This is a genomic window from Gammaproteobacteria bacterium, assembly GCA_022450155.1.
Taxonomy (GTDB): Bacteria; Pseudomonadota; Gammaproteobacteria; order Arenicellales; family UBA868; genus REDSEA-S09-B13.
In genome coordinates this window covers 1-57,671 of record JAKUQR010000015.1, presented here as the reverse complement: position 1 = coordinate 57,671, position 57,671 = coordinate 1, and the positions used below count along the sequence as shown (strand labels likewise).

52 protein-coding genes (1 of these 52 running past the window's edge) are annotated in these 57,671 nt (G+C 55.5%); 24 read left to right on the top strand and 28 right to left on the bottom strand.

The window, feature by feature from the left end; all coding sequences use genetic code 11:
* The 3 genes in view from MK323_09780 to MK323_09770 are tightly spaced (at most 33 nt apart) and all read left to right on the top strand, a layout consistent with a single transcriptional unit that may run on beyond the window.
* Positions 1–933: the 3' portion of a citrate synthase gene (locus MK323_09780; protein ID MCH2482449.1), read on the top strand. It extends 462 nt beyond the left edge of the window; 933 of the gene's 1,395 nt are visible here — the last part of the coding sequence; its start codon lies off the left edge, out of view; its stop codon occupies positions 931–933.
* A gap of 25 nt (positions 934–958) precedes the next feature.
* On the top strand, positions 959–1,207 hold the full coding sequence (locus MK323_09775) for a YcgL domain-containing protein (protein ID MCH2482448.1): 249 nt from the start codon (positions 959–961) through the stop codon (positions 1,205–1,207).
* A 33-nt stretch (positions 1,208–1,240) separates the two neighbouring features.
* On the top strand, positions 1,241–1,609 hold the full coding sequence (locus MK323_09770; protein MCH2482447.1) for a hypothetical protein: 369 nt from the start codon (positions 1,241–1,243) through the stop codon (positions 1,607–1,609).
* Positions 1,610–1,627: 18 nt separating this feature from the next.
* On the opposite strand, the gene MK323_09765 is transcribed toward MK323_09770, so the two are convergent.
* From MK323_09765 to MK323_09725, 9 genes are all read right to left on the bottom strand, one after another.
* Positions 1,628–2,398, bottom strand: coding sequence for a flap endonuclease Xni (locus MK323_09765; GenBank protein MCH2482446.1), 771 nt, complete (start codon positions 2,396–2,398; stop codon positions 1,628–1,630).
* Between the two features lie 124 nt (positions 2,399–2,522).
* Positions 2,523–3,869, bottom strand: a complete 1,347-nt coding sequence (gene hslU, locus MK323_09760) for an ATP-dependent protease ATPase subunit HslU (protein ID MCH2482445.1) — start codon at positions 3,867–3,869, stop codon at positions 2,523–2,525.
* 115 nt (positions 3,870–3,984) lie between these two features.
* The gene (gene hslV / locus MK323_09755) at positions 3,985–4,515 is read right to left on the bottom strand and encodes an ATP-dependent protease subunit HslV (protein ID MCH2482444.1); all 531 of its coding nucleotides are present in this window, start codon (positions 4,513–4,515) and stop codon (positions 3,985–3,987) included.
* Between the two features lie 28 nt (positions 4,516–4,543).
* Positions 4,544–4,969 carry a ClpXP protease specificity-enhancing factor gene (locus tag MK323_09750; GenBank protein ID MCH2482443.1) on the bottom strand — a complete coding sequence of 142 codons (426 nt, stop codon included), beginning with the start codon at positions 4,967–4,969 and terminating at the stop codon, positions 4,544–4,546.
* 48 nt (positions 4,970–5,017) lie between these two features.
* Positions 5,018–5,617 carry a glutathione S-transferase N-terminal domain-containing protein gene (locus MK323_09745; GenBank protein ID MCH2482442.1) on the bottom strand — a complete coding sequence of 200 codons (600 nt, stop codon included), beginning with the start codon at positions 5,615–5,617 and terminating at the stop codon, positions 5,018–5,020.
* A 96-nt stretch (positions 5,618–5,713) separates the two neighbouring features.
* Positions 5,714–6,445 carry a cytochrome c1 gene (locus tag MK323_09740; protein ID MCH2482441.1) on the bottom strand — a complete coding sequence of 244 codons (732 nt, stop codon included), beginning with the start codon at positions 6,443–6,445 and terminating at the stop codon, positions 5,714–5,716.
* The gene (locus MK323_09735; GenBank protein ID MCH2482440.1) at positions 6,445–7,695 is read right to left on the bottom strand and encodes a cytochrome bc complex cytochrome b subunit; all 1,251 of its coding nucleotides are present in this window, start codon (positions 7,693–7,695) and stop codon (positions 6,445–6,447) included. Before MK323_09735 ends, MK323_09740 begins: the two co-directional genes overlap by 1 nt.
* Positions 7,695–8,294: a ubiquinol-cytochrome c reductase iron-sulfur subunit gene (gene petA / locus MK323_09730; GenBank protein ID MCH2482439.1), complete on the bottom strand. Its 600-nt coding sequence runs from the start codon at positions 8,292–8,294 to the stop codon at positions 7,695–7,697. The genes MK323_09735 and petA overlap by 1 nt, the downstream gene beginning before the upstream one ends.
* Positions 8,295–8,524: 230 nt before the next feature.
* A complete protein-coding gene (locus tag MK323_09725; GenBank protein MCH2482438.1) occupies positions 8,525–10,573 on the bottom strand; it encodes a M3 family metallopeptidase in 2,049 nt (682 codons plus the stop codon).
* Positions 10,574–10,718: 145 nt separating this feature from the next.
* Between MK323_09725 and gorA the strand changes: the two genes are divergently transcribed.
* The 4 genes from gorA to leuB all read left to right on the top strand — a co-directional run bounded on the left by gorA (position 10,719) and on the right by leuB (position 15,586).
* Positions 10,719–12,071, top strand: a complete 1,353-nt coding sequence (gene gorA / locus MK323_09720) for a glutathione-disulfide reductase (GenBank protein MCH2482437.1) — start codon at positions 10,719–10,721, stop codon at positions 12,069–12,071.
* Positions 12,072–12,160: 89 nt separating this feature from the next.
* Positions 12,161–12,943 carry a co-chaperone DjlA gene (gene djlA, locus MK323_09715; GenBank protein ID MCH2482436.1) on the top strand — a complete coding sequence of 261 codons (783 nt, stop codon included), beginning with the start codon at positions 12,161–12,163 and terminating at the stop codon, positions 12,941–12,943.
* A 55-nt stretch (positions 12,944–12,998) separates the two neighbouring features.
* Positions 12,999–14,345 (top strand): flagellar biosynthesis protein FlgA, encoded by a 1,347-nt coding sequence (locus MK323_09710; protein MCH2482435.1) that lies wholly within the window; start codon positions 12,999–13,001, stop codon positions 14,343–14,345.
* Positions 14,346–14,476: 131 nt separating this feature from the next.
* On the top strand, positions 14,477–15,586 hold the full coding sequence (leuB, locus tag MK323_09705) for a 3-isopropylmalate dehydrogenase (GenBank protein ID MCH2482434.1): 1,110 nt from the start codon (positions 14,477–14,479) through the stop codon (positions 15,584–15,586).
* A gap of 22 nt (positions 15,587–15,608) precedes the next feature.
* Here the strand turns inward: leuB and MK323_09700 are convergent, their stop codons facing one another.
* Complete coding sequence (locus MK323_09700; protein MCH2482433.1) at positions 15,609–17,177, bottom strand: 2-isopropylmalate synthase; 1,569 nt, start codon at positions 17,175–17,177, stop codon at positions 15,609–15,611.
* Positions 17,178–17,483: 306 nt separating this feature from the next.
* Here MK323_09700 and MK323_09695 point away from each other — a divergent pair, with 306 nt between their 5' ends.
* The 3 genes from MK323_09695 (at position 17,484) to MK323_09685 (ending at position 22,946) form a co-directional block, all read left to right on the top strand.
* Positions 17,484–21,077, top strand: a complete 3,594-nt coding sequence (locus MK323_09695) for an ABC transporter ATP-binding protein/permease (protein ID MCH2482432.1) — start codon at positions 17,484–17,486, stop codon at positions 21,075–21,077.
* 120 nt (positions 21,078–21,197) lie between these two features.
* Positions 21,198–22,100 carry an adenylate/guanylate cyclase domain-containing protein gene (locus MK323_09690; GenBank protein MCH2482431.1) on the top strand — a complete coding sequence of 301 codons (903 nt, stop codon included), beginning with the start codon at positions 21,198–21,200 and terminating at the stop codon, positions 22,098–22,100.
* Positions 22,101–22,130: 30 nt separating this feature from the next.
* A complete protein-coding gene (locus MK323_09685; GenBank protein ID MCH2482430.1) occupies positions 22,131–22,946 on the top strand; it encodes a hypothetical protein in 816 nt (271 codons plus the stop codon).
* Positions 22,947–22,973: 27 nt separating this feature from the next.
* Here the strand turns inward: MK323_09685 and MK323_09680 are convergent, their stop codons facing one another.
* Together MK323_09680 and MK323_09675 are read right to left on the bottom strand one after the other, a co-directional pair.
* Complete coding sequence (locus tag MK323_09680) at positions 22,974–24,005, bottom strand: DUF1611 domain-containing protein (protein MCH2482429.1); 1,032 nt, start codon at positions 24,003–24,005, stop codon at positions 22,974–22,976.
* A complete protein-coding gene (locus MK323_09675; GenBank protein ID MCH2482428.1) occupies positions 23,999–25,042 on the bottom strand; it encodes a dipeptide epimerase in 1,044 nt (347 codons plus the stop codon). Before MK323_09675 ends, MK323_09680 begins: the two co-directional genes overlap by 7 nt.
* Before the next feature lie 267 nt (positions 25,043–25,309).
* Between MK323_09675 and glpK the strand changes: the two genes are divergently transcribed.
* On the top strand, positions 25,310–26,803 hold the full coding sequence (glpK, locus tag MK323_09670) for a glycerol kinase GlpK (protein MCH2482427.1): 1,494 nt from the start codon (positions 25,310–25,312) through the stop codon (positions 26,801–26,803).
* Between the two features lie 10 nt (positions 26,804–26,813).
* Here the strand turns inward: glpK and MK323_09665 are convergent, their stop codons facing one another.
* The 14 genes from MK323_09665 to puuE all read right to left on the bottom strand — a co-directional run bounded on the left by MK323_09665 (position 26,814) and on the right by puuE (position 40,914).
* Positions 26,814–28,460, bottom strand: coding sequence for a choline dehydrogenase (locus MK323_09665; GenBank protein ID MCH2482426.1), 1,647 nt, complete (start codon positions 28,458–28,460; stop codon positions 26,814–26,816).
* A gap of 93 nt (positions 28,461–28,553) precedes the next feature.
* Positions 28,554–28,871, bottom strand: a complete 318-nt coding sequence (locus MK323_09660; GenBank protein ID MCH2482425.1) for a cytochrome c — start codon at positions 28,869–28,871, stop codon at positions 28,554–28,556.
* 41 nt (positions 28,872–28,912) lie between these two features.
* Positions 28,913–29,755 carry a class I SAM-dependent methyltransferase gene (locus MK323_09655; protein ID MCH2482424.1) on the bottom strand — a complete coding sequence of 281 codons (843 nt, stop codon included), beginning with the start codon at positions 29,753–29,755 and terminating at the stop codon, positions 28,913–28,915.
* A gap of 6 nt (positions 29,756–29,761) precedes the next feature.
* Entirely contained in the window at positions 29,762–30,937 is a 1,176-nt protein-coding gene (locus MK323_09650) for a M24 family metallopeptidase (GenBank protein MCH2482423.1), read from the bottom strand.
* The gene (locus tag MK323_09645; protein MCH2482422.1) at positions 30,934–31,851 is read right to left on the bottom strand and encodes a DUF2877 domain-containing protein; all 918 of its coding nucleotides are present in this window, start codon (positions 31,849–31,851) and stop codon (positions 30,934–30,936) included. The genes MK323_09650 and MK323_09645 overlap by 4 nt, the downstream gene beginning before the upstream one ends.
* A 93-nt stretch (positions 31,852–31,944) precedes the next feature.
* Complete coding sequence (gene fdrA, locus MK323_09640) at positions 31,945–33,435, bottom strand: acyl-CoA synthetase FdrA (GenBank protein MCH2482421.1); 1,491 nt, start codon at positions 33,433–33,435, stop codon at positions 31,945–31,947.
* Positions 33,432–34,700, bottom strand: a complete 1,269-nt coding sequence (locus tag MK323_09635; protein ID MCH2482420.1) for a DUF1116 domain-containing protein — start codon at positions 34,698–34,700, stop codon at positions 33,432–33,434. Before MK323_09635 ends, fdrA begins: the two co-directional genes overlap by 4 nt.
* 2 nt (positions 34,701–34,702) lie before the next feature.
* Entirely contained in the window at positions 34,703–34,906 is a 204-nt protein-coding gene (locus MK323_09630) for a hypothetical protein (GenBank protein MCH2482419.1), read from the bottom strand.
* Complete coding sequence (locus MK323_09625; protein MCH2482418.1) at positions 34,899–36,155, bottom strand: alanine--glyoxylate aminotransferase family protein; 1,257 nt, start codon at positions 36,153–36,155, stop codon at positions 34,899–34,901. The genes MK323_09630 and MK323_09625 overlap by 8 nt, the downstream gene beginning before the upstream one ends.
* Before the next feature lie 26 nt (positions 36,156–36,181).
* Positions 36,182–37,156, bottom strand: coding sequence for a carbamate kinase (locus tag MK323_09620; GenBank protein MCH2482417.1), 975 nt, complete (start codon positions 37,154–37,156; stop codon positions 36,182–36,184).
* Between the two features lie 6 nt (positions 37,157–37,162).
* Positions 37,163–38,164, bottom strand: coding sequence for an asparaginase (locus tag MK323_09615; protein MCH2482416.1), 1,002 nt, complete (start codon positions 38,162–38,164; stop codon positions 37,163–37,165).
* A 23-nt stretch (positions 38,165–38,187) separates the two neighbouring features.
* Positions 38,188–39,219 carry an aspartate carbamoyltransferase gene (locus tag MK323_09610; protein MCH2482415.1) on the bottom strand — a complete coding sequence of 344 codons (1,032 nt, stop codon included), beginning with the start codon at positions 39,217–39,219 and terminating at the stop codon, positions 38,188–38,190.
* A 235-nt stretch (positions 39,220–39,454) separates the two neighbouring features.
* Positions 39,455–39,994 carry a 2-oxo-4-hydroxy-4-carboxy-5-ureidoimidazoline decarboxylase gene (gene uraD / locus MK323_09605; protein MCH2482414.1) on the bottom strand — a complete coding sequence of 180 codons (540 nt, stop codon included), beginning with the start codon at positions 39,992–39,994 and terminating at the stop codon, positions 39,455–39,457.
* Entirely contained in the window at positions 39,994–40,914 is a 921-nt protein-coding gene (puuE, locus tag MK323_09600) for an allantoinase PuuE (protein MCH2482413.1), read from the bottom strand. The genes uraD and puuE overlap by 1 nt, the downstream gene beginning before the upstream one ends.
* Positions 40,915–41,107: 193 nt before the next feature.
* Between puuE and uraH the strand changes: the two genes are divergently transcribed.
* The 11 genes from uraH to MK323_09545 all read left to right on the top strand — a co-directional run bounded on the left by uraH (position 41,108) and on the right by MK323_09545 (position 54,228).
* Complete coding sequence (gene uraH, locus MK323_09595) at positions 41,108–41,458, top strand: hydroxyisourate hydrolase (protein MCH2482412.1); 351 nt, start codon at positions 41,108–41,110, stop codon at positions 41,456–41,458.
* A 28-nt stretch (positions 41,459–41,486) separates the two neighbouring features.
* A complete protein-coding gene (gene xdhA, locus MK323_09590; GenBank protein ID MCH2482411.1) occupies positions 41,487–42,983 on the top strand; it encodes a xanthine dehydrogenase small subunit in 1,497 nt (498 codons plus the stop codon).
* Positions 42,976–45,279 carry a xanthine dehydrogenase molybdopterin binding subunit gene (gene xdhB, locus MK323_09585; GenBank protein MCH2482410.1) on the top strand — a complete coding sequence of 768 codons (2,304 nt, stop codon included), beginning with the start codon at positions 42,976–42,978 and terminating at the stop codon, positions 45,277–45,279. Before xdhA ends, xdhB begins: the two co-directional genes overlap by 8 nt.
* A gap of 6 nt (positions 45,280–45,285) precedes the next feature.
* The gene (gene xdhC, locus MK323_09580; GenBank protein MCH2482409.1) at positions 45,286–46,320 is read left to right on the top strand and encodes a xanthine dehydrogenase accessory protein XdhC; all 1,035 of its coding nucleotides are present in this window, start codon (positions 45,286–45,288) and stop codon (positions 46,318–46,320) included.
* A 7-nt stretch (positions 46,321–46,327) separates the two neighbouring features.
* A complete protein-coding gene (locus MK323_09575) occupies positions 46,328–46,807 on the top strand; it encodes a nucleoside deaminase (GenBank protein ID MCH2482408.1) in 480 nt (159 codons plus the stop codon).
* 83 nt (positions 46,808–46,890) lie between these two features.
* A complete protein-coding gene (locus MK323_09570; protein ID MCH2482407.1) occupies positions 46,891–48,429 on the top strand; it encodes an ABC transporter ATP-binding protein in 1,539 nt (512 codons plus the stop codon).
* Positions 48,416–49,483 (top strand): ABC transporter permease, encoded by a 1,068-nt coding sequence (locus tag MK323_09565; protein ID MCH2482406.1) that lies wholly within the window; start codon positions 48,416–48,418, stop codon positions 49,481–49,483. Before MK323_09570 ends, MK323_09565 begins: the two co-directional genes overlap by 14 nt.
* Positions 49,484–49,485: 2 nt before the next feature.
* A complete protein-coding gene (locus tag MK323_09560; GenBank protein ID MCH2482405.1) occupies positions 49,486–50,409 on the top strand; it encodes an ABC transporter permease in 924 nt (307 codons plus the stop codon).
* Positions 50,410–50,458: 49 nt separating this feature from the next.
* Entirely contained in the window at positions 50,459–51,535 is a 1,077-nt protein-coding gene (locus MK323_09555; GenBank protein MCH2482404.1) for a BMP family ABC transporter substrate-binding protein, read from the top strand.
* Between the two features lie 86 nt (positions 51,536–51,621).
* Positions 51,622–52,974 (top strand): 8-oxoguanine deaminase, encoded by a 1,353-nt coding sequence (locus MK323_09550; GenBank protein ID MCH2482403.1) that lies wholly within the window; start codon positions 51,622–51,624, stop codon positions 52,972–52,974.
* 69 nt (positions 52,975–53,043) lie between these two features.
* Positions 53,044–54,228: an aminopeptidase P family protein gene (locus MK323_09545; protein ID MCH2482402.1), complete on the top strand. Its 1,185-nt coding sequence runs from the start codon at positions 53,044–53,046 to the stop codon at positions 54,226–54,228.
* A gap of 5 nt (positions 54,229–54,233) precedes the next feature.
* Here MK323_09545 and MK323_09540 read toward each other — a convergent pair whose 3' ends face one another.
* Positions 54,234–55,523 carry a glycosyltransferase gene (locus MK323_09540; GenBank protein MCH2482401.1) on the bottom strand — a complete coding sequence of 430 codons (1,290 nt, stop codon included), beginning with the start codon at positions 55,521–55,523 and terminating at the stop codon, positions 54,234–54,236.
* 143 nt (positions 55,524–55,666) lie between these two features.
* Between MK323_09540 and MK323_09535 the strand changes: the two genes are divergently transcribed.
* Both MK323_09535 and MK323_09530 read left to right on the top strand, forming a co-directional pair.
* A complete protein-coding gene (locus MK323_09535) occupies positions 55,667–56,860 on the top strand; it encodes a urate hydroxylase PuuD (protein ID MCH2482400.1) in 1,194 nt (397 codons plus the stop codon).
* Positions 56,861–57,076: 216 nt separating this feature from the next.
* Positions 57,077–57,553 carry a glycine zipper domain-containing protein gene (locus MK323_09530; GenBank protein ID MCH2482399.1) on the top strand — a complete coding sequence of 159 codons (477 nt, stop codon included), beginning with the start codon at positions 57,077–57,079 and terminating at the stop codon, positions 57,551–57,553.
* A gap of 19 nt (positions 57,554–57,572) precedes the next feature.
* On the opposite strand, the gene MK323_09525 is transcribed toward MK323_09530, so the two are convergent.
* Positions 57,573–57,671, bottom strand: a 99-nt coding sequence (locus MK323_09525) for a glycosyltransferase family 2 protein (GenBank protein MCH2482398.1), incomplete at its 5' end; no start/stop codon positions are given.

The window sequence follows — 57,671 nt, the reverse complement described above, 5'->3', positions numbered from 1 at the left end:
GTCGGTGCACTGTCTGCGTTCTACCATGACAGCACCAATATTAAGGACCCCATGCAGCGTATGGTCGCAGCCCATCGACTGATTGCGAAGATGCCCACAATTGGTGCCTATGCCTTCAAGTACTCCCTGGGGCAGCCATTTCTTTATCCGGAGAACAAGCTAAGCTATTCGGAAAACCTGCTGCGCCTGATGTTCGCTGTACCCACCGAAGACTATGAAATCAACCCTGTTCTGGCCAGGGCACTCGACAGAATATTGATTCTGCACGCTGACCACGAGCAAAACGCTTCTACGTCTACAGTACGACTCGCAGGTTCGTCGCAGGCGAATCCTTTTGCGTGTATTGCAGCCGGCATCGCGTCGCTCTGGGGGCCCGCACATGGGGGGGCAAATGAGGCCGTGCTGAATATGCTGGATGAAATCGGAACCCGTGACCGGATATCAAAATATCTCGGTAAAGCGCAAGACCCTCAGGACAAATTTCGTCTGATGGGATTTGGCCATCGAGTCTACAAGAACCACGACCCCAGAGCCAAGGTGATGCGTGTAACATGCCATGAGGTACTCAACGAACTCGGCGTGCAGGATTCCACCCTGGAATTGGCAATGGAACTGGAACGAATTGCCCTGGAGGATGATTACTTCGTCGAGAAGAAACTCTATCCCAATGTGGACTTCTATTCCGGGATTATCCTTCGGGCACTTGGATTTCCCACCAATATGTTTACTGTACTGTTCTCCATCGGGCGTACCGTCGGCTGGATCGCTCACTGGAAGGAAATGCTCGAATCTTCAGAGAGCAAGATCGGTCGGCCACGACAGCTTTATGTTGGCAATGAATCGCGCGACTTCACAGCAGTAGCCCAAAGGGCTCACACCGAGAAAAAGAGCAGCTGGTCGTGGCTCTGGGGCGGTAAGAGAAACAGCGAGTAGCCTGTAAGGCAGACTGCTCACGCCGATGAAGTGTGTTGTTTATAAGGGTGTCCGCAAGTCGGAAGCTTACCTGTTCGTAAAACGCGACTCTGATATCTCCAAGGTGCCTTCTGATCTATTGGAAGCCCTGGGCACACTTGAAAAGGTCATGAACCTCGAGTTATCGCCAGGTCAGACTCTGGCTAGAGCAGACCCTGATACCGTCCGGCAGCAATTACGTGACAAAGGTTTCTACCTACAGCTGCCACCGGCCGAAACCGAATCACCTCTGTGACGACAGCACCACGAAAAACCAACTGCACCTGACATGCTGACCAAGATACTTTTCACACTGGCAGTAATCGTCATTGTGGCGCTGATATTCCGGACCAAAACACAGCCGGCGCGGCTCCACGGCCCTATTGATAATGATAAAGACTCAGGTGGTGTCTCAGCTCGGTTCGTCGGCTACACACTACTGGCCCTGGTTATCGCAACGTCAGCCCTGGTGTTTGTTCTGCATTGGAACGAGCAACATCGAATCATGAACATTCAGGTTACAGACAGTCAGGGTCAATCAATGACCTATCAGGCCTATAAGAAATCTATCGATGGCCGGCGGTTTACCACCCTGGATGATGTGGCGGTGACACTGGGTGCCGATGACCGTATAGAAATTCTCGATGAGAAGGAGTAGCTGACCATAACCAGGCAGTCAGGCTTCAATTCGAAAGTCTTTCAGGTTAATTCCAAGCTGCGCATCACTGCGCAGTGCGACCAGTCGCCTGGCCAAACGTGCATCATCACACCCTTGGCTAATCTTGTTGCCAAGACGCCCGGGTATCTTGGTAGCGGCGGACAGAACCCCCTCTAAATTACCATAGTCGTGTAGCAGCTTCACTGCAGTGTGAATTCCTACCGACCGCACACCCGGAATACCCAAAGAGCTGTCACCAGCCAGGGCAAACAGATCCACCAGCTGTCCTGGCTCTACCCCAAATCTTTCAGACACCCAGTTGTGATCGTGTTCGACGTCAGCAAAATGATCGTAAACCTGAACACCGAACTCAAGCAATTGACAAAAACTCTTGTCCGTAGAAACAACCGTCACTGCACCACCTGCCTGAACAACACGACAGGCGATGGTCGCAATTACATCATCTGCTTCCAGGCCCTCGACCTCCGATGCCCTCACCCCGACATTACGAAATGCATCCAGAATTGTAGGAAGACAGTCACGCAACTCGTCAGGCATCGGTGAGCGGTTCTTCTTGTAATCGGGATAAGCTTTCAGACGCCAGCTCGGACTACGACTGTCCATTACACAAACAACATGTGTTGCCGGCTGAAGACGCAAGGCTCTTTGCAGGGATAACACACACGATTTGACGATGGTGTCGTGTCGGGACCCTGGATCATCTGCCGCCGGTACACCGGCGTAGACTCGTCGAATCAGATTCAGCCCGTCAATCAGCAGTACACGCATTCTGCTGTCCTCCCGCTATGGGTGGACAGCCCAGTATACGCTTCAGGTACCGACTGCGTCAGGGTTGTAGGAACGGCTCAACTGGACCACACACACTCACAGGGGGCTACCCCGGGGGGACAGGCTAAAGGATGTAGCGTGACAAATCCTCGTCACCGGCTAATTTTTCGAGGTGCTTGTCGACGTATTCCCGATCTATCGTCACATGGTCACCCGAACGATCTCCTGACTCGAACGAGACTGTTTCGAGCAGACGTTCCATAACCGTATGTAGTCGACGTGCACCAATGTTTTCGGTCGATTCATTCACCTTCCATGCGACTTCGGCAACCCGCTGTACACCGTCTGCGGCAAACTCCAGGTGAACGCCCTCTGTTTCCATCAACGCGGTGTACTGCTCCGTCAATGAAGCATCCGGCTCTGTCAACACGCGTACGAAATCTTCTGTGGTCAGTGCATCAAGTTCTACGCGTATCGGTAAACGACCCTGCAACTCGGGCATAAGGTCAGACGGTTTGCTCATTTGAAAAGCACCTGAGGCTATAAACAGCACATGGTCGGTGCGCACCATGCCATAGCGAGTGCTGACGGTACAGCCCTCAACCAGCGGCAGTAAGTCACGCTGTACGCCCTCCCTGGATACATCGCCCCCGTGGTAGTCGGTACGGCCGACGATTTTGTCCATTTCGTCCAGAAAAACGATGCCGTCCTGTTCGACCCGCTTGACCGCTTGATGCTTCAAGTCATCATCGTTTACCAGCTTGGCGGCTTCCTCCTCCGTGAGCAGTTTCTTAGCCTCGGAAATTCTGACCTTGCGGGTGCGCGTCTGCTGGCCACCCATGTTCTGAAACATCCCCTGCAGCTGACTGGTCATCTCTTCCATTCCAGGCGGGCCCATAATTTCTACGCCGACTGATGGGCCGCTTACTTCAATTTCTATCTCTTTGTCGTCCAGTTTCCCTTCCCGGAATAGCTTGCGGAAGCGTTGACGACCGGCGCCGTCCGTGCTCGCCGAATCATCCGTACCTGATGCTTCACTGCCAGCATCACGTGCGGGTGGCAGCAATATGTCGAGTATCCGGTCCTCTGCAGCGTCTTCAGCGCGTGGCCGGACCTTTTCAAACGCCTCTTCTCGCGTCATTTTGACAGCCATGTCCGCCAGGTCGCGGATTATGGAATCGACTTCACGGCCTACATATCCGACTTCGGTGAATTTGGTCGCTTCGACCTTGATAAATGGCGCTTTTGCCAGTCGAGCGAGCCGCCTTGCAATTTCGGTCTTACCTACACCAGTGGGACCGATCATCAGGATGTTCTTGGGCGTGATTTCGTTACGCAAAAATTCATCCGCGACCTGGGCGCGCCGCCATCGATTTCGCAGGGCGATCGCAACAGCCCGTTTGGCATCGGACTGGCCGATGATGTGCTTATCGAGTTCTTCTACGATCTCGCGCGGGGTCATCTGCGACATCAGCTTGAACCTCCCTTAAGATCGGCACCCGTAGTCTCACACTTAACCCGTTGAACAGTATGATTTCTGCTGGCTGCTGGCTGAGCCGGAACCAACGCAGCGTAAAAACCGCCCATCAGCCGCCCAGCTCCTCGATAGTGACTTCGTGATTGGTGTAAATACAGATGTCAGCAGTAATCGTGAGCGACCGCTCTACGATAGCCCGCGCGTCCATATCAGTGTTCTCCAGTAGCGCAACCGCTGCCGCCTTTGCATACGACCCGCCGGAACCGATCGACATAACGCCTCCCTCGGGCTCAATAACATCACCTGTTCCAGAGATAACCAGAGATACAGATCTATCGGCAACCGCCAGCAGCGCTTCCAGTCGACGGAGCATCCGATCGGTCCGCCAGTCCTTTGCCAGTTCCACTGCGGAACGTAAAAGATTACCCTGATGTTTCTGTAACTTACCTTCGAAGCGCTCAAACAGAGTGAACGCATCAGCGGTACCTCCTGCAAAGCCTGCGATCACCTTGTCTTCGTACAGGCGGCGTACCTTTCGGGCATTACCCTTCATGATAGTCTCGCCCAGAGTAACCTGCCCATCGCCGCCGATGACGACGTGTTCACCTCGCCGTACTGACAATATAGTTGTGCCGTGCATCTGATTCTTTATGGCCACTGCGTTACCGTTATTCAACTAACTTGAGGTTAGGGCGCCGCGGATTCTTGCCAGAACCGCCTGCCTGTTTGTTGTCGAATCTATCTTCTTGCGTGTTCCGTGTGGTGGCTTCCTGAAAGAAAAATCCCCGATCATTGTTTTCTCGTGCATAAATTGCCATGACGCTGCAAACAGGCAGCAACACTTCCATCGATTGACCGTGGAAACGAGTCTTAAAGCTGATCTGGTCGTCGCCCAGGTAAAGATCTACGACAGCATTGGTGTCTATGTTCAGTACGATACGTCCATCTTTAACAAACCTGATGGGTACCTGTACGCCCTCTACTGTGGCATCCACCAGGATTTGTGGCGTTAGTCCGTTGTCCACAACCCAGTCGCGGATTGCGCGAATCAGATAGGGTCGAGTGGATGTTAAACTGACGTTATCATTTTCCATATCCGAAATCCAAAATACAAACTGGCCCGTTTAGGCCCATCGAAACAGTTAAATGCCGCGGATCTCCTTCTCCGCGTCACTTAAGCTCTTGGCAAACGACTGCCGTGCAAAAATTCGGTTGCCGTAGTCTTCCAGTCGCTTTGCCTGTTTTGGCAGTTTCAGGTTAAACATCGGCAAACGCCAAAGCAAAGGACCTACATAACAGTCAACCAGGGAAAATTCTTCTCCAAGTACAAACTTTTTCCCTTCCAGCTGTACAGCCATCGCTGTTAGGCCATCACGGATCAAGTCAGTCGATTTTTTGTCGAGCTTGGTGCCTAATTCGATGCTGCGCTGAGCATTGTTGAGCCAGTCCCTATGTATATCGGCTATCGCCAGACGTGCCTTACCGCGACCCACAGGATCTATTGGCATCAATGGCGGATGAGGTAGTCTTTCATCAAGGTACTCGGTGATCAGTGTCGGGCCATATAGGACGAGATCCCGATCCTGCAGTATCGGCGTTTCGCCATAAGGATTTAGCTCAGCCAGTTGTTCTGCCATCTCACCTGGCTTGGCGTACACGATTTCGTGTTCAATGGTTTTCTCCTGCAGCACGATACGGCAGGCATGTCCATATATACAAAGTGGGCCAGAGTATATTTTCATCGTTGGATTAAGTTGTCTTGTTAATGGAGCGACGCACCGCGTTTGCCAATCTAAATGGCAGACGACAAAAGGTCGCAGCTTGAACGGTAGAATCAGTCAATGTACGTCGCGCCAGTATTCCTTCTTTGTGGCATAAGTCAGAATGATCAAAATACCCATGAAGATCATCACCCAAATTCCGATCTTATAACGCACGAGCTTGGCTGGTTCGGCCAGATAGACCATGAAGTTAGTTAGGTCCCGCACGGCTGCATCATATTCTTCGTTGCTCATCTGGCCCGGCGTTTTCTCAACGTAACCGGCGAAGTGTCGAATACCACCGGCGGTGCCTTCGAACTTCGCCTCACGATAGCCCTGCAAGCGATAAAGCACATGCGGCATCGCCACATTGGGAACCAAGGTATTGTTCCAGCCGGTACCACTGGATTCATCCCAGTAAAAACTGCGGAGGTAGGTATAGATCCACTTAGGGCTCTTCGAGCGCGCAGTCAGACTGAGATCCGGTGGAACCACACCAAACCATTTTTTTGCACCATCTTCTGACATGGTTACCGTCATGGTGTCGCCCGGCTTTTCAGTTGCAAGCATCAGGTTTTCCCGTAACAACTGTTCGTTTATTCCGAGATCGGTCCCCATGCGCTCGTAACGCATGTAGGCGGCGCTATGACACGATAGACAGTAATTGACAAAGGTCTTCGCTCCCCTTTGTAGTGATGCTTTATCCGCTAAATCGATGTCCACTGGGTCCAGCCCCTCATCACCCCCGCCGGAAGCCATCGCCAACACCGGCAACAGACACAGAACTGCTATTTTGATGAGATTCTTCATCATCCTGTCAGCCTGTCTGGTTCTGGTTTTGTACGATCAAGTTGAGTGTAGATCGGCATAAGAAGAAAAAACGCAAAATAAATGACCAGGCCAATCTGTGCCCAAACCACATTTTTGAACCAGATCAGATCAACGTGACCAGGATTCTTGGTCCCGAGGTAGCCCAGCATCACAAAAGTAACCGCAAACAACGTCAGCATAGTCTTGTACATCCAGCCACGGTAGCGAATCGACTTTACTTTTGATCGGTCGAGCCAGGGTAGAAAGAAGAAAAGAACGATGGCGAGGCCCATCGCCATGACGCCCCAGAGTTTCGCGCCACCGGGTAACCATTCGAAGGTTACCGCGCGCAGAATCGAGTAGTAGGGGGTCAGGTACCACAGCGGCACAATATCCGGAGGTGTCTGAAGAATGTTGGCGGGTTCAAAATTATCTTTTTCAAGAAACCAGCCACTCAGCTCTGGCGCGAAAAATACAATCGCGAGGAATATGGCCATAAACACCGCAGCACCAAAAATGTCTTTTACCGTGTAGTACGGATGGAATGGAATTCCGTCTAAGGGGACGCCTTTATCATCTTTTTGTTTTTTGATCTCTACGCCATCTGGATTATTGGAGCCGGTTTTATGCAGCGCGACGATATGCAGGTAAACCAGCAGAGCCAAGAGCAATGGCAATAGGATGACATGAAAGGCAAAAAACCTGTTTAGGGTAGCATCCGAGATCACGAAATCACCACGGACCCACTCGGCAAGTCCCTCACCGACCACAGGGATGGCACCAAAAAGCGAAATGATGACCTGCGCTCCCCAGTAGGACATATTTCCCCATGGCAACAAATAACCGAAAAACGCTTCGGCCATCAACACGATATAAATGATCATCCCCAGGATCCAAATCAACTCGCGAGGACCTTTGTAGGAACCGTACAGCATTGCCCGGAACATGTGCAGGTAGACCGCCAGAAACATCATCGAGGCGCCAACAGAATGAAGGTAGCGAATGAACCAGCCGGCGGGCACATCGCGCATGATGTACTCGACCGATGCAAATGCCAGGCTAGAGTCCGGTTTGTAATGCATTGTCAAAACGATGCCGGTGACGATCTGCAGGACCATGACCAGCAACAGCAGTGAACCAAAGTAATACCAGAAATTGAAATTTTTCGGAGTGTAGTACTTGGAGACGTGCTCCTCCCAGACCTTGGTGGCCGGAAAACGTTCGTCAATCCACTCCATCAATCTCGCCATCAGGCTGTCTCCTCCTGATCGACTCCGACAAGTATGCGATTCTCGGACAGAAAACTATGGGGCGGCACGACCAAATTTGTGGGCGCCGGAACGTTTCGATAAACCCGTCCTGCAAAATCAAAGGCCGAGCCATGACAGGGACAGAAAAACCCGCCGACCCAATCATCACTGATGCCCGATGCGGCGCCGGTTTCGAATTTTTCGGTCGGTGCACATCCCAGGTGGGTGCAGACACCCAGTACAACCAGGATTTCAGGCCTGATCGAGCGGAATTCGTTGTGTGCATAGGCCGGCTGCTGATCCAATACCGTGGAATCAGGATCAGACAATCGATCACGAATCTGGGTCAAATCATCAAGCATTTTCTGGGTCCGGCGAATTATCCACACGGGTTTACCGCGCCATGCCACTGTCAGCATGCGTCCTTCCTTCAGTGCGCTGATATCCACTTCGACAGGGGCACCGGCTGCCTTCGCGCGGGCACTCGGCGCCATGCTTGCAACGAATGGCACAACCATCGCACCGACGCCGACCAGACCGACTCCTGAGGTTACTGTCGTCAGCATACGCCGCCGACTGTTATCAACTTCCTGGGTCATAGGTTCCTCACGCGGAAAATCGAAAGATCGACAGAAACAGCAGGGCACCACACTGGCCGCGCCACTGACGGCTTACGCATTGCGCCCCAAACGACGCCGAAGTATAACAAATTCAGTCTAAATGACGGGGCTCAAGTGACAACTCCATCGGCGGAGCGGGCGCACGGGATCGGTACCAGAACCCCGGTATGCTCAATCTCACTGGCCGGGACCAGGAACAGAACACAGCGTCAGGAATTGAGTCCCCAGTGTCGGAGAAATGCATCAATAGACGGCTCTCGACCCCTGAAAGCCCTGAAGACATCCAGGGGCTCCTCAACGCCTCCGGTCTCCAGGATATGCTGCAAAAAAGCCCGACCCGCGGCGGTATTGAAAACACCTTCTTGTTCGAATCGATTGTAAGCGTCAGCAGAGAGCACTTCGGCCCACAGATAACCGTAGTAACCGGCGGCATAACCGCCGGAAAAAATATGCGAAAACGCATGGGGGAATCTATCGAAGGGTGGCGGAGTAACCACTGCGACCTGCTGACGGACATCATCCAGGAGACGCTGAATGTCGTCGGCCGAAATCTGCGCAGCACTCGCATGCAGTCGGAAATCAAACAACCCGAACTCCAGCTGACGAACCATCTGCATGCCTGACTGAAAATTTCTTGCCCCACGCAATTTCTGCAACAATTTGTCAGGCAATGGTTCTCCCGTGTCTACATGACACGTCACAAGATCCAGCGCGCCTTGCTCCCAACACCAGTTTTCCAGAAACTGGCTGGGCAGTTCGACCGCATCCCATGGTACCCCGCTGATCCCGGTGACTGACGGTTCCTCGACCAGGCTGAGCAGGTGATGAAGGCCGTGTCCAAATTCGTGAAAAAGCGTGATGACATCGTCATGCGTCAGTAACGCCGGTTTGTCGTCCAGTGGCTGTGTGAAATTGCAGGTCAGAAAGGCGACCGGGGTTTGCACTGCATTATCCGGCCGGCGATACCGACCTACACACTCTGCCATCCATGCACCACTGCGCTTGTGTTCCCTGGCATACAGATCCAGGTAGAAACGACCCCGGATCTCGCCACCTTCATCTCGAATTTCATAGAACATCACATCCGGATGCCAGACATCTGCAACGGCTTTGGTCACCGTGATCCCAAACAATCTGTTCACGATCTCAAACAGACCACTCAATACTCTGGGCAGCGGAAAGTAGGGACGCAGTTCCTCCTGATCGAAATGGTAGGTCGCCTGCCGCAACTTTTCTGAGTGGTATGCGATATCCCACGGTGCTACAACATTGTCGCCTGTTGACCGGCCGGCAAAGTCTTCCAGCGCTTGCAGTTCACGCTGTGCCTGAGGCCGAGCCCGGGATATCAGATCGATGAGGAAGCCTTCGACCTCAGCTACTGAAGACGCCATCCGATCGACCAGCGCATACTCGGCATAATTTGAATAGCCAAGAAGCGCCGCAAGCTCCTGGCGCAATCCAAGTATCTGCGTCATGAGTGTGGTGTTGTCCCAGCGATCGGCCTGGGGTCCGCGATCACTCGCCCGGGTTACAAACGCTTCATACATCTGGCGCCTCAGATCCGAGCGTTCGGAATAGCGCATAAACGGCATGTACGATGGCGCCTGCAAGGTAAATTGCCAGCCACTGTGCCCGGCTGACTCTGCCGTCTTTCGGGCAAGAGTGATGGCCGATTCAGGCAGTCCGGCAAGATCAGCTGGCACATCAAGCAAAAGCGCCCAACCGTCTGTGGCATCCATGACATTGTGTTCAAACTTGTTCGACAAGGTAGCAAGATCCGTGATGATGTCCTTGAACCGTGCCCGCTCCTTGCCCTCAAGTTCCACGCCGGAAAGTCGAAAATCACGAACCGCATTAAGTATGACCTTTCGTTTTGCCGCATCCAGGCCAGAAAAATCAGCGTGCGCCTGGATGTTGCGATAACCCTGAAAAATCGTTTTGTTCTGTCCCAGCGCGGCCCGGTAAGCCGTCAGTTTTTCGAGACTGTTCTGGTAGGCATCTCTGAGGTCTTCGGTGTCGGCGACGGCATTGAGATGCGAAACGGGGGACCACATTTTCTGTAACCTGTCTTCCAGATCTTCGAGGGGCTGTGCAAAACTCTCCCAATCTGCATCGTCCCTCACTGCGCTTTCCAACTGGCCGATAACCGCTTGATTCGAAACAAGCAATGCATCGAGCGCCGACCCGACATGTTCAGGACGGATTGCTGCAAAACGAGGCAGCCCTTCGACATCTAACAATGGATTGTTTTTGGTCATCGCGCAGCCTCAGGTCAAACACACAATTGCACAGTCACGCCTCCAGCGAGTGTTTATACACGCCCTCATGTAAACTGACTTTACTCTATCATTCGGCACCCAACTGTTGGTTTTCGATCATCTTGGATAGCACACAGGACACAACATGACTGAACGATACGACTTTCTGGTCATCGGTGGGGGCAGCGGGGGCATTGCTGCCGCCCGTAGAGCTGCGGACCATGGCGCGCGGACAGCGCTGATCGAAGCTCACCGTCTAGGAGGCACTTGTGTCAATGTCGGCTGTGTACCCAAAAAAGTGATGTGGAACACCGCGCATGTCGCCGAGGTCATCCGTCAAGCTCCGGACTACGGGTTTTCGGTTGCGAGCAATAACTTCGACTGGCCGACCATAACAAAAGCTCGGGATGGATACGTTCAACGCCTCAACGAAATCTATAAGAAAAACCTCGATGCTTCAGGGGTCTCCCTGTACACTGGCTGGGCGTCGTTTCAGGCTCCACACAGCGTACGGGTCAATGACCATGAGTTGCATGCCGATCACATACTGATTGCAACAGGTGCACGTCCCACTGTCCCGGATATACCGGGCGCCCGGCTGGGCATCACCAGTGACGGGTTTTTTGAACTCGGCCATCAACCGCAGTCCACGCTGGTCGTCGGTGCCGGCTACATCGCTACCGAGTTGGCCGGCGTCCTGAACAGCCTGGGAACTGAGGTGACCATGCTGCTTCGCAAGAAGACTCTGCTGAAAGAGTTCGACGCAACCCTTGGCGAAACTCTCATGACAGAAATGCGGGCTGCAGGCATCAAAATACTGACCGAGGTTCGTTTGCAGGAAATCCGTACTGAGCCGGACGGCACACTCAGCATATTGCACGATGCTGATCAAACCACCAATGGGTTCGATTCGGTCTTGTGGGCGATAGGACGGAAACCTTTAACGGCCGATCTAAATCTCGATCACGCCGGTGTACAGGTTGACACGGAGGGCTTCATACCAACGGATAAGTATCAGTGTACCAATGTTGACGGGGTTTGCGCTGTGGGTGATGTCACCGGCAGACAGGCCCTGACCCCAGTCGCGATAGCTGCCGGCCGGCGGCTAGCAGATCGTTTATATGGCGGCCAGGCCGATGCCCACCTTGACTACACAGTTGTCCCCACGGTGATCTTTTCACATCCCCCTATAGGCACCGTCGGACTGACCGAAGAACAGGCCAAAGCTCAACACGGTGAAGACAGCGTCAAGGTCTACCAGAGTCGATTCACCAATATGCAGTACGCGGTTTCCCAGCAGAAACCAGCGACAGTGGTCAAACTGATTGTCACCGGCCCTAAAGAAAAGGTGGTTGGCTGCCACATGATCGGACAGGCTGCAGACGAAATCATTCAGGGGTTTGCGGTGGCACTGAAAATGGGCGCAACAAAAACAGATTTTGACAACACTGTCGCGATCCATCCTACTGCGGCCGAAGAGCTGGTCACGCTGCGTTGAATTTGAGCAGAGACACTACTGAGGAATTCCATTTCAGATTCTATTCAGTACACTGTCATTTGAACAAAGGGTAAAAAGGGGAAGCTACAATGGCATGGTGGGGCAAACTGATCGGTGGATCGCTGGGCTTCATGATGGGAGGACCGCTCGGCGCGTTACTCGGTACGACTCTGGGACACCAGTTTGATGCGAAGCGGCGTGGCGCTGGTGTACGCGCCCTACCCGGTGACCAGGAACGAATACAGCTCGCCTTCTTCACGGCCACTTTCTCAGTCATGGGGCATATCGCCAAGGCCGATGGCCAGGTCTCCCAACAAGAAATCCAGATGGCGAAAAGCCTGATGGACCAGATGCGTTTGGATAAGCAACAGCGCAAAGCTGCTATTGATCTGTTCGAACAAGGTAAACACACCGACTTTCCCCTGAACGATGTGCTCCATCAGTTCCGGCACGAATGTCAGCGCCGCACAACTGTACTGAGGATGTTTATTGAGATGCAGGTTCAGGCCGCCATGGCTGATGGTCGGCTCGATCCCCAAGAAAACTCGATTCTCCTGCATGCCGCAGACGTGCTGGGCTTTGATCAGTCGGAAGTTGAAAATCTGATCGACCTAATAAGCGGTACCGCTGGTTCCGTCGGCAGTAAGCCCGCTCGTTCAATAGATCAGGCCTACAAGATACTCGGAGCGTCAAAGGACGATTCCGATGCCGAGATCAAAAAATCCTACCGTCGTCTGATGAACCAGCATCACCCCGACAAGCTGGTCGCCAAGGGTGTCCCCGAAGAGATGATCAAGCTGGCGACAGAAAAAACGCAGGAGATCCGAAGTGCCTGGGATCAAGTTCGAGACCATCGCAAGAAAGCAGCCTGAGCCCCAAGCCTTGTTGATGGCCCAGTCACTGACAATTTGAGACCGAGGTGCCTTCATGAATCTGTCGTTTCTGCTCAGTGAGAGAGTCCGCAGTGACCATCCGATCCGCGTTGCCCTCATAGGGTGCGGCAAATTCGCCACCATGTATCTCACTCAGGCCCGTCAAACAGCGGGAATCCATGTTGTTGGTATCGCTGATCTCGACCTGGCGCGGGCGATGAAACAGCTCGCGATGGCTGGCTGGACAGCTGAGCAATACGCAGCCAGTAAACCGACTGACGCTATGGCAAACGGCTCAACCTGGCTCACTGAGGATGCCGACCAGCTGATCGACCTCAACGAGATCGATGTTGTCGTTGAGGCGACAGGCATTCCCACAGCAGGCATTCACCACTGCCGGCGGGCGATCGCCGCGGGACATCATATTATTATGGTCAATGTAGAAGCGGATGTAGTTGCCGGTCCCCTGCTGGCCCGGGAAGCCCAAGCTGCGGGTGTGGTCTACAGCCTAGCGTGGGGTGATCAACCGGCGTTGATCTGTGAACATGTCGACTGGGCGCGAACCTGCGGCTTTGAAGTTGTTTGCGCGGGCAAAGGTACACGTTATCACCCGTCCTATCATGAACTCACCCCCGATAGCGTGTGGGAGGTACTGCAGCAGTACCTGGAAATTGATGACCCCACCAGCATCAATCTGAAAATGTTCAATTCGTTTCTCGATGGCAGTAAGTCAGGCATTGAGATGAGCGCTGTTTGTAACACCACTGGACTCACCCCACAGAATAACGGCCTGGGCTTTCCGCCCAGTTCCCGATTTGATCTGGCAGACATCTGCAAGCCTTCAGAAGACGGCGGCATGCTCAGTCGGCGCGGTACCACGGAGGTGGTGTCATCCCTCACACGCAGCGGTGAACCGATACCTCATCATCTGGCCATGGGCACCTACGTGGTGGTCGAAGGTGCTGGAGACTATGCGCAGCAGTGTTTTCGTGAATACCACATGCTACAGGACTCAACTGGACGCTACGCCGCCCTGTATCGACCCACCCACATGATCGGGATGGAACTTGGCATCTCTGTCGCCTCGGTGGTGCTCCGGGGTGAACCCACCGGGTGCCCCAAAGGTTTTTATTCAGACGTAGTCGCAACGGCCAAACATGCTTTGACTGCGGGTCAAATTCTCGATGGTGAGGGGGGGCATTGCGTATGGGGTCGACAAATGCCCGCTGCAGACTCAATCGAACGGGGCGCTCTGCCGCTTGGGTTGGCAGCAGATATTAAGATGCGTTGCAATGTTGCCGCAGGTTCAACTCTGCGCTGGGCAGACGTGGAATTCGATGACAACGACCCCGCCGTCCAGGCCCGTCGGGAAATGGAACGTGCTTTTTCGGATCGTCTTTAGTACGCCGTTGCTGGCGATTTTCATCTGACCGGTGCTGGCCATCGTTGCGAACCGGTCATGCTGCAACGTTACAATGGGCGCTAGTACGCCAATTCCGGTGTTTCTACCACCAACCTGACTGAGGCACGTACATGTCGACTTACACCATTGCACTGCTGGCCGGTGACGGTATCGGACCTGAAATCATGGACGAAGCGGTCAAGATATTGCGGCTCGTTGAATCCCGAAATGCAGTCACTTTTGATCTAAAACCGGCCTTGTTTGGTGCATCGGCCTACTTTGAGACCGGCAAATCTTTTCCGGAAGAATCAATAGCCATCTGTGATCAGGCTGATGCCATCCTTAAAGGGACCATCGGACTGAACCACGAAGACTCAAACAAAATCCCGGTGGATGAACAACCTGAACGCGGCGCGTTGTTACCCATGCGGCGACGCTATGATACTTACGCCAATTTTCGACCGGTTTACCTACCGCGCAGCCTGGCCCATTTTTCCCCACTCAAGCCGGAAGTGATCGGTGATGGTATAGATCTGATCATTATCCGTGAACTGGTCGGTGGACTTTATTTTGGCAGCAAAGAGAGCGGAATCGATGACCAGGGCAGACGTTATGTCCACGAAATGCTGGAATACAACGAAGATCAAATCCGCCGCGTCCTCGAAGTGGCGTTTCAGCTCGCCAGCAAACGCAAGAAAGTGCTCCACAATATTCACAAGAGCAACGTGCTCAAATCCAGCGTCTTGTGGAATGAGATCGTCGAGGAAGTCCGTCCGAGCTATCCCGACATTGAGGTAAAACACGTTCTAGTCGATGCGGCGGCCACCTACCTGTGTCTCGATCCGGCCAGATTCGATGTGATGGTGATGGAAAACATGTTTGGCGATATTCTCAGTGATCAAGGTGGTGGTATTCTCGGGTCGCTGGGGCTGATGCCATCGGCTTGTGTGGGGCCTGAAAAATCCTACTACGAACCCTCCCACGGATCGGCACCCGATATCGCCGGCCAGGGCATTGCCAATCCCTATTCCATGATTGGCTCTGTCGCCATGATGCTGGAAATGAGCTTTGGCATGGATAGTGAGGCGCGTAATCTCTGGCAGGCTATGCAAAGCGTCTTTGCTGCAGGCTATACGACACCCGATCTGGTACGACGAGGTAAATCCGAGAAAAAGATCAGTACTGCCGAGTTTGGTGACCGAGTGGTAAGTGAACTCGAGAAACAACCAGTTGACAACTGACACCGGGGCCTGACTAACGCACTCACTCGGGTTTTGCCAGTGGAATCGAGTGCTCTTTGCCTTCGGTCTGCCGATGCATCACCAGGTTCAGCATACGAAGGGTTGCGTTAATACCGGCAAAGACCTGATTGGCGTGTACCCCGCGCGTCTTAAAGCTGTCCTGACCGTCATCCCAGGTGATAAAACATTCGGTCAGGGCGTTTGAACTGCCCCCCTTGGGTATACGGACCTCAAAATCTGCCAATTCCGGAGGAGACAAACCGATAGGATCCAACACGCTTTTCATAGCGTTTGCAAACGCATCGAATCCACCATTACCTGACCCGGACGCCTTGTGAAATTCATTGCCCACCCGAACCCGAATACTGGCCGTGGATTCGATTTCAAGTCCACTGGTTATCGAACAATTCAGTAACTCAATGTGCTGAAAATCCCGGCTTTCCAGAATGTCGGCGATGATGAAAGGTAAATCCTCAGGGGTAATGGTCGCTTTGGTGTCTGCGATTTCGACAATTCTCTCCAGCACCTTCTGCTGATTTTGCGGTGAGAGTTCAAGACCAAGGTCCTCCAGGTTCTTGAGCACCGAAGCCCGACCGCTCATCTTACCAAGGGCGTAACTGTGTTTTCGACCAAATCGAGTGGGACTCAACTCAGACTGGTAGAGCCCACCTTTATTGTCGCCATCGGCGTGTATCCCGCTGGTCTGAGTGAACACATCGTTGCCCACCACGGGTGAATTCGCCGCCACCCGTTTTCCTGAAAAATTCTCGACCATCTGACTGAGTGCATGAATCTTGGATTCATCCAGCCGCAGGCTCATCCCGAGTTTGTCCCGCAAGACCACCGCCACTTCTGCCAGCGAAACATTTCCAGCCCGCTCCCCAAGACAGTTTACGGTCACGTGTATCGAGCGCGCACCCGCCTGGACAGCCATCATCGCATTGGCAGTGGCTAGGCCATAATCGTTGTGGGGATGAAAATCAAATGCGAGTCCGGGATAGCGGCTACACATATCGCCGACGCTTTCGAATACTTCTTGAGGACTCATTACACCCAGCGTATCGGGCAGCATCACGTGCACCACGTCGGAGTCTGCAAGTGCTTCGGTGATTCTGTAGACATAATCACGGCTGTCCCGATAACCGTTCGACCAATCTTCCAGATAGACATTGACCAGAAGTTGCTGCGCCTTGGCATAGTCGATTGTCCGCTCAATATCGGCGATGTGTTCGTCAAGAGACTTCCTGAGCTGCTCCCTGCAGTGTTTTTCGCTTCCCTTGGTAAGCAGGTTGAGTACGCGGCCGCCAGCGCTGGCCAGCCAGTCTACACTTCGCCGGTGATCCGTAAATCCAAGCACTTCAACACGCTCGAGGCAGTCATTTTCAGCTGCCCATTCGTGAATCTGAGTCACCGCCTGCTTTTCACCATGGGACACACCCGCAGACGCAACCTCTATCCGATCTACCTTAAGGCTCTGCAGTAACCCTCGTGCGATACTGACCTTCTCTTCAGGAGAGAAAGAAACCCCCTGCGTCTGCTCGCCATCTCGCAGGGTCGTATCCATCAGGAGGACCTGTCGGGACTTACTCATGTCAGCTAGTCATCATCCGGTAAAAGGGCGCATATTCTACACAGACTGTGGGTGTTTCATAAGCAAAAAGACACCTATAGTTGGTATATCAGCTATACCTCGCGAAAGTCCTGCGAAAAAGCTGTACCGATTGAACGAAAGCCGAGGTGCATATTTTGCCCTATAGATTGAGCCAACTTAAGATAGCGCGCTTTGTGAGACAGCCTCTCCCAGTTATAGCGAATGGGCAGATACACTCGTCTTCAGGTGAAACCTCGTACCTGACTGGCTGGTCGCTCCGTCTAAGTTTCATCGGGTCCACACACTATGCATTTTGACTATCGCCTCTGGGGCTTTACCCGCGGGGTCAGAGGCCGGATTTTTTTTGCGGTCCTGATCGGCGTCCTGGCAACGACTCTGGGTGTGGCCCGACTTGCGCTGCTCGGTTGGCTTATCGGCCTGGTTTTCGAGGGTCGTAACGTCACCACCTTGATCCTCCCCTTGTTCGTGACCGCTTGTGTTATGGTGCTAAGAGGCGTCTTCGAGCACTGGCGTACCCTGGTCGCGCATCAGACAGCGGCAATCGTTCAAAAAATGCTGCGTCGCCGAGTGTATGACCAGATCGTCGCGCTGGGGCCCGGATACACAGGAAGACAGCGGTCAGGTGAACTGGTCCTGTCGCTGGTCGACGGAGTAGAACAACTGGAAACCTATTTCGGGCAGTATCTGCCCCAACTACTGGTTTCTGCGATCACCCCAGCACTGATCTTCGCCTTCGTCGCCTTCCTGGACCTGCCCGTGGCGCTGACGCTGTTCATCGCCGCGCTGATTGCGTTGACTGCCCCGGCGCTGTGGCATCGCTTTGACACCAAGAAATCCCAGGAACGCCAGGATGCTTATGCTGAATTTGCATCGGAATTTCTGGATGCCGTACAGGGGCTGGCCACCCTCAAGGCTTTTGGCCAGAGCCGACCGCGGGCCGACCTGCTGGCTGACAAAGCGCGGGATGTTTTTCGCACCACCATGTGGGTGTTGGCCACCAATTCGCTGGCCCGCGGCATCACCGATACGGCGATCGCAGTGGGTGCCGCGTTCGCGCTGGGTTTGGGAGCCCACCGGGTGGCGTCGGAACAGATGGAACTTACTGCACTGCTGATTATTTTGATGATGGGCGTTGAAATCTTCCGTCCGATGCGCGACCTGCGTACGGTGCTCCACCAGGGCATGGTCGGTCTGTCGGCCGCACAGGGGATCTATCGGATTCTGGATGCGCAACCGCCCATCGTGGAAAAAACCACCGCTGTTGAACCGGTCGACCCTCAACCCACTGTATCTTTCGAATCGGTGCGCTTCAGCTACCCCGAGCAACGACACCGTGTTCACGATCAACTCGACCTTTCAATAGTTCCCGGCGAGCGCGTCGGCATCGTCGGGGCCAGTGGATGCGGCAAATCGACGATCGTGCGGCTACTGCTGCGTTTTTATGATCCGGACCGGGGAACCGTCAGGCTCGGCGGATACGATATCAAAGACCTGTCACTCGCTGCGCTCAGGCGGCAAATATCCGTAGTGAATCAGGACACCTTTCTGTTTCATGGCACCATCGGTGAGAACATCCGGCTAGGCAGACCCGAAGCAACCGATGCCGAGGTCACCGATGCCGCAAAAAACGCAAACATCCATGAGTTTGTATCAGGCCTGCCCCAAACATACGACAGCCTCATTGGAGAAAAGGGCATCAAACTTTCCGGCGGCCAGCGACAACGCGTGGCGATTGCTCGTGCGCTGCTGCGAGACTCACCAATTTTGGTTCTCGATGAAGCTCTGTCGGCGGTCGATGCCGAAAACGAGGCTTTCATCCAGAAGGCCTTGGACAGGTTGATGAAAGGTCGCACCACCCTCGTCCTGGCCCACCGACTTTCCAGTGTCATTAACTGCGACCGAATTCTCGTCCTGGACCAGGGCAGAGTTGCTGAATCCGGAAACCACAGTCAATTGATGGCGAGCAATGGCATCTACGCCAACCTAATGTCTGAACAGGCACGTGAGGCAGATCGGGAACAACCTGAAGAGAAGGCCTCTTTGGAAATCGAGGTATCGCCGTCGCCGCAGCCGGACGTGACAGAAGACATAAGCAGTGTGCCAACCGAGGGCATTATCAAAGCTGAAGGACTCAACTGGCGACAGGTTGTCAAAATCCTTATGGGCCATATCATGCCCTGGAAAGGCCGACTGACTTTAACCTTTATCTTTGGTGTTCTGCGCGTGGTTGCGTTCATCGGCGTCGGCGCACTGAGTGCGCTGATCGTCCTGGCGCTCAAGAACCACGCACCCTACACCCATTATCTGATCGGACTCGCTGTTGTGGCACCACTGTCGGGTGTCCTGCACTGGCTCGAATCGTGGATAGCGCACGATATGGCTTTTAGACTGTTAGCAGAAATGCGTGTCGGCGTGTTTCGCAAACTGGACCAGCTTGCCCCCGCTTACCTGGTACGACGGCGAACAGGTGACCTGATGGGCATCGCTACCCAAGATGTCGAGCTGGTCGAGTATTTTTTTGCACACACAGTCGCACCTGCCTTCGTCGCGGTACTCGGGCCCGTCGTAGTCGTGTTTATCTTGGGTACGGCCAACGCATGGATCGCTGCCGCTCTGGTTCCATTTTTACTTGCCGTCGGCCTGAGTCCGTTTCTAATGCGCGGCAGTGTCGATCATCTGGGCTCCCGCTCACGAGAAGCAGCGGGCGAGTTAGCCGCACATGCGATCGACAGCGTGCAGGGGCTGGGTGAAATTGTCTCCTACCAGCAGGAAACTAGTCGCGGTGATCAGTTTGACGCACTGGGCGAGCATCACATTTCGCTGCGCCTGCCGTTCTTTGGTCAGCTGACCCTGCAGCACACTCTGCTCGAGATATTTACCGGATTGGGGGGACTGGCTGTGGTGACGACGGGCGCATTCCTGGTCGGCACTCAGTCCATCAACGCGGGCCTTCTACCATTGCTTACGATTCTTGCGATGGCCGCGTTTCTACCGGTCTCCGAGATTGCGCAGGTGGGTCGACAACTCGCCGATACGCTGGGTGCCACGCGGCGGGTTTATGCGCTGGAAAACGAACCGGTACCAGTGGTAGACGGTCCCGGCGCTCAGGAATCTGAAAATTCTGTAGCTATCACACTGTCTTCGGTTAACTTTAGTTATCCCGGCCGACCACGGCGAGTACTTGCTGACGTGGATTTCACGATTCCGGCCGGTAAAACAGTCGCCCTGGTAGGGCCATCGGGTGCCGGCAAGACAACCTTGGCACAACTGTTAATGCGGTTCTGGGATCCTTCGGACGGCGTCGTCACGCTTGGCAACACTGACCTGCGGGATTACCACCTGGACGATCTACGTTCTCGAATCGCTCTAGTTTCGCAAGACACCTATTTGTTCAACAACTCACTCAGAGAAAATATCCTCATCGCCAAACCCACTGCCAGTGACACAGAACTGGCGCAGGCGGTCGAGCTGGCGGCACTGTCAGATCTCGTCAAGTCACTCCCGCAGGGGCTGAATACCCCAGTCGGAGAGAGAGGCACAAGTCTGTCCGGCGGACAACGACAGCGCGTCGCGATAGCCCGTGCGTTCCTGAAGGATGCACCGGTACTGATCCTGGATGAGGCGACTTCACATCTTGATGCCATCAGTGAGCAGAGCGTACGCCAAGCACTGGATCAGTTAAAAGCCGACAGAACCACCATCATTATTGCCCACCGTCTTTCGACCATACGGGACGCGGACATAATTGTCGTTCTCGAAAACGGCCGGGTTGTTGAAACCGGCACACACGCGGACTTGCTGAACAACCGACATCTTTACGCTCGACTGGTCTCCCATCAACTGGGCGGAGTGCGTGCAACGCAGGCTGTGTCAGCCTAACATTAGTGTTGAATTGGTCCGACAAAGGGACCACCGCAGACCAGGTTCAGCTGCTGTCACACCCACCAAGCGTATCCATGAGTTTCATCATCACCAATTACACTCAGTTCGGTAATCACCGTGGTCGCTGATACGCTACCTCGCCGGCTTGCAGCCATCCTCCATCTTGACGTAGTCGAGTTCAGTCGCCTGACTCACGACAATGAAGACGCTACCTATCGGACGTTGCAGAACTATCTTCGTGATATAGATGCCATTATCAAAAACCGTGGTGGGCGAACCGCGGATAGGTCTGGCGACAATCTGCTGGCGGTGTTTCCAGTTGCCGCCGATTCGGTCATGGCCGCTGTCAATATACAGGAATGGCTGACTACAAAAAATGCGGTTCTAGCGGCTGACCGCCAGATTCACACTCGTATCGGCATTAACCTGGGCGACATCATTGATGATGGCCAGAGGGTTTTTGGCGACGGAGTCAACGTTGCAGCCCGGCTGCAGGAAATCGCACCGCCAGGTGGAATCTGTATTTCCGACTCTGCTCGCGTTGTGATCGGAAACACGCTGTCTGTCAGTTTCCAGGCCGTCGGTAAACAACAATTACGCAATATCGCCTCCAAAATCAGCGCCCACCTGGTCATCAACGGTAGCGATCAACCCCAAAAAGCGACGCGCGAACCTGATGACCCTCGGCTCTCAATCGCTGTATTACCCTTTACCAGCCAAACCGGAAATGCGGACCTGGCTGGCCTGGGTTTGGGGCTTACGGTCGATCTTATCAGTGCGTTGTCGCGGTTTCGGCAGCTTTTTGTAATTGCCCAACATACCTCATTGGCCCAGAAACTGGACAGCGTAAACACAATGGCACTCGGTCATCAGTTGGGCACCCGTTACCTCGTTGATGGGAGTATCCGTACCGTTGGCAGAGGGTTCCGGGTGGCAGTTCAGTTGATCGATACCGTGTCCGGCGGTTATCTGTGGTCGGAAAGTTATGACGGAGGCAACCAAGAATTACTGTCCATCTAGGATGAAATAACCCGGCGAGTAGCATCGACTTTGGTCAGCAATCTCGAACACAGCGCCATCCGCAGGGCTGATGACAGACATACTGATGCCGACTACACTGACGTAATACGTGCCCGACAGTTGGTTTACCGGATGCGAGAGCCACCAGACACTGAAATGGCCCGCACTCTGTTTCACAAAGTCATCCGGATCGACCCGCAGTTTGCGCCGGCACTGTCCGGCCTGGCGCTCACTCATCTCACCGACCTGCTGATGTCATGGTCTCCTGAACCCGACACTTGTGTTCCCAGGGCCACGCAGTATGCCCAACGGTCACTTGAGCTCGACTACACGGACAGTCTGGCGCACGCCGTGTACGGAATTACCGGGCTATGGCGAGGACAGCACATCGAAGCAGTGTCGCACCTGGACCAAGCTCTGGAGCTGAATCCAAACCACGCGGATGCGTTCGCGGGTATGGGACTGGCCTTGATATTCACCGGTGACCCAGTTGCCAGCATTCGACAGATCGGCCTTGCATTCGAACGCAATCCATTTCCACCATCGTGGTATCGCTGGGCGCTTGCCATCGCACAGTACAACAGTGCACGCTACCATGAAGCAGTACAAACCCTGCAGGGAATCCTGGATTTAAACAGATTCCACCGGCGTGTCCTGTCTGCCAGTTACGCTCGACTCGGCGACTTGGACAGTGCACGGACACAGCGAGAAATGGTGATGGCCGAAACTCCAGGATACACAGCAGCAGACAGCCGTCTGCATCAACCGTACGAAAATCCGGCGCACATACAACCTTTCATCGATGGCCTAGTGCTCGCTGGATTTCCAGCCGGCGATTCCAGCTGAATGGCTGTTTTCAGAAGCGACGCCCAGTCAAGCCATTAAGGCATCAACCCATTGGTCACACCCCTGGCGGACCGGATCAAGGACCAGACGTCCTGTGGTATCGGCAGTTTCCGATATAGCACGATGCGCCTGGTCATCATTCAAGTGTGCCGTATTCAAAGCAATACCGACGGTCACCGGCCGGGGGTAGATACCGCAGGCTGAAGCAACATCTTCGTAGAGAGCAATGATTTCATTTAGCGGTGGCACCTTGACGGTAACACCGACGGTGTCCAGTTCAGTCATACCAGCGCGATGACACAGTATCAGATGGGTTGGGCAGGCACCGCGCAGCAGCGGCAGTGTGGAGGTGCTGCCGGGGTGAAGCAAAGAGCCCTGACCTTCAACAATCACGAGTTCCGCGTCGGCTGCATCCAGAACCATCTTTTCCACCGCACCGCCTGCATAATCTACGCGTATGGCATCAAGGGCTATACCTCCGCCACTGAGTACGATGCCGATCTGTCCGGTTGCCAGAAACTCAGCCTGTATACCCCGTGCTCGGGCGGACTTCCAGATTTCGAGCCCGGCTGTCATCTTGCCAACCGCCATATCACTGCCCACCAGCAGCAGCCGACGGTTCGCCAATTCCGAAGCGCGGGCCCAGGCAATACCCAGACCTTCAGGCTCCTCACGAATATCCCAGATCCACTGTCCCGCCTTTAGATTGGGATAGCGCTCTGAAAGACGCTCATGCAGTCCATTGACCACACACATGCCTGCAGCCAGCGCTTGCTCGACTTCCGCGACCATCGACTCTGGCAGGTGGCCACCTGAGGGTGCCATGCCGAGTACCAGGACCTCCCCGCCATAGCCCAGCGCCTGCTCAACATTTGAGACCACCGGCACATCGGGACCGAATTCGAACAGATCACGGGTTGTTTTGCCGCCCTGGTTGAAGTCGATAACACAGGCTATCGGATTCTCGGAGTAACGCAGAATGCCGTGACCCATTTTTCCATTCAGCTTGTCAATCTGCTCGTAGAAATGAATCACCAGTTTTTGTTCTTTTCTCAGCATGTCAGCGCCACCCCATGACCATGTGCGGTTTCGGATACGGTGACCACACCGGATTCCATACTCAACCCAGTAGCCGGATCGGGAAGGAGATTGAGATGAGAATCCAGATCGATATGGTCGAACAGTGCCGCCATCGAAGCACCCGCGGCAATCGCAACGGATGACTCACCCATACAGCCGATCATGGTGCCCAGACCATGAGCCCGGGCAGCGGCAACGATGCGCAGCGCTTCGGTAATCCCACCGCATTTCATCAACTTCAGATTGATCCCGTCCACACAGTTCGCCAGACGGGAAACATCCGTAGCATAGCGGCAGGATTCATCCACAAAAATGGGCAATGCGCGACCAGCATACAGTTGGGGCAGTTGATCGTCAGCATCATGATGCAGCGGTTGTTCGACGTAATCGCAACCACGGTCCTTCAACCATCTCATCATGGTACTTGCACCGGCAAGGTCCCAACCCCCATTGGCATCCACACGGACAGCTACTTCATACTTTCGGGCAACTTCGACGACCGCGGCGTACATAGACTGGTCGGCGTCCAGGCCTTCAGGACTTCCCAACTTAACCTTGAGATAACAGGCCCCGATTCGATCCAGAATCTCAGGGACCCGTTCGTGTACCACCTCAGGAGGCAGGATCCCCACTGTTACCGATGTCGGCACCGAACGTCGCGGCAGGCCCAGCAGACGATAAAGCGGCAACCGGGCGCGTTTTGCAAGCAAGTCCCATAATGCAATGTCGACGGCTGCCCAGGCGCAGGAGGCAACCTCTGCACTGCGCGCGAGTTGCCATCCTTCATGGGGATTATCCAGCGCCTCGGGGCAGTCTTCGAGGAAAGATGTCAGTTCTGCCTGGAACGACTCGGCAGTGTCTGTGCCGATCAAGCTGCCAGGGGCGGCTTCACCCAGGCCGTCCAGGTCGCCCGACCGTACAGAAGCAAACAGATTGACAGATCCTGAGAATTCACCCCGGCTGATACGCAGCGGATAACGTTTATTGAGCGCAACACTGCGAAAAGAAACATCCATCTCCACCCCCCGGCTTAATCGTGTTGTCCAGGACTGCTCAGCCTGTTAGCAGCCAAAAGGATAGCAGATTCCCAAGTCGGACCCGACCGTGGCCACATGAGTGAGGCGCATTGGGTCAACTCAGACTCAATGGGTATTGTCTTGTAACGTGTCTTTTGAGTATAAAGTCCCGTCCTGTCTCCCGTATGACTGCGAACAAGAACCAGACTGATTCAACACCAGATTCAGCCAACGCATTGTCTTCGAATAACCCGCTCCATCGACCACATGACTTTATCCCCTTACCTACTTGCCATCGACCAGGGAACCACCAGTTCCCGCGCAATTGTTTTTGACCGTCTGGGTAACGACTGCTTTACAGCGCAGAAGGAGTTCTCTCAGATTTTTCCAGCCGATGGCTGGGTGGAACACGACCCCGAAGAGATCTGGCAGACCACTGTTGCTGTGTGCCGCGAAAGTCTATCGGCCATCGAACAGTACCCTGTCGCAATCGGGATCACAAACCAGCGCGAGACGATCGTGCTTTGGGAAAAAGCCACCGGCCGGACTCTGCACAATGCGATCGTTTGGCAGGACCGCAGAACGGCCAAACAGTGTGAAGTATTGCGCAACAATGGACACGAATCGTCTATACAGCAGAAAACAGGGCTGTTATTGGATCCTTACTTCTCGGCAACCAAGATCGGCTGGCTGCTTGATAACGTTGAAGGGGCGCGAATCCGGGCACAAGCAGGTGAACTGGCTGTCGGTACCATAGATTCTTTCCTGCTCTGGCGCCTTACCGGCGGAAAGGTCCACGCTACGGACGCGACCAATGCGTCGCGCACCCTGCTTTTCAACATTCATTCGCAGCAGTGGGATCCTGAGCTGTTGTCGCTCTTTGATATACCCGAATCATTATTACCTGACGTTCGCGATTGCGCCGACGATTATGGCTACACCGACCCAGACCTACTGGGCAGTACCATTCCGATCTGTGGTGTTGCAGGAGACCAGCAGGCCGCACTGCTTGGTCAGGCCTGCATTCAACCAGGCATGATCAAGAGTACCTACGGCACCGGTTGTTTTGCTATCGTCAACACGGGTCCGGACGCACTCTCATCACAGAACCGGCTGCTGACGACGGTCGCATACCGTTTGTCTGGACAGACCACTTATGCACTTGAAGGCTCAATATTCGTCGCTGGAGCGGCAATACAGTGGCTTCGAGATGGGCTGGGTGTGATTCAGTCAGCCCACGAATCAGAAGAACGGGCCGCCGCACTGACCTCAAACCGAGGGGTCTACATGGTGCCTGCCTTCACCGGTCTGGGTGCGCCCTACTGGGACCCCCACGCGCGAGGCGCACTCTTTGGACTCACCCGCGACACCGGCATCAACGATCTCGTTCGCAGCGCTCTCGAATCCGTCTGCTACCAGACCGTCGACTTGCTCGAGGCCATGGTCAACGACAACGTTCCGGCAATTTCCACGCTCAGGGTAGACGGTGGGATGGCGAAAAACAGCTGGCAGATGCAGTTTCTTGCAGACATTCTGAATAGACCGGTTCAACGACCGACGACAACAGAAACCTCTGCGCTGGGCGCTGCCAGCCTGGCAGCGCTGCAAGCCGGTATTATCGGGTCACTCGACGAATTTGCTGACCGCTGGCAGGAGGACGTACGATTTGAGCCGGACATGAGCGATCTGGACCGGCAAACACTGCTCGGTCAGTGGCAGCGCGCAGTACACAGTACCCGAACATTTGGCGAGAGCCGATAGCCATAACAGCTCAGCTGCGCTCGGCATCCTGTAGGATCATGTCGGCGCCTTTTTCGCCGATCATGACGGCAGCAGCGTGTGTATTACCCGACACCAGGGTGGGCATCACTGAGCAGTCAACCACACGCAGACCCGTTACGCCGCGGACTCTCAGACGCACATCGACGACCGCGCGATCGTCGCTACCCATGCGACACGATCCCACTGGATGGAATGTCGTCACGCCAGTTTCCTGTGCAAATGCCAGCAGCTCGTCGTCGCTCTGAACCGAGTTTCCAGGTCTGTACTCTGCCGAAATATGCGTGTTGAGTGCGGGTTGAGCCGCAATCTGCCGTCCAGTTTTCAGGCCAGCAACGACGGTAAGCCGGTCGTGCTCGGTCGTTAGATAATTTGGACAGATCGCGGGCGCTGCCTGAGCATCCCGCGATTTCAGTGTGACACTGCCCCGACTGGTTGGTCGCAACTGGCAGACAAACGACGTAAAGCCCGGAAAACTGTGGAGCGGGGCACCTGGCAGGTCGGCCGACAGGGCCGCAAAATGAAATTGAATGTCTGGTCGGTCCACCGCATCTGAACTTCGAATGAATGCACCGGCCTGATTAATACCCACAGCCATGGGACCACTTCTCGACAACACATAGCTGATTCCCATACACAGCCAAGACCACGGGTCTCGCATCTGGCTGTTTGTTGTTCCCGGGTGGGTGGTGCGGTGAATCAGCCGGACCTGAAGGTGGTCCTGCAGGTTCTGACCCACCTCTGGCAGATCCTGAACCACTGGAATACCAAACTGCTGTAAGCGGCAGGCTTCACCGATACCGGACAATTGCAGCAGTTGGGGAGACTGAACGGCACCTGCACTGAGTATGATCTCTCGCCCGACCAGAACGGTGTGTTCGGTGTGTCCACGCCGATAAACCACCGCTCGTGCCCGATTGTCCTGGAACTTAATCTGTTCTACCCGGGCATCAGTAACGATATGAAGACCTGATCTGTGGCGGGCCGGTTTCAGATACGCTATCGCACTGCTGCTGCGGAATCCATTCCACGTAGTCAGCTGATAAAACCCGGCACCCTCCTGGTTTTGACCGTTGAAATCTGGATTTCGAAGGTATCCGGCCTGCGCACAGGCCTGCACGAAGGCTTCTGCCAGAGGGTTGGGTCGCTTAACGTCGGAAACACCCATCGGTCCCGAATCACCGTGGTCGACGCTGGCCCCGCGCTGATTGCGTTCCGAGCGAATAAAGTAAGGTCTTACATCGGCCCATGACCAGCCGGCGTTCCCCCGCTCAGCCCACTGATCGTAGTCCTGATGTTGGCCACGGATATAGATCAGACCATTTATGGCACTTGAACCGCCCAGCACCTTACCGCGCGGCCAGTAGATCTGGCGGTTATGCAAACCCGGTTCGGGTTCAGTGTAGAACTTCCAGTTGTATCTGCGATGGAACATCGTCTTTGCATAGCCAATCGGTATATGCAGCCAGGGGTTGTGTCCGCGCGGCCCGGCCTCAAGCAGGCACACCGTATAGCGCCCTGACGCGGACAACCTGTCCGCTAACACACAACCGGACGACCCCGCACCGACGATCACATAGTCAAACTGCGTTTGAGACTTTGCGTCGATGCTTTGTTTATTGAAGGATTCGTTTTTCACGCCGCTAAAGATAGGTCACTGCCGTCAGCATAAACAACCATGCTGATTTGTAGCAGTGAGGCGCCGTCACACAGACCAGTAAGTGCCATACAGTCAGTCGAATTCAAACTTGTTGAACGACTCCTTCAGGTAGGCCACGATATCATCGAGTTCAAATTCATTGAGGCCCGTCCGGGCCTGTTCATTACAGAAGGTGACCATACCCATCAGCCCTTCCACGGTCTGTACCTGGCGATCCAAACGCGTGTAGATCTTCGCCCCATCACCCCCGTACAGTGCAACATGGCAACCGCTGCAATTGAGCTGGTGCAATGGGTAACCGTTTTGAGGATCTCCCGGTAAAAACGCTGAAACTGCAATGGGGAACAGAACCGCGATGCTCAGAAGTGCAGGTCGAATCGTAATCATCATCAATTACATACGATGTTCAGCTCCGCCATGATGAATTCACCCTAAACTTTCCGGGCGACAAAGCGAATGCCGCCGAGTTTGCCTGCGGTGAAATAGCGCACCACCAAATCGTAGAAGTCGTCCAGGCTAGTAAACACGGCTTCACCGTGCACATCGATGTGCCTTGCTTTCTGTCCGCGGTAAGCGGCCATGCGCTCACGGGTAAACGCGGTCCATTCATCTGACATCTCCTGGCAGCTGGCCAATTCAAATCCAGCTCTTTCGAGATCCCAGCGGTAATTTTCATAATCAGGCAGGTAATTGGCGAAAAGCTCCGTGGCCAGTTCAGACTGTTCACTGTCCGTGAATTGCCCACGGGCGTAAAGATCCTCAGCATGGAGATAGCCGCCTTGATCCAGCAGGTCATGACAACGTTTCAGCAGCCTGTCTCGCTCGGGTATATGATAGAGGGCAAGCCAACTGACAATAACATCGAAGTGCTGCCCGACCCAGTTGCAAGTCAAAAAATCACCACAGACATGGGTCACTTTCTCTGCCAATCCGCAGCGGGCAGTGAGGTTTGAGGCAAGTAGGTTCTGGTCGCTCTGGAGTTCCAATGCCGTGACCCGTGCACCAACCGCTGCGGCAATATGCCGAGCCGGTCCGCCCAGCCCCGATCCGATCTCGAGGACCGAACTGGTGGCGCTAATACCGGTAGCCCGAACAGCATGATCGACGGCTGCTGTGCCTTGATAATGCAACTGATCAAATGGTGTCAGTTCATCGACGGACAGCGGTCCCTCATCTTCTTTCCCCATCTGTCGAAGTTCAGTGAGTACCCGATCAACGTGATGGTAGAGCTTCATGCTCTTGATATCGGCATTGACCCGGTTTGATTCGCTCATGATGACTCAATCCACAATGTGCAACTCGCGGGGAAAATGGGTCAGACAGTTACAGCCTGTCGACGTGACATGTACGGTCTCGCTCATTTCCATTCCCCAACCGTCCAGCCACATGCCCAACATGACATGGAGCACGGCATCTTGCGGGATGGTTGTCTGCTCATCAGCACGCAAACTGATCGTGCGTTCACCCCAGTCTGGAGGATACCCGACACCGATCGAATAGCCGATACGGCTGGGCTTTTGCAACCCATAATGATCCAGTACGTCCTGCCAGGCACTGTGCACTGTACCGGCTGTTACACCCGCCTTCAGGACACCCAGCACTGCATCAAGCCCTTCGTTCACAGCCGCGAGCGTCTGCGTCAGCTTAAGCGGAGGCTTACCGAGGTGCACTGTTCTCGCCAGCCCGGCGTTGTATCTTTTACGTGTGCCGCCGATCTCAAATGCAACAGTCTGATCTTTTGCAAAGCACTCGTCGGTCCACAGCGGATGTGCCGTCGATGCACCTTCTCCAGCCAGTATAAGTGGACAGATCGCCGTCTGGTCACCACCAAAATCGGCGGTACCCCTGATCTGGGCTGCCATAATCTCCGCCGCAAGATCACACTGTCGTCCACCGGGCTTAACCTGATCCCAAGCTGCCTGCATGGCGCGTCCAGCGATTGCCGCGGCCTGTGCCAGTATGTCGACCTCCACTTGGCTTTTAACTGTACGTATCCAGTTCACTAATCGGTCAGCATCAGACCACCGGGCATCGGGCAGCCCTGACTGCAATCCCGAAAGTGCTCGCGGTGAAAAAAAGTAGCTGTCGCTTTCGTAACCGATGTGCTTATCCCCCAAGCCTGCACCATGCAGCCATCCGGCCATGAATTCAGATGGATGGGTATCGTCGCGCTGCACCAGCGCTTCCGGATAAGGGACAACGCTGCGTGCATCCAGATGCGTGGTCAAACCCACCGCACCGGCGTCCATTTCCCGGCCGATCCAGACAGGTGGACCATCAGGGATCACACACATCACCTGGGGTACATAAAATGACCAGGCGTCAAATCCGGTTAACCAATTCATATTCGCCGGATCTCCGATGACCAGAACGTCCAGCTGACGTTCGTTCATGGCGGCTCGTACAGACGTCAGCCGACGACGGTATTCGTCCGGCTGAAATGGTGCGGCCATCAGTTAGTCCACAACGGGCTTCGATGCAACGCGGCAGGCTGAACAAGACAAGCACGTAACACGACGTAGGCCCCCGCCAAGGCATCCCAACCAGAGGAGCAACCTATTCGGTCAACGTGGCGCAGTCGATCGGGAATCATCTCCACGTTGCCTTCGATCACTGAGTTGATAGCCAGGTGCAGTGTCTCAAGCCCCTGACCGGCGCTCGCAGCGGCCAGATGCGTGCGACTGATCGGACCGGTTCTGGCCAACAGTCGTGGACACAAATCGGCATAAAGCAACGCGGCAATATCCCGGCGTTGAACAAGAGAAAGGGCGATGAGGACACCCCCAAGAAAGTCGTCGCCGGAGGGTGTGAGTCCGGGGCCCAGGCCGATCAGCTGTTGCACCGATTCCGGCACGCCCTCTACACAGCGCATGTCAACCAACCGATCACGAATCCAACTTTCGAGTTCGGAGACGACAGGCGCGCAAACACGCGTTTCTCGAGTGTCTGATAATTCAGAACCAGGGCTGCATAAAAACACACCCAGCCCCTGCTTTGGGGCCCGGCCCCTGCTGATAACATTGAGCGCATCAAGACCACGCGTCAACGTATCGTGTGTCCAGTCGGAAACCAATGGCGGTGACCAGACTTTGGCCGTCGTGTCTATGCTGAGGGGTCGCTCGCCGAGATGCACAGCACCAGCACAAACCCGCACAGTCTGGTCGACTACTAGACCGCCGAATACGCCCGGGTGTGGTGTGGGCTCAAGTAACAGGTTGACCGGCCCGTTACCGACCGTGGCATCGCCGACACAGATCCACTGATTGCCCAGATCAACGTAGACACTCCGATCGAACACGGCAGCGATCCGTCCGGTTACCGTCTGACTGATTTCACGGACAGCAAAAGAGCCGATGCTTTGGGCCCTCAAAACAGAGCCGAGAACTGGCCGCTGTTCTGTGTTCAACCAAGGGAAAGCAGGTCTTGAATCTGGGTATTGGGGTACGCTGACTTTCAATTTCAGTTACGGGTCTTTGCCGGTGTTCAGACAAGCCAGCGCCAACTCTGCAGCATCCGCATTGCTGGGTGCAACCATCACACCCGCCTGTTCCAATACACTGACCTGTCTTGCCCGGACCTGCGGATCTTCGTCTGTACCCGTGACAGATGCGATAACGACCGGACAAGGACGACTTTGGCGTTCTAACAGACCAGCAAGATGGCCAGCTGGATCGGGATGGGCACCAAAACCTATGACCACATCCAACAACACCGCACCCACATCAGGGTCTGACAACGCTGCAAGAATAGGCTCATCACGTACAGCCGGGTCAATCATCGGGTGTGGCCGCCCACGGGTAAACCGATCGTCACCCAAATCAATCATGATGTGGTTTGTGCGCTGTGAAGTAAACAACCCAGCCCCGGGTATTGGCGCATTCGATAAAACGGGCTGTCTATGCGAAAGAAAGACGGCCTGTGCTTCAGCAGCGAGCGTACCGCCGCTATAAAGTCCTCTAACGTATCCGCTTACCGCCGGTGCCCGCTGAACAGCCGACACCGCTGCCAGACCCTTGCCGCTATTTGCTGCGGCCACCGCTGCGTCTTTTAAAGTAGTCGTCAGCTTCGCATTGTCGGGTAACACCAGGTCATCACTACCGACCAAACAGACGGTGTAGCTTTTTGAACTCCGGCGGATGAACTGAACGATCCGATCCGCAACGCCAGGGGCCGGCGGCTTTGAAATGAGCACAATGTGGTGGGTTGCAGCATCTCTTTCCAGCCAGTCAAGCGCAGTCAAGGTGCTGATAGCGCCAACCGCTTCAGTCAGATCACGGCCACCAACACCTATTGCGTGCGAGATACCTTTACCGGCGCGGGCAATCAGGCAGGACACCTCCTGTATCCCCGTACCTGAAGCGCCCACAATTGCAATATCGCCGCGCGGCACAACGTTGGCAAAAGCCAGCGGCACCCCGTCGATAATCGCCGTTCCGCAGTCAGGGCCCATCACAACAAGTCCCAGATCGCGGGCTTCTCGTTTGAGGGAGATTTCTTCGGCCAGCGGCACATTGTCACTGAAGATCATCACATTGAGACCGGCCCTGAGCGCTTTACGGGCTTCTGCCCCGGCATAGTCACCGGGTACCGAAATCAAAGCGAGATTCGCGGTGGGCAGCTGGCGGCAGGCCGAGCGCAACGTAAGTGGATGAAGTTCTTGCGCACCGTCATTCCGTTGCGCGGGGCGCTCCATCAGTTCGGCTGCCCGCTGCAGTGTCGAATCAGCAATGGCCCGATCCTGGGCGCGCACCGCGACCAGCAGGTCACCGGGACCGGCCATAGTGCCCTCTTCAAGAAGGCCGGCGTCAGAAAGAATGTCCCGATTGGCTGGGGTCGCCATCATCAGGGCTGCATCTTCCACACCCTGAATCGCCGTCAATTTCCGTGATATCTGCATCAATACGACTGAGTCGAGAAAAACTCCGGCGCGTACTGTATTGACCGTTACACTCATGAAAGACCCAGCCTTTCTCCAAGCGCCCGAAGCGCTTTTTCAAAACACGCCAGCGGTGCTTTGACCACACCGGCACCGACCTGCCCGATCCCGGGTTGTCGATGAGCGATCCCGGTATTGATCGTTGGTACGATCCCGGTCTCAACCACCAGTCGGATATCAATACCTGTGGCTACACCTCGATAATTCTCATTCACGATCGTCCACTCGGAATGTTCACCCAGCGTGATCTCCCGCATTCTCGCGGTAATGCCGGCCGCCTCGGCAACAGATCCTGCGCCTACAAATCCAGCAACCGCGGGCGCTGCCGCCATTGCAAACCCACCCAGTCCGATCGTCTCGACAATAGTTGAGTCCCCCATATCCGGGTTGGCATCGACTGCACTGAATCCTGGGAAGTAAAGCCCTGCCGGCATCTCAACCGGCGCCGTAAACCATTCGTCGCCCAGTCCACTGACACGAATTCCGAAATCGGTGCCGTTGCGCGTCATCGCAGTGACCACAGTAGACAGTTCAATATCACGAACCGGGTCCATGATGGACTTACCCATCGCCATGGCGATGTTGAGAAAAAACTGATCGTTGCTGCCCATGAATGCCAGCATTTCAGACAGATCACTGTGGTCTGCCACTGCCGACGCCAGTGCAGGTGCCAGTTCGCGCAGGAGCAAGCTTGAACAGGCCACATTGCGCTGGTGCATTTCATCTCCCATCGTCAATCCGCGGGCAACCAGCGGCCTCAGCGGAATACCCCCGCAGCTCTGCAGCGCGGCGCCCAGGGCCGGGCCCAGCGAATCGCGAATCCAGGCCAGTCTGTCCCGTACCGACTCGTCATTGCCACCAAACCGCATCACTTTGCCCAGTCCCTCGTTGACGGTGCAGTAGGCACGGTTGCCCGTTGTGCGGTTCTCGACCACCAGCAAGGGTTGGCTGCAGGTCGTCAGTCCGGTCATCGGACCTACGGCAGCAAAGTGATGATTTGGATGAAAGTCGAAGCACCCTTTTGACGCCTGATCGGCGGCGTCGTCGAGATCGCCAGCCCAGCCTTCGAATACCACCACACCTGCGATAGCACCACGCATCGGACCGCACATCCTGTCCCACTCGATGGGTGGGCCAGCGTGCAAAATCTTGCGCTCTCTCAATTCGGGGATGAGATTCTCTGCCGGCAATACATCGACCAGTACCGGGTCACCCTGTAACAGAACCTCCAGTGCCTTTGAATTGGCCGACCGAATTGCAGAGGCGAGCGACATACTGTCCATCATTAATCTGTCAGCATTGAGAGCAATCGTGCCAGGTCTTTGTCCCCACCCGCCGGGGGTCGCCAATCAACGTGAACAACGTCGACATCCTGAGCATCCAAGTCTGCTGCAAAAACAGCAAGCCCTACGTTGACGACCCGGGGGGGTGAGTGCAGCAATTCAGAGGAGATAGTTCCGCCAGCCGGTGTGTCGTTCTGGTCAGACACCACTGTAGACCTCATAGGCCGCATCGATAGCCGCCCCGGAAGTAGCCGTATAGCCATTTCGCCGCAGAACAGTCTCCAGCGCACTTAAACAGCGCAGAACATTCGTTTTACGACAGCCGTACCCCATAGTGCCAATTCGCCAGATCTTGCCATGCAGTGGACCAAATGATGTCCCTATCTCTATACCAAAATCGTCCAGTAACGCGGCACGAACAGCGTCGCCATTCTCGATCGACTCGGGTATGTAGACACCGGTCACATTGGCCATTCGATGCTCGGTATCACCGAAGAGGCCAAGCCCCATTGCAGCCAACCCCGCCCGCAGCGCCTGCGAAGTCAGTCTATGGCGCTCGAAACCGGCTTCCAATCCTTCCCCGAGAACTACTCGAGCACATTCCCGGGCAGCGTACAGCATAGAAGTCGACTCGGTGTGATGATTCAGACGCAAAGGACTCCAGTAATCCATCAGCATGGCGAGGTCGAGGTAGTTGGATTGAATGATCGCACCTTCAGCATCTACGCTGTCCGCGCCTCGTATACCGGCCTCGACATGCTTGCGGGCGTTGATCCTGTCCACTGCGTGTTCACTCAAAGTAACGGGTGACGTACCGGGTGGTCCCGACATGCATTTCTGCAGTCCCGAGGACACCGCGTCCAGGCACCAGGCGTCAGTTTCCACCGGACTACCGCCGAGTGTCGCGGTGGTGTCGGCATAAACCAGAATGCCGGCTTCACGACAGAAGCGTCCGACATCCCCCAGCGGTTGCAGCATCGTCGTTGACGTATCACCATGGACCATCGCCACCAATTTGGGTTGATGCGCACGAATCGCATCAGTGACCTGCTCGGGGTCGAATACCGTACCCCACTCAGTTTCTATGTTGACCAGATCACCACCGGCACGCCGTGCGATTTCGGTCAGCAGATGTCCAAAGCGGCCAAAAATCGGTACCAGCACTTTATCCCCGGGCGAGATCAACGAAGTAAGACAAGCCTCGATCCCTGAACGGGCTGTCCCGTTAACCAGCAGAGTCCACTGGTTTTCAGTACGAAACACCCGTCGGTACAGCGCCATCACCTGATTCATATAGGTAGTGAACTGCGGATCAAATTGCCCAAGCATGGCCCTGGACATTGCCTGTAGAACCCGGGGATAGACATCGACGGGACCGGGTCCCATCAGCAGTCTTGGTTCTGGATCAAGTTCTTCAAACAGGGTACTCGGCCCCGGATTTGTGCTGTTACTCATGATTGTTTTCCAGATCTTTTAGGTTGTCAGTCGCTGGCAATAATGTGGGTACCGGCGTCTCCCATCAATGCCGGCAGTGCTTGCTCGAGGTGGGCGATGATCGCACGTCTGCCGCCCTGCTCAACAAATCTCATTGCGGCTTCGACCTTTGGTCCCATGCTTCCCGGTGCAAAGTGCCCGTCCGCCTGGTGCTGTCTCATCTGTGGGGCCGAGCATTGGGCAATCTCCCTTTCATTCGGCCCGCCAAAATCCAGTGCCACCCGCGGCACCGCGGTCAGGATCAACATGTGTTCGATACCCAGTACATTGGCCATGTGCTGTGAAGTCAGGTCTTTATCGATCACCGCTCCTATCCCCCGGCGTATGCCGTGGGCATCTCTGACAACCGGTATACCGCCGCCGCCGCCAGCAATCACAATCGTACCGCGACTGGCCAGTCCATCGATCAGCGAGATGTCGCAGATGTGTTTGGGCTCAGGTGATGGCACAACTTGGCGCCATCCACGGCCGGCATCTTCGCGCATAACCCAACCGAGTTCAGTTTCGAGTTCTTGTGCCTCTTGCTCAGAGAAAAAATATCCTACGGGCTTGTTCGGGTGTCTAAATGCAGGATCTGCCGGATCAACCTCAACCTGTGTAACCAGGCCGATAGCGTGTCTTGGGTTACCAACGCCGCGCAGCGCATTCTCGAAAGCCTGCATCAACAGATAAGCCGTTACACCCTGTGTATTGGCAACACAGATATCAACCGACATGGGTGCAACCCGATGTCTTGCCAGGGCCTGACGCATCATTGTTTTGCCGACACCTGGACCATTGCCGTGCGTAACGATCAGTTCACGCTCCAGTTCTAGAATGGGTAACAGTGTCTGGGCCGCGCGGGCGGCTGAATCCATTTGTTCTTCAGATGTGCCTTTAATGCCCGGCGGATGAATGGCATTTCCACCCACTGCGATCAACAACCGAGGAGGAAGTTCCCGTGAGTGGGTAGGTGAAGTCATTGCGGTTTAGCCGTCTGCATCGGTGCGTATAAAAGTAGCTGCTACATCTTTTCCAGCTGCCAGTGTCAATGAAAGCAGCAGTGCAGACTTGTGCGGGTTCAGGTGGCGCGAAGCTACGATGTGGTGCCCCTCTGTCAGAGTCATCGTTTCGGGCAACACTACAACGCCGGCGACACGGGACGATACAACAATGGTTATGCCTTCGTCCGCCAGCCGGTTAATCTCCGGCACCAGCCCGTCAGGAATCTCCCCACTGCCAAAGCCGGCTATCACCAGGCCGTTGCGCTCTGTCCAGTCACAGGACAACAGTCCCGCGTGCGAACTGCCAGCGGCAACGTAATGAATATCCACAGCCGGTAACGTCACGTCGTTGGCCAGTGCGATACCAAATGCACCAGCCAGCGCTACTTTAGTCGGGCCAGAAAAAAAGGAGGTGCGGCCGGAATAGACCCGCCCCAGTGGCCCGGCGGGCGATGAAGTGAATGCATTTGTGGCGATGGAATGGCGCTTGACTAGGTGCAGTGCGGGCAGAATCTCACCGTTCATCACCACCAAGACACCCCGGCCACTAGCTTTTGCCGACGCACACACCTGCACCGCGTGGAAAAGATTGGCAGGTCCATCCGGACTCAGTGCTGTTGCCGGACGCATGCTGCCGGTCAAAACGATTGGTTTATCGGTACGGAGCGTAAGATGCAGAAACAGCGCTGCTTCCTCAAGTGTATCGGTACCATGGGTAATCACCACACCGGACACGTCTTTTCTACTGACCTCCTCGCTGATCGTCCGGGCGAGCAACTGCCACTGGGCAGGGCCCATATCCTTGGAATTCAAAGAAAACAGGTTCTGCCCACTGATTTGTGCAACGTTCGCCAGATCGGGAATGACCTCCAGCAGATCCTCGATCGACAACTGACCTGCACTGTAAGCGAGGTTAGTAGCCGAATCGGCGCGGCCAGCGATGGTTCCGCCGGTACCGATGATGACGACCTTAGGTTCTGACGGCATTTGCTCAACGCCCAAAGACAGAGTCAGGTCAATCCGACGATATTGGCAATCAATGACATACGCAGTGGTACAGAGAAACCGATCTGCTTGAAATACAGTTCGTGTGCTGTCTGGTCGATACAGAAGTCGAATTCTCCTTCATTACGTGGCAACGAGTGCATAACACCCACAGTCTTTCCACTTTGTTTACGGATTTTTTCCAGCCCGTCAACGGTGAAATAGTATTCCTCCATCTTTTTCATGAAGTCATCCCGCCCTGGATCACCTTTCTTGACTGAACACCCCGGCAGATACAACAGATCTATACCCTCGTCGGCAATCAGATCCTCCTGTTGCCGAATCGTAAGGTCATTGTGTTCCACGTAGGTCGCGTTCATCCCGTCGAGTTTTTCACGGATGACATCCGGTGTACGTAGGCCGGTCGTACCGGAATACACAATCCTGGCACCCATTCGAGCCAGGCCCAGGGCAAAGGACTGCCCGGAACGCGCCCGCGACAGGTCGGGCGTGGCGATCATCACGCTCATAGCCGAAAAATCACCGCCCAAAACCCGCCACGCGGTGTACATGTCGAGAAGGCCCTGTGTGGGATGCGTCACATTGCCGTAACCCCCGCTGATAATCGGTATTGTGTCAGCCGCTAGAAGTTCTATATCTGCCAGCACTCTTTCATCATCGGGGTGTCTGAGTACAAGAACATCGGCATACTGCGAGATTACCCGGATCGAATCGTAAAGGGATTCGTTCTTTGCTGCAGACGAACTAACCAGCGGGTTGGACTCCGTCAGAACGTTGCCACCAAGGCGGTACATGGCCGTCTCATGACTAAACCGGGTTCGGGTACTGGGTTGGAAAAACAAAGTGCACAAAATCCTGTGCCGAAGCAGTTCCAGACCGCTCCGCCAGTAAGGCTCGAGCAGTTCCGCGGTCAGAAAAAGGTTGTCGAGTTCATCCGCAGACAGGTCGTCGATAAAAGTCAGGTGGCGACCTTTAATCGCGGTTTTTTCGACCTGTGCATAAATGTCTCTGGGGCCAAAGTCTGGCGTCAATGCCATAGTTGCGCTTCCTCGCTGATTCAAAGTGGACTGTGTAGATCGCGGTATCAACTGCCGATGAATCCCAGGCCAGGATCCATCGTCGCTATGGCAGAACCCCGGACAGGCTGGAACATAAACTGTGTTCAGACATGCTCTGAAAATCCAGCTGCAGCACTGCGCATTCTAAGCGAACTCCCACGGCAGTCACCACTTGGCCTGTTAGACAGCCCAGTTCTGTGCTCAGTGTCTACCGTCAGTCGTAGAATTCGATCTCCTGCAGCCTGAGCCAGGCTATACGATGCACCTGTCTGAGCGCTTCGGCAAATTCATCGCCACAATCATTGTCGATTCGGCTGCGGAAATTCTCCAGCACCTGCTGCCTATTGCGACCGCGTACCGCAAGAATAAAAGGAAATCCAAATTGTTTGGTGTAGCACTGATTGAGAGACTGAAACTCAGCGTATTCATCGTTTGTACACTGGTCCAGTCCCGCACCGGCTTGTTCAGATCGGGACTTGGCCGTCAGGACATCGCCCACGCCCAGTTTGCCAGCAAGATCAGGGTGTGTGCGCAGCAGCCTGAGCTGGAGTTCCGGACCTGCCTCCTCGACTATTGCGGCCAGGGCCAGGCGCAGACCTTCAGGCGTATCTTCGGTAATCGCGAGACCTTGGTCCCAGGCCTGGTCGACAATCCAGGGGGATTTCTCATAGACATGACCGAACACTGCGATGAAATCCTCGCGACCCATTTCACTGGGCTTACGCTGGTTCTGCAATCGATCACCCGTCACCATTAACCTTGGACAACCGGGTGGTGTTCCCACCAGTGCCGGGCAATATCGATCCGTCGACAGAACCACACACCTTCGTGGCTCTGGGCGTGATCGATAAACCGTTCCAGCGCCCGAATCCGACCAGGTCTGCCGACCAGGCGGCAATGCAGACCGACCGACATCATCCGTGGGATGCGGGAACCTTCCTCGTACAATGTGTCAAATGTGTCTCTTAGATAGCTGAAGAACTGATCACCCGAGTTAAACCCCTGTGGAGTTGCAAACCGCATGTCATTGGCATCCAGTGTATAGGGTACAACCAGGTGTTGATGACCGTTGACCGTTGACCAAAAGGGTAAGTCATCGTTGTAGTCATCAGCGTCATAAAGGAAACCGCCTTCCTCAGCCACCAGGCGACGGGTGTTCTCGCTGGTCCGGCCCGTATACCAGCCCAATGGCCGTTCACCAGTCAGCTGCTCAATGATCTCGATAGCTTTGTACAGATGCTCTCGTTCCGTCGCCTCCGGTACGTCCCGGTAGTCAATCCAGCGGTAGCCGTGTGAGCAGATCTCGTGCCCCGCACTAACCACAGCGTCGGCTACCGCCGGGTTCCGCGCAAGCGCCATCGCGACGGCGAAAACTGTGATCGGAATCCGTTTTTGTTCGAAAAGGTCCAAAAGACGCCAGATCCCGACACGTGAGCCGTATTCATAGATTGATTCCATACTCAAATGTCGCTGGCCAGGCCATGGCGCAGCACCGACGATCTCGGACAAAAATGCTTCGGACGCCGGATCACCGTGTAATATGCTGTTTTCACCACCTTCTTCGTAGTTGACCACAAACTGAAGTGCCAGCCTGGCTTGATCAGGCCAGTTTGCGGCGGGTACAGACCGCCCGTAGCCAACAAGGTCACGTGGGTAGACATCCTTTGGGGTCATCGCTTTTGCCTATCTCCTTTAAACCCACCGCATTCTGGTGGGATGTGATGACTACTGGATTTCGTGAATTCCGAGTCAAACATGTTTAAAGTTGCAGAAAAGACACGGCTGGTGGCCAGGTTTCCAGTTGCCTTGCCGTGCGTATCGGTGATTCTTCGCAACCGATAGGACCGACTGTAGCCGGAGCAACCGAATGGGACAACTGACAACTCACGTGCTGGATACGGCCCGCGGAAAACCGGCGGACAATATGAACTGGGCCCTGTATCGCGCCGACCCCGAACGCACGGTGCTTGCCACAGGACGCACCAATGTAGACGGGCGGAATGCCGGACCGATCTTAGAGGGTGCAGATCTCGTGTCAGGCATATACGAACTGGTGTTCTATGCCGCGGAGTATTTTCGAAACGCCGGCATTGAACTGCCGGACCCAGCCTTCCTGGATGAGGTGGTCATTCGGTTCGGCATTGCTGAACCGCAGAGCCACTATCACGTGCCTCTACTCATTTCACCCTATGGGTACAGCACTTACCGGGGGAGTTGAACCCTCACCCCGTCGGACAGTCAGACTCATGCAACCCCGTAGAAATCAGGTCCGCTTTGTCCTCGGCAGTACGCCGCTTGAAATCAGTATGGATGATCCCGGTCTCACGCTGCTGGATTATCTCAGAAACCAAGCATGCCTGACCGGGACCAAAGAAGGCTGTGCCGAAGGCGACTGCGGGGCTTGTACCGTGCTGATCGCTGAGTTGTACGACAACAGCCTCAAGTACACGGCAGCCAACGCGTGCATCCTGCTGCTGGGCATGATGGATGGGAAACAAGTGCTGACGGTTGAGCACCTGGCGTCGGACACCCTTCACCCAGCCCAACAAGCCATGATTGACCACCACGGCTCCCAGTGCGGCTTCTGTACGCCGGGCTTCGTGATGTCGATCGCCGCATTGCAACTCGATATGCGTCATGGGGATTCAATCCAAACACCTGATCGGGAACAGATCGACCAGCATCTCGCAGGCAACCTGTGTCGGTGTACGGGCTATGGGCCGATTATCGATGCGGCCCGCCAGGCCTGTAACCAGCCGTTACCGGACTACTGGTCACACCAGCAGACCGCCGTTCAGTCCATACTTAGCCAATGGCAAAAACAGGATGAAACACTGCATGTCGAATGTGAGTCGGGCCTGTTTGCAGCACCGCGCACAGAAGCGGAACTCGCCACGTACCTTTCGGACCAGCACTCACCACCGACCCTGCTCGCAGGTGCCACTGATATTGGTCTTTGGATCACAAAAGAGGGGCGGCAGCTCACTACGCTGCTCCATCTGGGACAGATATCAAGCCTTAAAACCGTCAATCGCCGAGCAGACGAGCTCGAGATCGGCGCCGCGGTTTCACTACAGCGTGCAGAGCCTGAATTGACCCGCCTTGCACCGGACCTTGGGCTCCTGCTGCGCCGGTTTGGCGCGCGTCAGGTCCGCAGCCAGGGCACCATTGGCGGCAACATTGCGAACGGCTCGCCCATCGGCGATCTACCCCCCGCACTGATCGCGCTGGGCGCAACACTGCGAATCGGTAGCGCCAGTGGACAACGAGAGATTCCGCTGGAAGATTTTTTCGTCGACTATGGACAACAGGATCTCGCAGACAACGAATATGTGGCGTCGGTCGTGCTCTCGGTACAGCCACAGCCACACTTTCGGTGCTGGAAGATCGCGAAACGTTTCGACCAGGATATCAGCGCGGTTCTTGGGGCATTTTCCCTGACACTGGTCGACGGTGTTGTTCACAGCGCCCGCTTTTGTTTTGGCGGAATGGCCCCCACACCGCGTCGGGCATGTCGTTGCGAAGCGGCAGTGGAAGGACGCCGCCTCGATGAGGAAACACTGGCCGAGGCGCAAAATGCGCTGCAACAGGATTTTGATCCTATTGCCGATCTGCGCGCGAGTGCCCGCTACCGCCGGACGGTTGCCGCGAACCTGCTCGAGAAGTATTTCCGGTTTCTGAGCGTGGCCGACGTGCCATCTGTTTATGAGTTTTCTTCGCCACAGGCCTTCACCCATGTCTGATAGCGCACCGATACTGGGCGCAGCACTCAGCCACGACAGTGCCGTAAAGCACACGACCGGGGAAGCGCTATATATCGACGACATACCAGAACCCCGCGGTACGCTACATCTGGTCCCCGGGTATGCCAACGCGGTCTGTGGGCAGCTGCGCAGTGTGGACCTGTCTGCTGTTGAATCTGCAGCAAACGTTGTTGCCGTACTGCGCGCAGACGATGTACCGGGAACCCTTGATATCAGTCCCACACACGCCGGGGACGATCCTCTGTTGGCCAAAGACCGCATCCGGTTTTTCGGTGAACCGATCTTTGCGGTGGTTGCACGAAGTTACCAGGACGCCCGCCGTGCGTCGCGCCTGGCCAAGATAGACATTGATTCGGAAGACCCGATCCTGACGATCGAAGATGCTCTGAATACCCAGAGTTTCGTCAGTGAATCCAAGCAAATGCAACGTAATGACTGGCAGGCCGCCATCGAACAAGCCCCCCATCGCCTGCACGGCACCACCGTCAGCGGCAGTCAGGACCACTTCTATCTGGAAGGTCAGGTTTCTCTGGCGATCCCACAAGAAGACGGCGGCGTGCACATCTATGCCTCCACCCAGCACCCGTCGGAAATTCAGCATGCCGCGGCACAGGTGCTGGGCCTGCCGGATCACACTGTGACCGTAGAGGTGCGGCGAATGGGGGGCGGATTCGGTGGCAAGGAAACGCAGGCTGCCCAATGGGCGGTGCTCGCCGCTCTGGCTGCCGCCAAAACCGGACAGCCCGTGAAATGCCGGCTGGACCGGGACCTCGACATGATCATGACGGGCAAACGGCACGACTTTCACAGTCAGTGGGAAGTCGGCTACGACCAAGATGGGCGGATAGTCGGCGTTGACATCCACATGGCTTCTCGCTGCGGCTGTTCACACGACCTCTCCGATCCAGTGAACGATCGGGCGATGTTTCACGCCGACAACGCCTATTATTACCCGGCCGTGCGCATCAGGTCCGACAGATGTCAGACCAACACGGTATCCAATACGGCGTTTCGTGGATTTGGGGGGCCGCAGGGGATGCTTATCGCAGAACAGATCATTCAGGCCATAGCACACGAACGCCGCCTGGATCCCCTGGATGTGCGACGGCTTAACTTTTACGAGCACAAAGACCGCAACCTGACGCCCTACCACATGCAGGTAGAAGATTTCATTCTTGATGAGTTGGTTGACCAACTGGAATCGACAAGTCATTACCGTGAGCGCCGCCAGTCTATAAAAGCGTTCAACAGTTCAAACCCATACCTGCGGCGTGGGCTCGCGTTGACGCCGGTCAAATTCGGCATCTCTTTTACCAACACGACATTCAACCAGGCCGGTGCACTGTTACACGTGTACAAAGACGGTAGCGTTCTTTTGAACCACGGTGGTACTGAGATGGGACAAGGGCTCCTGATTAAGGTCGCACAAGTGGTTGCCGCCGAACTACAGATTGACATAGACCAGGTTCAGATCTCGTCAACACACACGGGTAAAGTACCCAACACCTCTGCCACGGCCGCATCGTCAGGGACAGATCTCAACGGCATGGCCGCACAAAATGCCGCCCGCACAATCCGTCGACGACTCACCGCTTTTGCGGCCACCCATTACGACGTCGCTGAACATGATATAGAGTTCCAGCGCGGGCAGGTCCGCATCGCTGACAGTTGGATAGCATTTTCTGAACTTGTACTTGAGGCTTACCTGCACCGGGTCCAACTTTCCGCGACTGGTTTTTACCGCACACCGAAAATCTGGTGGGATGCCGAAACAGCCCGCGGACGGCCGTTTTACTATTTTGCCTACGGCGCGGCTGTTTCTGAAGTGGTGGTAGACCTGCTGACGGGTGAAAACCGCGTCGTTGCAGTCGACATCCTCCACGATGTCGGCCGTTCACTTAATCCTGCAGTCGATGCCGGACAGATCGAAGGGGGCTTCATTCAGGGTGTGGGCTGGCTGACTACTGAGGAAATGTGGTGGGACAGTGACGGTCGGATGATGACGCACGCACCATCGACCTACAAAATACCGGTATGTAGCGATCGGCCTGAGCACTTTCGGCTGGACATGTACGCGGGCAGTGAAAACATCGAAGCGACGATATACCGCTCGAAGGCGGTTGGTGAGCCGCCGCTGATGCTGGCCTTGTCCGTGCACCAGGCAATCGCGGATGCGGTCTCCAGTATCAGCGATACTGGTGAATTGCCACAGTTGCGTGCGCCGGCAACACCCGAAGCCGTACTGGACGCGATTCAGTCATTGCAGCCATCGTAACTGCCAATGAATACCGTCAATCTTTCATCGATGAGTGCGTGTGGACCGGTTGACTGGATCGGCACGACGCAGCGACTGATCACAGAACGCCGGCGTGCAGTGCTGATCATGGTCACCGCGGACAAGGGATCGACGCCTCGGGACAGCGGCACCTGGATGCTGGTCTCAGATGACAAACAGTCCGGCACCCTGGGCGGCGGCGAACTTGAACGGCTGGCCGAAGAAGCGGCCCGGGCGATGCTGGCTGGACACGGTACCTGGCAGCGTAGTTCACTGCATTGTGCACTGGGTCCGGACCTCAGGCAGTGTTGTGGTGGTCATGTCACACTGATGCTCGAACCCCTCGACATGTCAGCAACTGACTGGCTGGCGCAGGCCGCTGAATCGGCGCGGGTAGCTGACAACCAATACAGCGTACTGTTCCAGTCAAATGAGCCCGCTGCCACACCCCGGATCATCACAAACGATGGCGCCCTGTCGGGCATAACTGGCGTACATCTTCAGCTGCTCACCGATACCCGTCTGAGTCTGTTTTTGTTTGGTGCCGGTCATGTCGGTCAAGCCGTCGCCACCCTATCAACACAACTGCCGCTTCGCCTGACTGTCATCGATGGCAGAGCCAATCAACGAGCGCTCATCCCGAACGCAGATAATATCGAAGTCATGGGTATGGACTCGGCCGAAGAAGCCGCGGCCAGGGTGTCGTCAGGCTCAGCCGCTCTCGTCATGACACACAGTCACGAACTGGACTACACCTTGTGCCATGCACTGCTCACACAAAATAGTGCCGTCTTTGTCGGCCTGATCGGTAGCCGATCCAAGGCAAATCGATTCCGTAGCCGCTTAAGAAAAGACAATGTTCCGGAGAAGTCTCTGGCCCGGCTGACCAGCCCCATCGGCAGTTCCGGCCCGAAGGGGAAAGAACCCGGCGTGATTGCCCTGGCTGCACTGTCTGAAGTACTCACGCTGAACATGAAGTCCGCTACGCTCGACCTCACGCCTTCCGTGCAGGGCGCCAACATCACTCCCACCGCGAACTGAGCGCATCATGGATCAAGACAGTCATCACCTTTATATGCAGCGTGCCGCCGAGATATCACGGCAGAAAATGCTTGCTGGCGAAGGCGGGCCATTCGGGGCCGTTGTTGTCCGTGACGATAGCATCCTCGGTGAGGGGTGGAATCGAGTGACGTCTACCGCTGACCCAACCGCCCACGCCGAGATTGTCGCTATACGGGATGCCTGCAGCCGGGTTGGGTCCTTTACCCTTGAGGGCGCGCTGATCTACACCAGCTGCGAGCCTTGTCCGATGTGTCTTGCCGCGATCTGGTGGGCCCGGATCAGCCGCATCTATTATGCAAACACCCGCAACGATGCTGCCCGGATTGGATTCGATGATGCGGAAATCTATCAGGAGGTCACCCGTGATCTAACCGATCGGCGCATTCCACTTGTCCATTGCCCAAATCAAGAGGCAGTACAAGCGATGCGCGAGTGGACAGAAAAACAGGATAAGATCCCCTATTGATCTGCTGGCTGCTACTGGGCGGCACTCAAGCATCGCACTGGAATGACCAACACACCCAGCACCACTGACCAAGGATCGAACGAGTGACTGAACAACGGCTGCTGTCACTGACCGGCGTCTGTAAATCGTTCCCGGGTTGCATCGCCAACGACAACATCGATCTGGATGTTGCGGCCGGCGAGATTCACGCCCTGCTCGGTGAAAATGGCGCCGGCAAAAGCACCCTGGTCAAAATCATCTATGGCGTGTTGCGTCCAGACCAGGGAAATATTCGCTGGCAAGGCAAGGTGACGCGGATCGCAAATCCAGCCCAGGCAAGGACACTGGGCATCGGGATGGTGTTCCAGCATTTTTCCCTGTTCGAAGCGATGACCACACTGGAGAACATCGCGCTGGCCCTGCCCCCTGAAGATCCTGAAGACTTAAGAGCACGGCTGCAGGAAACCGCCAGTGCCTACGGTCTGGCATTGCAACCTGACCGCCACGTTTATGATCTGTCTATGGGTGAGCGACAGCGGATTGAGATCGTTCGCTGTCTACTACAAGACCCGCAACTACTGATACTGGATGAACCCACCTCAGTACTCACACCGCAGGAAGCCGAGATCCTGTTTGAAACCCTGCGTACGCTGGCTCAAGAGGGCCGGGCGATTCTGTATATCAGCCACAAGCTTGAAGAGGTCCGGACATTGTGTGATCGGGCGACGATCCTGCGTGGTGGACGCCGGGTCGATGATTGCCTCCCGGCGCAGGAGACTGCACGATCGCTGGCCGAGAAAATGATCGGCAGAAAATTGCGGCAGGTCTCACGTCTGTCACCAAACGACAGCGGTTCGTCAGTGCATCTGGCGGTGTCAGGTCTCAAGGTGCGCTCCGATCTGGCCCATGGTGTAAACCTCACCGATATCAGTCTGGAAGTCCGGGCCGGAGAAGTACTTGGAATCGCCGGAATTGCCGGCAACGGACAGATCGAACTGATGGGTGCTCTGTCAGGGGAAACCGGCTCGCCGATGGCTGGATCCATCAGGATACTCGGCACGGACGCGATCGGCCTTAATCCGGCAGCACGGCGGTCCCTGGGCGCGGTGTTCGTACCTGAAGAACGAATCGGTCACGCGGCCGTCGCCGACATGACACTGGTAGACAACAGTTACCTTACCGGTGATACGCGTATGAACTTCTCCCACCGGGGCCTGATCGACTGGCCGGCGGTCACACGATTTACGCAAAAGGTGGTCCAGAACTTCGACGTGCGCACCACCGGTGTCGATGCACTGGCCAGCAGTCTGTCAGGCGGTAATCTGCAGAAATTCATTGTGGGCCGGGAGATCCTGCAGCAACCCAGCCTGTTGGTGGTGTCGCAACCCACCTGGGGTGTGGACGCTGGCGCTGCTGCCGCGATACACGAAGAAATCCAGCGGCTGGTCAGTGCAGGGGCCGCTGTGCTGATGATCTCTCAGGACCTCGATGAGGTTTTTCTGCTATCCCACCGGATCGCTGTCATCTCCCAAGGCACCCTCTCGGTCACAACACCTATCGATGAAGTCAGCCCTGAAGATATCGGTTTATTGATGGGGGTCCGACACGAAGTTCAGCCCAAGGTAGATCATGTTGCGGCTTGAACCCAGAAGCACGCAGTCGTTTGCCGCCGCCTGGCTGTCGCCGTTGATGGCCCTCGTGCTGACGGTGATTACGGGTGGCGTGATATTCCTGGCCATGGGCAAGGATCCCTCGACAGCGCTCTATATCTACTTTGTGGAGCCGCTGACGACCACCTCGGGACTTTCCGAGGTTGCGGTCAAAGCAGGCCCACTCATTCTGATCGGAATCGGACTGTCGTTCGGATTTCGCGCCGGCATCTGGAACATCGGTGCCGAAGGCCAATACATTGCCGGAGCAATTGCCGGCGGCGGTCTGGCTGTTTACTTCTACGAAAGTGAAAGCACCCTGCTGCTCCCGGCGATGCTGGTGCTCGGTACGCTTGGCGGGATGGCCTGGGCTGCAGTGCCTGCGCTGCTGAAAACCCGATTTAATGCCAACGAGATACTGGTCTCACTGATGCTGGTCTATGTCGCAGAGCTGCTGCTCGTTCACCTGGTGCAGGGTCCGTGGCGTAACCCCCAAGGCTGGGGATTTCCGGGCACCCGGTTGTTTCCGGACGCCGCTACCATGCCGCTCCTGTTTTCGGGTAAGCGTGTGCATCTGGGCACGCTGATCACTTTGGCTGTTCCTTTTATCGCCTGGTTCATCCTGGCCCGGACCCGATTTGGTTTCACCGTCCGGGTCTTTGGATCAGCCCCACTGGCCGCCCGTCACGCGGGTGTTCATGGTCACCGAATGATCTGGCAGTCTCTGCTGATTGGTGGCGGACTTGCCGGTCTGGCCGGCGTGATCGAAGCGACCAGCACCATTGGGCAACTGGTGCCGAACATTTCTCCAGGCTACGGTTTCACCGCCATCATTGTTGCCTTCCTGGGTCGCCTCCACCCGCTGGGGGTTCTGCTGGCGGGCATCGCGATCGCAGTCACTTACATCGGTGGCGAAGGGGCTCAGATATCGGCGGGACTGCCCAAAGCCGTGACCAGCCTTTTCCAGGGCATCATCCTGTTCTATCTGCTCGCGTTTGATCTCTTCACCCGGTACCGGATCATCGTAAGCTCGAGAGCCACGGAGTAACCATGCCTGAACTCATTATTGCTTCCGTGATGACGATGATGACTGCAGCGACACCGCTGGTGTTCGCTGCCACCGGCGAACTCATCTGCGAGCGCTCTGGAGTGCTGAATCTGGGTGTGGAAGGCATGATGTTGATTGGTGCAGTATTTGGTTTTGCCACAGCCGCAGTGACCGGAAACGCGCCACTCGGACTTCTGGTAGCCGGAGCCTCAGGCATACTTGCATCGCTTATCTTCGCGTTCCTTACACTCACGTTGCTTTCAAATCAAGTTGCGACTGGCCTCGCGCTGACCATATTCGGTACAGGCCTGTCGGCGCTGTTCGGTTTCGATTATGTCGGAGAAACCATCGACAGAATTGCGGCTATTCATCTGCCTGTGCTTTCGGATCTGCCGGTTGTGGGCCCATTGTTGTTCGGACACGATCCCCTGGTATATCTGGGCCTCATCCTTCTGACCGGCGTGGCCTGGTTCCTCAACCGTTCACGCTCGGGGATGATTTTGAGAGCGGTGGGCGACTCCGATGTATCCGCCCACGCCATCGGCTATCCTGTGGTGTTGATCCGTTACACCGCTGTGGCCTTTGGCGGATTGATGGCAGGTCTGGGAGGTGGTTACTTGTCGCTGGTGTATACCCCGTTGTGGGCAGAAAATATGGCGGCCGGACGCGGCTGGATAGCCATTGCCCTGGTGGTTTTCGCCACCTGGCGACCTGAAAGAGTCCTGTTTGGTGCGATCCTCTTTGGCAGCATCATGATTCTTCAGCTGAATGCCCAGGCAGCTGGCCTCGGTATTCCTGCTGCTTTTATGTCAATGCTCCCTTACATTGCAACCATAGTTGTATTAGTCTTGATCTCCAGGGATGCCATTAAGATTCGCCTCAACGCCCCAGCCTGTCTGGGCCGGCCGTTCCGGGCCGAGCGTTGAGCAGAATGACATCTGTTGGAACTCTCACCATGAATGGAGGAAATTGAAAATGAAGTACCTCGTCAAACTGGTCGTAGTGATTTTTGCAGCCGTGTTGAGTCTCGGCGCGATCACTACTGCGTCTGCAGACAAGTTGAAAGTTGGATTTATCTATATTGGCCCACCGGGGGATCATGGCTGGACCTATTCCCATGATCAGGGCCGACTGATGATCGACAATATGCTCGGTGATCATGTGGAGACGACCTACGTTGAAGGTGTGCCAGAAGGACCCGATGCCGCGCGTGCGATTGCCAAGCTGGCTGAAACTGGGCACAAACTGATCTTTACCACGTCCTTTGGCTATATGGAGCCAACACTCAAGGTCGCCAAACGATTCCCCGACGTCAAATTTGAGCATGCCACCGGGTATAAACGGGCCGACAACGTCTCAACCTACTCAGCACGTTTCTACGAAGGCCGTTATGTGCAAGGCCAGATTGCCGCCAAGATGTCCAAGAGTGGCATCATCGGCTACATTGCTTCGTTCCCGATTCCTGAAGTCGTACGTGGCATCAACGCGTTCATGCTCGGTGCGCAATCGATAAATTCGAACATGAAGGTAAAAATCGTGTGGGCTTACACCTGGTTTGATCCACCGAAGGAAGCAGATGCCGCCAAGGTGCTAATGGACCAGGGCGCCGACATCATTACGCAACATACGGACAGTACTGCGGCGCTTCAGGCAGCAGCGGCTCGCGGGATCAACGCTTTCGGACAAGCCTCTGACATGATCCAGTTTGCCCCAGATACGCAGTTAACCGCAGTTCTCGATAATTGGGGACCGTATTACGTCAAACGAACGGTTGATGTCTTGATGGGAACCTGGACTTCAGGGGATACCTGGAACGGAATGGGACCCGGGATGGTCGGCATGGCACCGTTTACCAACATGCCAAATGACATCGCCACGATGGCACGCGAAACGACAGAGTCGATTCGAACAGGTGCATTTCATCCGTTTACCGGCCCCATCTACAACCAGGCCGGCGAACTCGTAGTACCGACAGGTGCAACAGCCGACGACGGCATGCTGGCTGGAATGAACTTCTACGTCAAAGGCGTCGACGACAAGTTGCCGGATTAAGTACTCGCTGATTGTTGTATTTACAGACCCGCTCCCGGATTCGGGAGCGGGTTTTCTGTACCTCGACCAATGTAGAAAAGATAAGCATGTCCCGCACCTGGATTCGTGATCCACTGGCCATCTATGCGGACAATGCCGAACGCGGTTTCGTCGTTGAAAATCAGCTCATAACAGAACTGATTCCAGCCGGGAAAGCGCCCACAGCACCGGTGGACACTACGTTCGATGCCTCTTCCCATGTTGTGCTGCCCGGGCTGATCAATACCCACCACCATTTTTATCAGACGCTCACACGCTCGCTGCGAACAGCCCTGAACAAGGAACTGTTCGACTGGCTCGGCGCCCTCTATCCCGTTTGGGCCCACCTGGATCCGGAAATGCTTGCGGCAGCCACTGAACTGGCGCTGGCCGAACTGCTGCTATCCGGCTGCACCACGGCCGCGGATCATCACTACCTGTTCCCGAAAGGCCTTGAAAAGGCAATCGATGTCCAGGTCGAAATGGCGAGGCAGATCGGACTGAGGGTGGTGCTGACACGCGGCTCAATGGACCTTTGCGTAGACGACGGCGGCCTCCCGCCCGCCAGCGTCGTCCAGGATCCGGACACCATTCTGGCCGACTGCGAGCGGGTGGTGGGTGCATATCACCAATCAGGTCCTGGTGCGATGACCCAGATCGCGCTCGCACCGTGTTCGCCGTTTTCGGTATCCCAAGAGGTTATGCAACAATCTGCACTTCTAGCTGAAAAACTTGACCTGCGGCTGCACACCCATCTGGGAGAAACCAAGGACGAGAACGACTACTGCCAAGCCCGTTTAGGTATGCGTCCGCTAGACTATCTTGACCAATGTGGCTGGCTTCAGGCGCGGACCTGGCTGGCCCATGGCATTCATTTTTCAGACAGTGAGATCACCCGGCTGGGCCAGGCGGGTGTGGCGGTCAGCCACTGTCCGCACTCCAATATGCTGCTGTCCTCGGGACTCTGTCCTGCGTGTTCACTGGAACAGGCCGGCAGTCCTGTCGGCCTGGGGGTAGACGGGTCGGCATCGAATGATGCCTCCAACGCGATCGAAGAAGTCAGGGCAGCCCTGATGCTGCAACGGTTCAACTCAGGTTCTGCAGCTGTCAGCCACACGGATGCCCTGCGCTGGGCTACGGCAGGTGGTGCCCGGTGTCTGGGACGCGATGACCTTGGGCGCATCGACTCGGGTCTGCAGGCCGACATCGCGCTGTTCAAACTCGATGAGCTACGGCACTCGGGACACGACGACCCGCTCGCAGCGCTGGTCCAATGTGGTGCACACCGGGCCGATCGCGTCATGATCGCCGGTCAGTGGCAGGTGGAAAACGGCCGGGCCAGCCACATCGATGAGGTCGATCTTGTTGCAAGACACAGTGCGCTGGCCCGGCGGCTGCGCAACCGGGCGGGGCTTGAATGATCATCAGCATCACCTCACCGTCACGACTTTCAGCCTGACTGCAGCATAACAACTACCAGGAGATTCTTGATGGGCTATTTTTCCGATCAGGAAATGAACCGACGTCTGGCGAACCTGCGTCACGCCATGGACAATCAAAGCGTCGAGGCGGTCCTTATCACCTCAGTCCACAACACCTTGTATTACAGTAATTTCTGGATGATCCCCTGGGGCCGCGAACAAGGGCTGGTGATCCCAAGAGAGAATGAACCCGCCGCGATTGCACCCCATATTGAATACGACCGGCCTGCCAAAATGGTCGGTGATGGCAGCAATTTCAGGGACATCCGGATCTACACTGACAATGCCAGTGCAATAGACGGCTGGGTGGGCCTGGCGCGACAGGTCCTGCTTGATCGTGGCATCACGAGTGGGCGGATCGGAATTGAGGAAGATAATGTCAGCATCACCATGCACAAGGCATTGTGCACTGCACTTCCTGATCTCGAATTCGTTGAAATGGGCTATGCCATGATGTGTGAGCAGATGCTCAAATCGGATGAAGAGATCGCACTGATTCGGGCTGGGGCCGAAATCTGTGATCTCGGCGCACAGGCTTTTGTCGATGCTGTCCATGACGGCGTGACTGAGGTGCAAGTCGCCCGGGCATCAGTGACCGCCATGGAAGAGGAAATCTGCCGCCGTTTTCCCGGCCATGAATGCGATGGCACCTTCTGCTGGGCACAGTCGGGCCCTGAAAACACCAAAGTCGCTCATGGACTCAACACCGATCGACAGATGCACAGCGGCGATCTGCTCAGCCTGAACGTATTTCCGATGATCCTGGGCTATTACCACCTGCTGGAACGAAGCCTGGTCTTTGGGCCGATATCAGCCGAGGTACAGAAGTACTTTGAGATCCAGGTTGAGGTCCATCATGCCGGCATTGCCGCGCTCAAACCCGGTGTACGGCTCGGCGACATCGATGACGCCGTCATCAATCCAATCTATGAACAACACGACCTGCTGGAGAACAGAACCTTTGGCACCGGTCATTCATTCGGCATCATGGGTTACTGGTATGGCCGTGATGAACTCGGAGAAATTCGTCCTTATAACGATTACGTTCTGCAGCCCAATATGGTGATGTCTATGGAACCGATGATCTCTGTAGACGGTGTCGGCGGGTTCAAACACGCCGACATGTTTCTGATCACCGAAAACGGCAACGAGCCACTGACCCGATTCCGTAACGACGTGATCGTGATCGACTGACAGCCTCAGTCCAACAGGTCGTTGAGAATACCCGCCGCCTTGGTCGGGCCGTGGCGGCTGCGCATGTGCGCGGAAGTTTCCGCCAGCCTGGCTTGCATCGGCTGATCATTCAGTAATGTCACGATGCGGTCAGCGAGTTCCTGATCATTCCACTCGTTACGGTGCAGATGGAGGCCGTGACCGGTCTCTTGCAGGCGGGTTGCATTGTCGTGCCCATCCCATACGTAGGGCATGATCAGGGCAGGTTTGCCATAGTAAAGGCACTCGTTAAATGAATTGTTGCCGCCATGGTGAATTACCGCATCGGTCTGTGCGATGACAGACGGCTGTGGGTACCAGGATGCGATCGATATGTTTGCTGGAATCTCGGAGTACTCGCTTTCGTAGTCACCCACATTAAAAAGAGCGCGGACCGGTAGCTTGGACACCGCATTCATCAACCGCTTCAGCAATGTGGTGTCACCTGATCCCAGGCTGCCAAAACTCACGTAGAGCAACGGTGCATCGTTGTTTGCATCGAAGACCGGCAGTTCATAGTCCGCCTCATCCCGCACACAGCCCTCCAGATATTGAAACCGTTCCGGGTCCAGGGGCTCGCGCCGGTTGAATTTGACCGGTTCGGGGTAGAGCAACAGATTCATGTGTGGAGACGCCTCGAAGAACTCGCCAAGCGGGTAAGGTTGTTCGCCGCATTGTTGGAGAAAGGTATTGAACCGTTCATGAATCGGACCCACGATCTCGTTAAAGCGTGACAGATAACGCGCATGACAGTCATGGTCATCCGCACCACATCCGGACAGGTGGGGGGGTATGTCACGATCGGGTATCTCGTTTTCTGAGCACGAGATGATGCGCACCCAAGGTTTGTTGTCTGTCTGTGCGTAGCGCTTGATCGCCGGGAAAAGGACCACATTATCCACACAGACCATGTCGGGCTTGAGCGTCTCAAGAATATCCGGCAGTTCTTTCTCCGCCCAGATCGACGTATCAACAATAGCTTCCCAGCACTCTTTCACGTAGTTATCGATCTGCTCGTACGGTGAAAGATCGAAATTTGGAATATGGCCGTTGATGAAATCCGACCAATACTTGGCCATTTCTTCCGGCGGCATCGGCTCGGACATGTTGACCAGGTGCTCGTCATAGCCGTAGCCCTGGTATACACCACCCATTCCCGGATCGGTTAGAAACACAGCTTTGTGCCCCAGTTTTTCGCAGGCCTGCGCGATGCCAACCGAGTTGAGTGCCGGGCCAAAGGCCGCCTCTGGGAAAAATGCGATCAGTTTGCCGTTCATACCCGGGAGGGCTCCTGTGATATCGATCGTCAAATGACGGGCAGACCGCTGTACTTTGCATGCCGTCGAGCGTTGTTCTACAGTCCAATTCTAGAACATTCTCTGTGCGCCCAGGCGGCACCCCGACCCGGAGCTGATCAAATATGGAAATCGCCTGGCAGGATTGGGCTGGACTTTTTATCCGCTGGTTACACCTGGCCACGGGCATCGCCTGGATCGGTACCTCGTTCTATTTCATCTGGCTGGACCAGAGCCTGCGACGTCGCCAGCAATTGACGACAGGTGTCGACGGCGAGTCCTGGATTGTCCACGGCGGCGGTTTCTACCACGTACAAAAGTACATGGTTGCACCCGAACAGCTGCCCGAAGAACTGCACTGGTTCAAGTACGAAGCTTATTTCACCTGGCTGTCGGGCTTTGCACTGATGGCGGTCATGTATTACTTCGGCGCAGAAACTTTCCTCATCGATCGGGACCGTGCAGATATCTCGGTACCGATTGCGGTTATGGTCAGTCTTGCTTTCCTCGCCGGGGGCTGGCTTGTTTACGATCTGCTCTGCCGATCAACGGTTGGCAGGCACACAGGTCCGCTCGCCCTGGCAGTATTTGTTCTGATCGTACTGGTCAGTTGGGGCCTTAGCCAGCTCTTCAGTGACCGGGCAACGTTCTTACACGTGGGCTCAGTCATCGGCACCATCATGTCTGCCAACGTGTTCTTCATTATTATCCCCAACCAGAAAAAAGTAGTTGCTGATCTGAAAGCGGGCCGGCAACCAGCTGCCGAACTCGGGCAACAAGCCAAACAGCGTTCGCTGCACAACAATTACCTGACCCTGCCGGTGCTGTTGTTGATGGTCAGTGCCCATTACCCCCTTCTGTTCGCAGGCCAAGCCACCTGGGGATGGCTGGTGATCGCACTCGTTCTGCTGATCGGCGGCGTGGTTCGGCATTTTTTCAACACCTGGCACACCGGCGCCCGTGGTTCTGCACTGCTGTGGCAGTGGCCCCTGGCTGTCCTGCTTGGCGTCGTGCTCGCGATTTTCCTGTCGACGCGACAGACGATGCCCCTGACTGAATCGGTCTCCGATGGACGCGCCCTGGCCATCATTCAGATGCACTGCGTCGCGTGTCATGCCGCAACGCCCACCCACCGTGGATTTAAGAGCCCGCCCGCGGGGCTGACACTCGACGTCCGGGAAACCGTTATCCTGGCAGCTGAGCGGGTGATGGCACAGGCTGTGCTGAGCAAGGCCATGCCGCTTGGCAACGCCACCGGAATGACGGACACCGAACGCGCCGAACTCGGCACCTGGCTGCGGCGGCAGCTACGGCCTTAAGGCCTTAGCCCACTGTGCACTCAGCTGGCACTGGCCAGCATCTGTGTTTGAGCGTCAGGCGGTTTGAAAAACCCAGGCATTTACCACATTCCAATCACCGCGAACGCTGTAAAATAGACGCATTCACGTGTGCACTGGTGCGGCCGAACCAGCAGGATTCTTTTGGCCCACCAGGTGATTTACGCAGAAACAAAGCCCATTCACCGGAGCATCAACATGAAAACAAACGGTATCGTCGTCGGAATTATCAGCGCAAGCCTGCTGCTCGGCGGTTGTTCAACCACCATCAACAAACAGCAGTCTGGTGCCGCGACTGGTGCCCTGTTGGGCGCCGTGCTCGGTTATGGTCTGGGCAAAGGCCACAAACACAAGAACCTCGCTGTCATGCTGGGCGCTGCTTTCGGCGCAGTAGCGGGTGACCGGATCGGTGCACAGCTGGATGAAAAAGACCGACTGCTTGCCGGCGAGAACCTGCAGATATCACTGGAGAGTACAACGGACGGGGCGACGTCGACGTGGAACAATCCGAACACCGGTCACAGCGGCAGCACCTCCCCGACTAAAACCGTAGTCGCCTCCGATGGCACGCCCTGCCGTGAATTCACCACTGAGATCGTCGTCGGCGGTGAAACCCATCAGGGCTACGGCACGGCCTGCCGTCAGGCAGACGGCAGCTGGAAGATCATGAACTGATCGGGCGCCCGGCTGCAGTTCACGGTCCGAGGTTATACCGGACGATACACCACAGCGCTCTGAGGCCGTCGCGCCAGCCAATCTTTTTACCTCCTTCGTAGGTGCGTCCTGCATAGGA

Bases quoted from the DNA above. Each gene is read 5' to 3' on its own strand.
- MK323_09710 (MCH2482435.1), top strand. From the start codon at position 12,999: ATGAATCTGTCGTTTCTGCTCAGTGAGAGAGTCCGCAGTGACCATCCG.
- MK323_09635 (MCH2482420.1), bottom strand. From the start codon at position 34,700: ATGGACAGTATGTCGCTCGCCTCTGCAATTCGGTCGGCCAATTCAAAG.
- djlA (MCH2482436.1), top strand. From the start codon at position 12,161: ATGGCATGGTGGGGCAAACTGATCGGTGGATCGCTGGGCTTCATGATG.
- MK323_09770 (MCH2482447.1), top strand. From the start codon at position 1,241: ATGCTGACCAAGATACTTTTCACACTGGCAGTAATCGTCATTGTGGCG.
- MK323_09565 (MCH2482406.1), top strand. From the start codon at position 48,416: ATGTTGCGGCTTGAACCCAGAAGCACGCAGTCGTTTGCCGCCGCCTGG.
- MK323_09725 (MCH2482438.1), bottom strand. From the start codon at position 10,573: ATGACCAAAAACAATCCATTGTTAGATGTCGAAGGGCTGCCTCGTTTT.
- xdhB (MCH2482410.1), top strand. From the start codon at position 42,976: ATGTCTGATAGCGCACCGATACTGGGCGCAGCACTCAGCCACGACAGT.
- MK323_09775 (MCH2482448.1), top strand. From the start codon at position 959: ATGAAGTGTGTTGTTTATAAGGGTGTCCGCAAGTCGGAAGCTTACCTG.
- MK323_09750 (MCH2482443.1), bottom strand. From the start codon at position 4,969: ATGGAAAATGATAACGTCAGTTTAACATCCACTCGACCCTATCTGATT.
- MK323_09550 (MCH2482403.1), top strand. From the start codon at position 51,622: ATGTCCCGCACCTGGATTCGTGATCCACTGGCCATCTATGCGGACAAT.
- petA (MCH2482439.1), bottom strand. From the start codon at position 8,294: ATGACCCAGGAAGTTGATAACAGTCGGCGGCGTATGCTGACGACAGTA.
- MK323_09535 (MCH2482400.1), top strand. From the start codon at position 55,667: ATGGAAATCGCCTGGCAGGATTGGGCTGGACTTTTTATCCGCTGGTTA.
- MK323_09530 (MCH2482399.1), top strand. From the start codon at position 57,077: ATGAAAACAAACGGTATCGTCGTCGGAATTATCAGCGCAAGCCTGCTG.
- MK323_09620 (MCH2482417.1), bottom strand. From the start codon at position 37,156: ATGACTTCACCTACCCACTCACGGGAACTTCCTCCTCGGTTGTTGATC.
- fdrA (MCH2482421.1), bottom strand. From the start codon at position 33,435: ATGAGTGTAACGGTCAATACAGTACGCGCCGGAGTTTTTCTCGACTCA.
- puuE (MCH2482413.1), bottom strand. From the start codon at position 40,914: ATGACCCCAAAGGATGTCTACCCACGTGACCTTGTTGGCTACGGGCGG.
- leuB (MCH2482434.1), top strand. From the start codon at position 14,477: ATGTCGACTTACACCATTGCACTGCTGGCCGGTGACGGTATCGGACCT.
- MK323_09660 (MCH2482425.1), bottom strand. From the start codon at position 28,871: ATGATGATTACGATTCGACCTGCACTTCTGAGCATCGCGGTTCTGTTC.
- MK323_09735 (MCH2482440.1), bottom strand. From the start codon at position 7,695: ATGGCGAGATTGATGGAGTGGATTGACGAACGTTTTCCGGCCACCAAG.
- uraH (MCH2482412.1), top strand. From the start codon at position 41,108: ATGGGACAACTGACAACTCACGTGCTGGATACGGCCCGCGGAAAACCG.
- MK323_09560 (MCH2482405.1), top strand. From the start codon at position 49,486: ATGCCTGAACTCATTATTGCTTCCGTGATGACGATGATGACTGCAGCG.
- MK323_09575 (MCH2482408.1), top strand. From the start codon at position 46,328: ATGGATCAAGACAGTCATCACCTTTATATGCAGCGTGCCGCCGAGATA.
- MK323_09555 (MCH2482404.1), top strand. From the start codon at position 50,459: ATGAAGTACCTCGTCAAACTGGTCGTAGTGATTTTTGCAGCCGTGTTG.
- MK323_09695 (MCH2482432.1), top strand. From the start codon at position 17,484: ATGCATTTTGACTATCGCCTCTGGGGCTTTACCCGCGGGGTCAGAGGC.
- glpK (MCH2482427.1), top strand. From the start codon at position 25,310: ATGACTTTATCCCCTTACCTACTTGCCATCGACCAGGGAACCACCAGT.
- hslU (MCH2482445.1), bottom strand. From the start codon at position 3,869: ATGTCGCAGATGACCCCGCGCGAGATCGTAGAAGAACTCGATAAGCAC.
- MK323_09655 (MCH2482424.1), bottom strand. From the start codon at position 29,755: ATGAGCGAATCAAACCGGGTCAATGCCGATATCAAGAGCATGAAGCTC.
- MK323_09610 (MCH2482415.1), bottom strand. From the start codon at position 39,219: ATGGCATTGACGCCAGACTTTGGCCCCAGAGACATTTATGCACAGGTC.
- xdhC (MCH2482409.1), top strand. From the start codon at position 45,286: ATGAATACCGTCAATCTTTCATCGATGAGTGCGTGTGGACCGGTTGAC.
- MK323_09675 (MCH2482428.1), bottom strand. From the start codon at position 25,042: ATGGATGTTTCTTTTCGCAGTGTTGCGCTCAATAAACGTTATCCGCTG.
- MK323_09745 (MCH2482442.1), bottom strand. From the start codon at position 5,617: ATGAAAATATACTCTGGCCCACTTTGTATATATGGACATGCCTGCCGT.
- MK323_09615 (MCH2482416.1), bottom strand. From the start codon at position 38,164: ATGCCGTCAGAACCTAAGGTCGTCATCATCGGTACCGGCGGAACCATC.
- MK323_09700 (MCH2482433.1), bottom strand. From the start codon at position 17,177: ATGAGTAAGTCCCGACAGGTCCTCCTGATGGATACGACCCTGCGAGAT.
- xdhA (MCH2482411.1), top strand. From the start codon at position 41,487: ATGCAACCCCGTAGAAATCAGGTCCGCTTTGTCCTCGGCAGTACGCCG.
- MK323_09625 (MCH2482418.1), bottom strand. From the start codon at position 36,155: ATGAGTAACAGCACAAATCCGGGGCCGAGTACCCTGTTTGAAGAACTT.
- MK323_09545 (MCH2482402.1), top strand. From the start codon at position 53,044: ATGGGCTATTTTTCCGATCAGGAAATGAACCGACGTCTGGCGAACCTG.
- hslV (MCH2482444.1), bottom strand. From the start codon at position 4,515: ATGCACGGCACAACTATATTGTCAGTACGGCGAGGTGAACACGTCGTC.
- MK323_09540 (MCH2482401.1), bottom strand. From the start codon at position 55,523: ATGAACGGCAAACTGATCGCATTTTTCCCAGAGGCGGCCTTTGGCCCG.
- MK323_09680 (MCH2482429.1), bottom strand. From the start codon at position 24,005: ATGCTGAGAAAAGAACAAAAACTGGTGATTCATTTCTACGAGCAGATT.
- MK323_09740 (MCH2482441.1), bottom strand. From the start codon at position 6,445: ATGAAGAATCTCATCAAAATAGCAGTTCTGTGTCTGTTGCCGGTGTTG.
- MK323_09765 (MCH2482446.1), bottom strand. From the start codon at position 2,398: ATGCGTGTACTGCTGATTGACGGGCTGAATCTGATTCGACGAGTCTAC.
- gorA (MCH2482437.1), top strand. From the start codon at position 10,719: ATGACTGAACGATACGACTTTCTGGTCATCGGTGGGGGCAGCGGGGGC.
- uraD (MCH2482414.1), bottom strand. From the start codon at position 39,994: ATGGTGACGGGTGATCGATTGCAGAACCAGCGTAAGCCCAGTGAAATG.